Annotated in this window: 55 protein-coding genes (1 of these 55 cut by a window edge); 37 read left to right on the top strand and 18 right to left on the bottom strand. The window is 67.5% G+C overall.

The window, feature by feature from the left end; genetic code table 11:
* The first annotated feature begins 23 nt into the window (after nt 1–23).
* From P5P27_RS15525 to P5P27_RS15490, 8 genes are all read left to right on the top strand, one after another.
* Nucleotides 24–632: a 3-oxoacid CoA-transferase subunit B gene (locus P5P27_RS15525; RefSeq protein ID WP_411815888.1), complete on the top strand. Its 609-nt coding sequence runs from the start codon at nt 24–26 to the stop codon at nt 630–632.
* A 74-nt stretch (nt 633–706) separates the two neighbouring features.
* On the top strand, nt 707–1,615 hold the full coding sequence (locus P5P27_RS15520) for a LysR substrate-binding domain-containing protein (RefSeq protein WP_278124875.1): 909 nt from the start codon (nt 707–709) through the stop codon (nt 1,613–1,615).
* Between the two features lie 116 nt (nt 1,616–1,731).
* Nucleotides 1,732–2,124 (top strand): hypothetical protein, encoded by a 393-nt coding sequence (locus P5P27_RS15515; RefSeq protein ID WP_006895716.1) that lies wholly within the window; start codon nt 1,732–1,734, stop codon nt 2,122–2,124.
* Nucleotides 2,125–2,152: 28 nt separating this feature from the next.
* Nucleotides 2,153–3,103, top strand: a complete 951-nt coding sequence (locus tag P5P27_RS15510; RefSeq protein WP_278124874.1) for a ferritin family protein — start codon at nt 2,153–2,155, stop codon at nt 3,101–3,103.
* On the top strand, nt 3,100–3,384 hold the full coding sequence (locus P5P27_RS15505) for an MmoB/DmpM family protein (RefSeq protein ID WP_045538357.1): 285 nt from the start codon (nt 3,100–3,102) through the stop codon (nt 3,382–3,384). The genes P5P27_RS15510 and P5P27_RS15505 overlap by 4 nt, the downstream gene beginning before the upstream one ends.
* A 51-nt stretch (nt 3,385–3,435) precedes the next feature.
* Nucleotides 3,436–4,977, top strand: a complete 1,542-nt coding sequence (locus P5P27_RS15500; protein WP_006895713.1) for a YHS domain-containing protein — start codon at nt 3,436–3,438, stop codon at nt 4,975–4,977.
* 3 nt (nt 4,978–4,980) lie between these two features.
* Nucleotides 4,981–5,307: a phenol hydroxylase subunit P4 gene (locus P5P27_RS15495; RefSeq protein ID WP_278124872.1), complete on the top strand. Its 327-nt coding sequence runs from the start codon at nt 4,981–4,983 to the stop codon at nt 5,305–5,307.
* Between the two features lie 12 nt (nt 5,308–5,319).
* Nucleotides 5,320–6,390 carry a 2Fe-2S iron-sulfur cluster-binding protein gene (locus P5P27_RS15490; RefSeq protein WP_045538355.1) on the top strand — a complete coding sequence of 357 codons (1,071 nt, stop codon included), beginning with the start codon at nt 5,320–5,322 and terminating at the stop codon, nt 6,388–6,390.
* Nucleotides 6,391–6,464: 74 nt separating this feature from the next.
* On the opposite strand, the gene P5P27_RS15485 is transcribed toward P5P27_RS15490, so the two are convergent.
* The 3 genes from P5P27_RS15485 to P5P27_RS15475 all read right to left on the bottom strand — a co-directional run bounded on the left by P5P27_RS15485 (nt 6,465) and on the right by P5P27_RS15475 (nt 8,837).
* Nucleotides 6,465–6,770, bottom strand: coding sequence for a DUF1416 domain-containing protein (locus tag P5P27_RS15485; protein WP_045538354.1), 306 nt, complete (start codon nt 6,768–6,770; stop codon nt 6,465–6,467).
* Between the two features lie 48 nt (nt 6,771–6,818).
* Nucleotides 6,819–7,646, bottom strand: coding sequence for a sulfurtransferase (locus P5P27_RS15480; protein WP_006895709.1), 828 nt, complete (start codon nt 7,644–7,646; stop codon nt 6,819–6,821).
* A 276-nt stretch (nt 7,647–7,922) separates the two neighbouring features.
* Nucleotides 7,923–8,837, bottom strand: a complete 915-nt coding sequence (locus tag P5P27_RS15475) for an LmeA family phospholipid-binding protein (RefSeq protein ID WP_006895708.1) — start codon at nt 8,835–8,837, stop codon at nt 7,923–7,925.
* 92 nt (nt 8,838–8,929) lie between these two features.
* On the opposite strand from P5P27_RS15475, the gene P5P27_RS15470 reads away from it, so the two are divergent.
* From P5P27_RS15470 to P5P27_RS15435, 8 genes are all read left to right on the top strand, one after another.
* Entirely contained in the window at nt 8,930–9,655 is a 726-nt protein-coding gene (locus P5P27_RS15470) for a winged helix-turn-helix transcriptional regulator (protein WP_006895707.1), read from the top strand.
* Nucleotides 9,656–9,692: 37 nt separating this feature from the next.
* Nucleotides 9,693–10,619, top strand: coding sequence for a mycothiol synthase (gene mshD, locus P5P27_RS15465; protein ID WP_278124870.1), 927 nt, complete (start codon nt 9,693–9,695; stop codon nt 10,617–10,619).
* A 135-nt stretch (nt 10,620–10,754) separates the two neighbouring features.
* Complete coding sequence (gene pstS / locus P5P27_RS15460; RefSeq protein ID WP_278124868.1) at nt 10,755–11,825, top strand: phosphate ABC transporter substrate-binding protein PstS; 1,071 nt, start codon at nt 10,755–10,757, stop codon at nt 11,823–11,825.
* A 113-nt stretch (nt 11,826–11,938) separates the two neighbouring features.
* Entirely contained in the window at nt 11,939–12,901 is a 963-nt protein-coding gene (pstC, locus tag P5P27_RS15455) for a phosphate ABC transporter permease subunit PstC (RefSeq protein WP_278127451.1), read from the top strand.
* Between the two features lie 11 nt (nt 12,902–12,912).
* Nucleotides 12,913–13,785, top strand: a complete 873-nt coding sequence (gene pstA, locus P5P27_RS15450; RefSeq protein WP_006895703.1) for a phosphate ABC transporter permease PstA — start codon at nt 12,913–12,915, stop codon at nt 13,783–13,785.
* A 2-nt stretch (nt 13,786–13,787) separates the two neighbouring features.
* Nucleotides 13,788–14,564 (top strand): phosphate ABC transporter ATP-binding protein PstB, encoded by a 777-nt coding sequence (pstB, locus tag P5P27_RS15445; RefSeq protein ID WP_006895702.1) that lies wholly within the window; start codon nt 13,788–13,790, stop codon nt 14,562–14,564.
* A 198-nt stretch (nt 14,565–14,762) separates the two neighbouring features.
* A complete protein-coding gene (locus P5P27_RS15440; RefSeq protein ID WP_006895701.1) occupies nt 14,763–15,380 on the top strand; it encodes a TetR/AcrR family transcriptional regulator in 618 nt (205 codons plus the stop codon).
* A 47-nt stretch (nt 15,381–15,427) separates the two neighbouring features.
* On the top strand, nt 15,428–17,668 hold the full coding sequence (locus P5P27_RS15435; RefSeq protein ID WP_278124864.1) for a CocE/NonD family hydrolase: 2,241 nt from the start codon (nt 15,428–15,430) through the stop codon (nt 17,666–17,668).
* Nucleotides 17,669–17,745: 77 nt separating this feature from the next.
* Here the strand turns inward: P5P27_RS15435 and phoU are convergent, their stop codons facing one another.
* From phoU to P5P27_RS15410, 5 genes are all read right to left on the bottom strand, one after another.
* The gene (phoU, locus tag P5P27_RS15430) at nt 17,746–18,408 is read right to left on the bottom strand and encodes a phosphate signaling complex protein PhoU (RefSeq protein WP_006895699.1); all 663 of its coding nucleotides are present in this window, start codon (nt 18,406–18,408) and stop codon (nt 17,746–17,748) included.
* A 99-nt stretch (nt 18,409–18,507) separates the two neighbouring features.
* Nucleotides 18,508–20,733 (bottom strand): LCP family glycopolymer transferase, encoded by a 2,226-nt coding sequence (locus tag P5P27_RS15425; protein WP_006895698.1) that lies wholly within the window; start codon nt 20,731–20,733, stop codon nt 18,508–18,510.
* A gap of 134 nt (nt 20,734–20,867) precedes the next feature.
* Nucleotides 20,868–21,953: a tRNA dihydrouridine synthase DusB gene (gene dusB, locus P5P27_RS15420; RefSeq protein ID WP_006895697.1), complete on the bottom strand. Its 1,086-nt coding sequence runs from the start codon at nt 21,951–21,953 to the stop codon at nt 20,868–20,870.
* Nucleotides 21,954–22,096: 143 nt separating this feature from the next.
* Nucleotides 22,097–23,089, bottom strand: a complete 993-nt coding sequence (locus P5P27_RS15415; RefSeq protein ID WP_006895696.1) for an acyl-ACP desaturase — start codon at nt 23,087–23,089, stop codon at nt 22,097–22,099.
* Between the two features lie 263 nt (nt 23,090–23,352).
* Nucleotides 23,353–23,865 carry a nuclear transport factor 2 family protein gene (locus P5P27_RS15410; protein ID WP_062365939.1) on the bottom strand — a complete coding sequence of 171 codons (513 nt, stop codon included), beginning with the start codon at nt 23,863–23,865 and terminating at the stop codon, nt 23,353–23,355.
* 129 nt (nt 23,866–23,994) lie between these two features.
* On the opposite strand from P5P27_RS15410, the gene P5P27_RS15405 reads away from it, so the two are divergent.
* The 5 genes from P5P27_RS15405 (at nt 23,995) to P5P27_RS15385 (ending at nt 30,170) form a co-directional block, all read left to right on the top strand.
* On the top strand, nt 23,995–25,779 hold the full coding sequence (locus P5P27_RS15405) for a serine/threonine-protein kinase (RefSeq protein ID WP_278124859.1): 1,785 nt from the start codon (nt 23,995–23,997) through the stop codon (nt 25,777–25,779).
* A complete protein-coding gene (locus P5P27_RS15400) occupies nt 25,779–26,588 on the top strand; it encodes a hypothetical protein (protein WP_278124858.1) in 810 nt (269 codons plus the stop codon). Before P5P27_RS15405 ends, P5P27_RS15400 begins: the two co-directional genes overlap by 1 nt.
* Nucleotides 26,589–26,803: 215 nt before the next feature.
* Nucleotides 26,804–28,264 carry a WS/DGAT/MGAT family O-acyltransferase gene (locus P5P27_RS15395; protein WP_278124856.1) on the top strand — a complete coding sequence of 487 codons (1,461 nt, stop codon included), beginning with the start codon at nt 26,804–26,806 and terminating at the stop codon, nt 28,262–28,264.
* 24 nt (nt 28,265–28,288) lie between these two features.
* On the top strand, nt 28,289–28,966 hold the full coding sequence (locus P5P27_RS15390; protein WP_006895691.1) for a nitroreductase family protein: 678 nt from the start codon (nt 28,289–28,291) through the stop codon (nt 28,964–28,966).
* Between the two features lie 436 nt (nt 28,967–29,402).
* On the top strand, nt 29,403–30,170 hold the full coding sequence (locus P5P27_RS15385) for an alpha/beta fold hydrolase (RefSeq protein ID WP_062365931.1): 768 nt from the start codon (nt 29,403–29,405) through the stop codon (nt 30,168–30,170).
* Between the two features lie 481 nt (nt 30,171–30,651).
* On the opposite strand, the gene P5P27_RS15380 is transcribed toward P5P27_RS15385, so the two are convergent.
* Together P5P27_RS15380 and P5P27_RS15375 are read right to left on the bottom strand one after the other, a co-directional pair.
* Nucleotides 30,652–32,235 carry a GMC family oxidoreductase gene (locus P5P27_RS15380; protein WP_278124851.1) on the bottom strand — a complete coding sequence of 528 codons (1,584 nt, stop codon included), beginning with the start codon at nt 32,233–32,235 and terminating at the stop codon, nt 30,652–30,654.
* Between the two features lie 22 nt (nt 32,236–32,257).
* Nucleotides 32,258–33,961, bottom strand: a complete 1,704-nt coding sequence (locus P5P27_RS15375) for an aldehyde dehydrogenase family protein (protein ID WP_278124849.1) — start codon at nt 33,959–33,961, stop codon at nt 32,258–32,260.
* Between the two features lie 172 nt (nt 33,962–34,133).
* On the opposite strand from P5P27_RS15375, the gene P5P27_RS15370 reads away from it, so the two are divergent.
* On the top strand, nt 34,134–35,321 hold the full coding sequence (locus tag P5P27_RS15370; RefSeq protein WP_278124847.1) for a PucR family transcriptional regulator: 1,188 nt from the start codon (nt 34,134–34,136) through the stop codon (nt 35,319–35,321).
* 11 nt (nt 35,322–35,332) lie between these two features.
* Here the strand turns inward: P5P27_RS15370 and P5P27_RS15365 are convergent, their stop codons facing one another.
* Together P5P27_RS15365 and P5P27_RS15360 are read right to left on the bottom strand one after the other, a co-directional pair.
* On the bottom strand, nt 35,333–36,244 hold the full coding sequence (locus tag P5P27_RS15365) for an oxygenase MpaB family protein (protein ID WP_278124845.1): 912 nt from the start codon (nt 36,242–36,244) through the stop codon (nt 35,333–35,335).
* 693 nt (nt 36,245–36,937) lie between these two features.
* The gene (locus P5P27_RS15360) at nt 36,938–37,999 is read right to left on the bottom strand and encodes an o-succinylbenzoate synthase (RefSeq protein WP_006895682.1); all 1,062 of its coding nucleotides are present in this window, start codon (nt 37,997–37,999) and stop codon (nt 36,938–36,940) included.
* 243 nt (nt 38,000–38,242) lie between these two features.
* On the opposite strand from P5P27_RS15360, the gene P5P27_RS15355 reads away from it, so the two are divergent.
* The 9 genes from P5P27_RS15355 to P5P27_RS15315 are packed head-to-tail and all read left to right on the top strand — an operon-like array spanning nt 38,243 to nt 45,348.
* The gene (locus tag P5P27_RS15355; RefSeq protein ID WP_006895681.1) at nt 38,243–39,580 is read left to right on the top strand and encodes a cytochrome P450; all 1,338 of its coding nucleotides are present in this window, start codon (nt 38,243–38,245) and stop codon (nt 39,578–39,580) included.
* Nucleotides 39,581–39,582: 2 nt separating this feature from the next.
* The gene (locus P5P27_RS15350) at nt 39,583–40,173 is read left to right on the top strand and encodes a TetR/AcrR family transcriptional regulator (RefSeq protein ID WP_006895680.1); all 591 of its coding nucleotides are present in this window, start codon (nt 39,583–39,585) and stop codon (nt 40,171–40,173) included.
* A 50-nt stretch (nt 40,174–40,223) separates the two neighbouring features.
* Nucleotides 40,224–41,105 (top strand): SDR family oxidoreductase, encoded by an 882-nt coding sequence (locus P5P27_RS15345; RefSeq protein WP_006895679.1) that lies wholly within the window; start codon nt 40,224–40,226, stop codon nt 41,103–41,105.
* Between the two features lie 18 nt (nt 41,106–41,123).
* On the top strand, nt 41,124–41,714 hold the full coding sequence (locus tag P5P27_RS15340; protein ID WP_006895678.1) for a hypothetical protein: 591 nt from the start codon (nt 41,124–41,126) through the stop codon (nt 41,712–41,714).
* Complete coding sequence (locus P5P27_RS15335) at nt 41,711–42,211, top strand: hypothetical protein (protein WP_278124839.1); 501 nt, start codon at nt 41,711–41,713, stop codon at nt 42,209–42,211. Before P5P27_RS15340 ends, P5P27_RS15335 begins: the two co-directional genes overlap by 4 nt.
* Nucleotides 42,208–42,819, top strand: coding sequence for a hypothetical protein (locus tag P5P27_RS15330; protein ID WP_006895676.1), 612 nt, complete (start codon nt 42,208–42,210; stop codon nt 42,817–42,819). Before P5P27_RS15335 ends, P5P27_RS15330 begins: the two co-directional genes overlap by 4 nt.
* Nucleotides 42,819–43,415 carry a hypothetical protein gene (locus tag P5P27_RS15325; protein ID WP_278124836.1) on the top strand — a complete coding sequence of 199 codons (597 nt, stop codon included), beginning with the start codon at nt 42,819–42,821 and terminating at the stop codon, nt 43,413–43,415. The genes P5P27_RS15330 and P5P27_RS15325 overlap by 1 nt, the downstream gene beginning before the upstream one ends.
* 17 nt (nt 43,416–43,432) lie before the next feature.
* Nucleotides 43,433–44,632: an NAD(P)/FAD-dependent oxidoreductase gene (locus P5P27_RS15320; protein WP_278124834.1), complete on the top strand. Its 1,200-nt coding sequence runs from the start codon at nt 43,433–43,435 to the stop codon at nt 44,630–44,632.
* Nucleotides 44,629–45,348, top strand: a complete 720-nt coding sequence (locus P5P27_RS15315; RefSeq protein WP_006895673.1) for a DNA alkylation repair protein — start codon at nt 44,629–44,631, stop codon at nt 45,346–45,348. The genes P5P27_RS15320 and P5P27_RS15315 overlap by 4 nt, the downstream gene beginning before the upstream one ends.
* Nucleotides 45,349–45,369: 21 nt before the next feature.
* Here P5P27_RS15315 and P5P27_RS15310 read toward each other — a convergent pair whose 3' ends face one another.
* The 3 genes from P5P27_RS15310 to mftR all read right to left on the bottom strand — a co-directional run bounded on the left by P5P27_RS15310 (nt 45,370) and on the right by mftR (nt 47,639).
* Nucleotides 45,370–45,756 (bottom strand): DoxX family protein, encoded by a 387-nt coding sequence (locus P5P27_RS15310; protein ID WP_006895672.1) that lies wholly within the window; start codon nt 45,754–45,756, stop codon nt 45,370–45,372.
* A gap of 58 nt (nt 45,757–45,814) precedes the next feature.
* Nucleotides 45,815–46,873 carry a ferredoxin--NADP reductase gene (locus tag P5P27_RS15305; protein ID WP_006895671.1) on the bottom strand — a complete coding sequence of 353 codons (1,059 nt, stop codon included), beginning with the start codon at nt 46,871–46,873 and terminating at the stop codon, nt 45,815–45,817.
* A gap of 154 nt (nt 46,874–47,027) precedes the next feature.
* On the bottom strand, nt 47,028–47,639 hold the full coding sequence (mftR, locus tag P5P27_RS15300; RefSeq protein ID WP_006895670.1) for a mycofactocin system transcriptional regulator: 612 nt from the start codon (nt 47,637–47,639) through the stop codon (nt 47,028–47,030).
* A 140-nt stretch (nt 47,640–47,779) separates the two neighbouring features.
* Here mftR and mftA point away from each other — a divergent pair, with 140 nt between their 5' ends.
* The 4 genes from mftA to mftD all read left to right on the top strand — a co-directional run bounded on the left by mftA (nt 47,780) and on the right by mftD (nt 51,105).
* Nucleotides 47,780–47,872: a mycofactocin precursor MftA gene (gene mftA / locus P5P27_RS15295; protein ID WP_101841532.1), complete on the top strand. Its 93-nt coding sequence runs from the start codon at nt 47,780–47,782 to the stop codon at nt 47,870–47,872.
* Nucleotides 47,872–48,243 (top strand): mycofactocin biosynthesis chaperone MftB, encoded by a 372-nt coding sequence (gene mftB, locus P5P27_RS15290; protein WP_006895669.1) that lies wholly within the window; start codon nt 47,872–47,874, stop codon nt 48,241–48,243. Before mftA ends, mftB begins: the two co-directional genes overlap by 1 nt.
* Nucleotides 48,244–48,247: 4 nt before the next feature.
* Nucleotides 48,248–49,537 (top strand): mycofactocin radical SAM maturase, encoded by a 1,290-nt coding sequence (gene mftC, locus P5P27_RS15285; RefSeq protein WP_006895668.1) that lies wholly within the window; start codon nt 48,248–48,250, stop codon nt 49,535–49,537.
* Nucleotides 49,538–49,887: 350 nt separating this feature from the next.
* Nucleotides 49,888–51,105, top strand: coding sequence for a pre-mycofactocin synthase MftD (mftD, locus tag P5P27_RS15280; RefSeq protein ID WP_222111227.1), 1,218 nt, complete (start codon nt 49,888–49,890; stop codon nt 51,103–51,105).
* 103 nt (nt 51,106–51,208) lie between these two features.
* Here the strand turns inward: mftD and P5P27_RS15275 are convergent, their stop codons facing one another.
* The 3 genes from P5P27_RS15275 to P5P27_RS15265 form a co-directional block, all read right to left on the bottom strand.
* On the bottom strand, nt 51,209–52,501 hold the full coding sequence (locus tag P5P27_RS15275) for an alkane 1-monooxygenase (RefSeq protein WP_006895666.1): 1,293 nt from the start codon (nt 52,499–52,501) through the stop codon (nt 51,209–51,211).
* A 206-nt stretch (nt 52,502–52,707) separates the two neighbouring features.
* Complete coding sequence (locus tag P5P27_RS15270) at nt 52,708–53,508, bottom strand: mycofactocin-coupled SDR family oxidoreductase (RefSeq protein ID WP_006895665.1); 801 nt, start codon at nt 53,506–53,508, stop codon at nt 52,708–52,710.
* Between the two features lie 128 nt (nt 53,509–53,636).
* Nucleotides 53,637–54,749, bottom strand: a complete 1,113-nt coding sequence (locus tag P5P27_RS15265; protein WP_278124825.1) for a CaiB/BaiF CoA transferase family protein — start codon at nt 54,747–54,749, stop codon at nt 53,637–53,639.
* 184 nt (nt 54,750–54,933) lie between these two features.
* Between P5P27_RS15265 and mftE the strand changes: the two genes are divergently transcribed.
* Both mftE and mftF read left to right on the top strand, forming a co-directional pair.
* The gene (gene mftE / locus P5P27_RS15260) at nt 54,934–55,647 is read left to right on the top strand and encodes a mycofactocin biosynthesis peptidyl-dipeptidase MftE (protein WP_039867067.1); all 714 of its coding nucleotides are present in this window, start codon (nt 54,934–54,936) and stop codon (nt 55,645–55,647) included.
* Nucleotides 55,644–56,640 carry the 5' portion of a mycofactocin biosynthesis glycosyltransferase MftF gene (gene mftF / locus P5P27_RS15255; RefSeq protein WP_278124821.1) on the top strand. Its footprint extends 419 nt past the window's final position, so only the first 997 of its 1,416 coding nucleotides appear in the window; it begins with the start codon at nt 55,644–55,646; its stop codon lies beyond the right edge, outside the window. Before mftE ends, mftF begins: the two co-directional genes overlap by 4 nt.

Below are 56,640 nucleotides of genomic sequence, written 5' to 3'. Positions count from 1 at the left end.
CGCTTCGGATGGCCGACGCGCCGATGACGAAGGAGCGTCTCGCCGCGCGTATCGCCGCCGACATCCCGGCCGGCTCCTACGTCAACCTCGGCATCGGTCAGCCGACCCAGATCGCCGACCATCTCGACCCCGGCGCCGGAATCACCCTGCACACCGAGAACGGGATGCTCGGGATGGGGCCGCAGGCGACGGGTGACGATGTGGACCTCGACCTCACCAACGCGGGCAAAGTACCCGTCACGGAGTTGCCGGGCGCCTCGTACTTCCACCACGCCGACTCGTTCGCGATGATGCGGGGCGGTCACCTCGACGTATGCGTCATGGGCGCCTTTCAGGTCTCCTTCGGCGGCGACCTGGCGAACTGGAGCACCGCTGCGCCGGACGCGATCCCGGCGGTCGGCGGAGCGATGGACCTCGCGATCGGCGCCAAGCAGGTGTTCGTGATGATGACTCTGTTCGCCCGCAACGGTGATCCGAAGATCGTGCCGCAGTGCACGTACCCGCTGACCGGACTGTCGTGCGTCGATCGCGTCTACACCCCGGAGGCCATCATCGACGTCGGGGACGACGGCGCACAGATCGTCGAGACCTACGGTGTCGATCCCGTGGAGCTGCTGGACCGGTTGACGTAGCTCTCGTCGGAGAGTGCTCGGCGAGCGAGGATCGCCGTCTACAGTCGATTCGACCGGAACGGATCGGTGGTCTCTTGGAACTCAGGCATCTGCGGTATTACGTCGCTGTCGCGGAGGAATGCCATTTCGGCCGTGCGGCGCAGCGGCTTCACATTGCGCAACCGCCGCTCTCGCAACAGATCAAACAGTTGGAAGCCGACCTGGGCGTGGTCCTGCTGAATCGCTCGACGCGCAAGGTGGAACTCACCGAAGCGGGGCGCCGCTACCTCGATCGAGCCAAGGAGATCCTCGCCTCGGTCGACGCTGCGGCGCAGGAGGCGAACCGAGTCGCGGTGGGCGAAGTGGGCCGCGTCGCCATCGGTTTCACCGGTTCGGCCACCTACCACATGCTCCCCGCCATCGCGCGCACGCTGCGGGTCGAGCTTCCCGACATCGAACTCGACCTCCAGGGCGAGATGCTCACGCCCCGGCAGGCGGCGGCGCTGCACGACGGCACGATCGATCTCGGCTTCCTCCGACCGCCGGTGCACGACCGCTTGCTGCGATACGAGGTAGTCACCACCGAGCCGATGATCGCGGTGATTCCACGCGCGCATCGGCTTGCCGAAGAGGATTCGATCGAGATCGCCGATCTCGCCGACGAGGTCTTCGTGACCTACGCGGGTTTCAGCCGGTCGGTGGTCTTCGAAGTAGTGGTCGACGCCTGCCAGCGGGCGGGTTTCACACCGACGATCCGGCACGAGGTCGGTGAGACCGCGGCTCTGGTGTCGTTCGTCGCTGCCGGCCTCGGCGTTGCGCTGGTTCCGCAGTCGGTGCAGCACATGCAGATAACCGGTGCGGTGTACGTCCCGCTGCACGGAGAGGTGCCGACCGTCGAACTCGCGATGGCGATGCGATCGGAGCCGCCGTCGCCGCACCTCGAGCGGGTGCTCACGTGTCTGCGCGAGGCATTGCCGCAGATCGGGGCGGGAACACTCAGCTAAGACTGGGTAGGTCTTAATGGGGCCATTTCTGATACTTCACACGTCCTCAAGTGTGTGTGACGCTCATCTCAACGCATAAGTGTCTATGCGGTACGACATACGGCGGAGGAGATGGCGTGACCCCATTCATGCACCAGGTGCAGGACCTGCTGAACGGACAGGACTGCGCGGCACCACATACCGTGCCCAGCGAAGAGGTGACCGTCGCCGAAGCGGCGGACACCCAGGTGATCATCCGATCGCTCGCCGAACAGTTGGTGAGTGAGGCGAACGCGATCCTCTCGGGCAGTCGCGAGTGCGACGGGGTCATCTCTCTCGTCGACCAAACAGGACCCGGCGCCCTCGCCTTCACGCTGGGCTACGCCGATCGCAGCGCCCGGATCGAAACCGTGGTCTCAGGCCACACCGCGACGGCCCAGCTCGTCGTCGGCGGTGTCTCGCAATCGCGGCGACTCGCCGGTGAGGACGAGGTGGCCGCTCTGGTTCTCGACCTCATCGCGGGCAACTGATCCCTCCATTCCCAGCCAGGAGACATCGATGCAATTCGAACTTCGTTACCAGACCATCGAACCGAAACGACAGACGTACCAGAACATCATCGAGCGCTTCGGCGACGAGCCGGCCACGCGCTATCAGGAGGCCACGCTCGATATCGAGCCCCGAGAGAACTTCCATTACCGCCCCACGTGGACGCCCGACCACGAGTTGTACGACGCAGGGTACTCCGCGCTGAAGCTCACCGATCCTTACGCGTTCGCCGACCCTCGGCAGTTCTACTACACCCCGTACGTCACCAACCGAGCCGCTCTGCATGACGAGTTCGGCAAGACCCTGGCCTACCTGGAGAACCGCGGCCTGCTCGCGAAGCTCCCCGGAGGCTGGGCGAAGGTGCTGTCTGAAGTGGTGGTGCCGCTGCGCCACTACGAGGCCGGCGCCCAGTTGGTCAGCGTCGCGGGCTCTCGCTTCGCGTACGGCACGTCGCTGTCGCAGTGCGCGAGCTTCGCTGCGTTCGACCGTATCGGCAACGCGCAGATGCTCTCGCGTGCGGGTATCGCTGCGGGCGGTGGTACCGCGGAGGTCCTGAAGGGAGCCAAGCAGACCTGGATGACGGCCGACCACCTGCAGCCGCTGCGGCGTCTGGTCGAGGAGATCATGGTCGTCGACGACTGGGCCGAGGGCCTGCTCGCGATCGACGCCGTCGACAGGGCGCTGTATCCGGCCGTCTACAGCGGACTCGACGATCGCGCGCTGCTCGGTGGAGCGGGAGCCTACAGCCTGTTCGCGCAGTACCTGACGACCTGGTTCGCCGACCAGCGCAAGTGGCTCGACGCGCTGATCAAGTGCTGGCGTGTGGATCCCGAGCACGGAGACGACAACGTCGCGGTCCTCGATCGGATCGAGGAACGGTGGGGTGCACGCGCGGCCGAGGCGGTGGGAGCGCTCACCGAGGTCGTCGACGGCGCCGTCGGAGCGGAGGTTCCGGAATGACCGCCGCAGTCCGCCCGGTCGGTGTCGACCTGCAGGAGTCGGAGGAGAACCGCGCACTGGTGGCCGCCATTCGTGCCGACAATCCGGAGGTGTCCGTCCGGCACCTTCCCGGGCTGGTCAAGTTGTCGGCGCCCGGCCGGATAGTAATCAACCGCGAATCGGTGGAGGCCCAGTTGGGGCGCGAGTGGGAGACCGGTGAGTTCCAACTCGCCATCGTCACCTACACCGGCAACTTCGCCGAATGGGACGACGACCAGATCGTCGTCGCCTGGCAACACTGAACCGGATCCGCTGTCCCCGCATTCTGAGAATTCACCAGGAGATCACTTCACATGACCACCGCCAAAGCTCCGAACCGCCCCAAGAAGCTCCCGCTCAAACAGCGGTATTCGCTGCTCACCCGCGACCTCGACTGGGAGCCGTCGTACGTCGATCGCGAGGACCTCTACCCGTACACGCGATACGAGGGCATCAAGATCCACGACTGGGACGGCTGGGAGGACCCGTTCCGCCTGACCGTCGACGCGTACTACAAGTACCAGGCCGAGAAGGACAAGCGCCTGTACGCGGTGCTCGACGGTTTCGCGCAGAGCCAGGGACATCTCACCGTCTCCGATGCCTCGTACCTGAACGCCATCAAACTGTTCATTCAGGGCGTGACGCCGCTGGAGTACCAGGCGCATCGCCACTTCGCGTACCTCGCCCGCTATCTCGAGGGCCCCGCACCGCGATTCGCGGCGCTGTGCCAGAGCGTCGACGAACTGCGTCACTGCCAGACGCAGGTCCACACGATCAGCAATTACAACAAGTACTACTCGGGCTTTCACTCGTGGTCGCAGATGCACGATCGGGTCTGGTATCTGTCGGTGCCGAAGTCGCTGTTCGACGACGCGATGACGGCGGGGCCCTTCGAGTTCCTGATCTCCATCTCGTTCAGCTTCGAGTACCTGCTCACCAACCTGCTGTTCGTGCCGTTCATGTCGGGGGCGAGCTTCAACGGCGACATGCCGACCATGTCGTTCGGCTTCTCCGCGCAATCCGACGAGAGCCGCCACATGACGCTCGGCCTCGAGGCCATCAAGTTCCTGCTGGAGCAGGACGAGGACAACGTCCCGATCATCCAGGAATGGATCGATAAGTGGTTCTGGCGGGCATACCGGATGTCGGCTCTGGTCGCCGGAATGATGGACTACATGCTTCCGAAACCGGTGATGAGCTGGAAGGAGGCGTTCGAACTCTACTTCGAGGAGCAGATGCTCGGTGGCCTGTTCCCCGATCTGGAGTTCTACGGCATCCGCCCGCCGCGCCACGTGCAGGACGCGATCGCGGAGAAGGACAAGCTCTCGCACGAGGTCTACAAGATCCTGCACAACTTCTCTTTCGCGGCCTCGTTCACCACGCAGATCCCCACGCCCGATCACATGAACTGGCTGTCGGAGCAGTACGGCGAGACCTTCGACACCCACTACGGGCCGAACTGGGAGAAGCACCGCCGAGTGGAGGAAGCCGGCGGACGGGTCTTCTTCCAGGGGCTTCCTCAGCTGTGTCAGGTATGCCAGGTGCCGATGGCGTTCACCGAGCCCGGCGACCCGACGACCATCTCGTTCCGGCGCAGTGACTACGAGGGGGAGACCTACCACACGTGCAGCGACGGATGTCAGTGGATCTTCGAACGCGAACCGGAGAAGTACGTGCAGGCGTGGCTGCCGGTGCATCAGATCTACCAGGGCAACTGCGGTGGACCGACGGTGCCGGAGGTTCTCGAGTGGTACGGCATCCAGGACGGAGACAACGGCGAGTACAAGGATTCGCGCGACCATCGATCGTGGCGCGAATGGCACCAGGACGGCCGGTCCGAGAAGCAGGAGGCATGAGAGATGACTGTCAAGGCACTCTACGACTACAAGTACCCGGCATCCGACCGCGCCGAGGTCTTCGGCACCGACCAACTGCTGTACGTGCACTGGCTCGGCAATCCGCTCTTCTGTTCGGCAGCGCGCTTCCGCGCGCCGCAGGCGATGAGCTTCGCAGACTTCGTCGCCGAGATGGTGCATCCGTGGGCGGCTTCCGACCCCGACTTCGACCCGGCGTCGATCTCGGGCTGGCAGATCTTCGACGAGGTCTTCGACCCGGGTGACGGCTCGAAGTCGTTGAAGGATCTCGGCGTCGGACACAAGGCGCTGCTGAAGTTCACCACGGACTGAACGGAGCTCTCGATGACCACGACTCACACGATCACGGTCGAACCGCTCGGCACCGAATTGCAGTGCCGCGAGGACCAATCGATCCTCGACGCCTGCCTGCGCAACGGTGTCTGGTTGCCGCACGCATGCACTCACGGGACCTGCGGCACCTGCAAGGCGCAGGTCCTCGATGGCGACATCGATCTGGGCGACGCTTCACCGTATGCCCTGCTCGAGAGCGAACGTGACGACGGAGCTGCGCTGATGTGTGTAGCGACACCACGCGACGACGTGGTCATCGAGGGCGATGTGGACATCGAGGACGGGATCACCATGTATCCGGTCCGAGACTTCTCCGGAACTGTCGCGGCCCTCGACGAGATCGCACCCGGCGTCCGCCGGCTCGTGATCGACCTCGACGAGCCGATGGAGTTCAACGCCGGTCAGTACGTGCAGCTCAACCTCCCCGACGGCGACAACCGTCCGTACTCGATCGCCAATGCGCCGCATGAGACCGGCCGGATCGAGTTGCACATCAAACGGACCGAGAACGGGGTCGCGACCGCCGGTTGGGTCTTCGACGGACTCGCCGCAGGCGATGAGGTGACATTGTCGGGTCCCTACGGCAAGTTCTACTTCCGCCCCGGCCGCGAGAAGCCCGTCCTGCTGCTCGGCAGCGGCACGGGTTTGGCGCCGCTGGTGTCGATCCTCAAGACGATCATGGCGATCGAGGACGAGGAGGGGGAGTGGGAGCACGAGGTGGTGATGTATCACGGGGTCGCGACGAGTGCCGACCTCTACGACCGCGAGTGGTTCGAGGCACTGGCCGATGAACGCGACTGGTTCACGTACCGGCCGGCGGTGTCCCGAGAGCAGTTCGACGGCAGGCAGGGCCGGGTGCCCGCGCTGCTGGCGCAGGACTACCCGCGGGCCGGCGGCAACGTCGCCTACATCTGCGGCAACCCGGCGATGGTGGAAGACACGATGCGGGCGTTGATGAAAGCGCGCCTCTTCCCGCGCGACATCTACCGCGAGGACTTCTTCGACGCAGCCGATCGCGCCAATGGCGCTCACGTGGTGCGCAGCCCGCTGATCAAGCGATAGCCGCGGAATACGACGAGACCCGGCCCGCGAAGAGCGGGCCGGGTCTCGTCAGGTCGTTCAGCGCGACGCGCGAATCACTTCGCGACGGTGACGTCCTGGTTGTGGACGCCCGGCCCCTCGGGCGAGACGGTCACGTCGCCGTTGCCCTGCGAGCTCAGCGCGCGCAGAGTCCAGGTGCCCGGGGCGGCGAAGAAGCGGAAGTCGCCGGTGGCCGAGGCGACGACCTCGGCCGTGAACTCGCCGGTGCCGTCGAGCAGACGGACGAACGCGCCCGCGACGGGGTTGCCCGAACCGTCCACGACCTGACCGGTCAGGACGGTCTCCTTCTCAGTGTCGACGCCGGCGGGGAGGGTCTGACCCTGCTTGGGTGCTGCGCACATGTCACTAGTCCTCTCAGAGACTGTCGATGGGGGAGTTTGCGGGGCGGCTCAGCGCTCGATCGGAGCGCCGACCAGCGAGCCGTACTCGACCCAGCTGCCGTCGTAGTTCTTGACGTTCTTCTTGCCGAGCAGTTCCTGAAGGACGAACCAGGTGTGGCTGGAGCGCTCGCCGATTCGGCAGTAGGCGATGGTCTCCTTGGCGTCGTCGAAGCCCTTGTCCGCGTACAACGCGGTGAGGTCTGCGTCGGACTTGAAGGTGCCGTCCTCGTTGGCGGTGGTCGACCACGGGATGTTGATGGCGCCCGGAACGTGACCGCGCTGCTGCGCCTGCTCCTGCGGCAGGTGCGCCGGAGCGGCGATCTTGCCGGAGAACTCGTCGGGGCTGCGGACGTCGACGAGGTTCTTGGAACCGATCGAGTCGATCACCTCGTCGCGGAAGGCGCGGATCGAGTTGTCGGCGGCCTGGGCGACGTAGTCGGTGGCCGGGCGGGTCACAGCGTCGGCGCTGAGCGGACGGCCGTCGAGCTCCCACTTCTTGCGGCCGCCGTCGAGCAGACGGACGTCCTTGTGACCGTAGATCTTGAAGTACCAGTACGCATACGCGGCGAACCAGTTGTTGTTTCCGCCGTACAGGACGACGGTGTCGTCGTTCGCGATCCCGCGCTCGCTGAGCAGTGCGGAGAAGCGCTCGGCGTCCAGGAAGTCGCGACGCAGGCCGTCCTGCAGGTCCTTACGCCAGTCGAGGCGGATGGCGCCCGGGATGTGGTTGCTGTCGTAGATCGAGGTGTCCTCATCGACCTCGACGAACACGACCTTGTCGGTGTTGAGGTTCTCTTCAGCCCAGTCAGCGCTGACGAGCACATCGGAGCGTGCCATATTTCGGTTCCTTTCGAAATGATCACCGCGCGCGGCGTGAGGCCGCGCCAGACGGCGAGTTCGTCGCACTGGGCGACGGGTGTTCCGGGCCGGGGACGGCGGTCGTCTGCGACGAGACGGTGGAGGATGCGGCTGAGATCGTCAGCGGTGCATCACACCCGGTGCGTCACCGGCAAGCGACAGCAGCAGTCGACGACGCGACAGAGGTCGATCGCCAATCGGCGGGTGAGCATCAGCCCACGTCGGTGCTGCATGGACCCGACCCTACAACAGAAATCAGGGCCTGCTCGGGAGCGGTTTCGCGTAGTCGACGGCGCGCACCGACACCGGTCCGGTCTCGCTGACGGCCACAAGGTCGCTTCCCCTGCTCAGGGCATGTTTCGCGGTGGTTCCCCAGGCCATCTGGAGGGCCGGAAGAGTGGTTGAAAACCTTTTTAATACCGCTGATCGAAATTCCTCTGGGACGTCGGCGGAGTAGTGCTCCTCGGGTCCGGTGTAGAAGTCGGTGGCTTCGATGCGGACACGGCCGTCGACCACCGACACGCGAGCCTTCACGCTCACCTTGACCTTCGGCGCGGTGTACTTCGCGGCCGACGGGGGATAGCCGTTCTGCGTCTCCGGCGAGCCGGGCAGAGGGACGGTTCCGCTCAGCATGATGCCCTCGGTGCGCTCGAGCAGGCCGTCGCCCGGCCCGCCGCCGCCCACTTTGTCCTCGGGAGCCGGGGTATTGATGTAGAGATCGACGATCCCCATCAGCCGTCCGAGGGTGGGGGAGTTGATTCGTGTCTCGGTCCGCATCGACTGCGCCCGCAGCTCCGTCCGCGGGCCCAGATCGCCGGTGGGGCCGAGGTCGGTGCTCTGCAGCCGAGCGTCGACTGTCGAGGTGCACACCGGCACGCCGGAGCAGCCCTCGATCGGGACGCCGTCGGCGCTGATCAGCACCGAGCTGAAGTTCCCCTCAGAGCGGTGCGCGAGGAACGGGAAGCCGGCCATGATCACATCCGGTTCGAAGGGGACTCCGGGTGAGGCCTGGACGGCGCGTGCGAGGCGGTGCTCGGCGCGGGACGCCGCGAAGTCGTCGGCGATCAGCGCCAGGACGCCCACGACGACGAGGACGACTGCGATCCAGGCACCGATTCGCAGGTACCGGCGGGACGCGGGTTTCGGGGGGTCGTGGGCGGTGAGGAGCATCGGCGCTATTCTGTCATCTGATAACCGGGTGCTGCGACCAGCGTCGATCGACAGCCCACAGTGCTGAGGCCACGACGAGATCGGAGTGGTGTGTGGACCTGTTGCTGCTGACCGAAGAGCAAACTGCCGAAGCCGTCCTGGGATCGCTCTCCCTGCTGTCCCATCAGGTGGCCGTGCTGCCTGCCCAGACGTCCTCGCTGGTGCAGCTGGGCGAACCACAGGTGATCCTGGTGGACGCGCGCAGCGATCTCGCGGGTGCGAGAACCATGTGCCGGCTGGTGTCGGACACCGGCACCGCCCCGGTGGTGGCCGTCGTCGGCGAGGGCGGACTGGTCGCGGTGAACGCCGATTGGGGCGTCGACGACTTCCTGCTGCCGACCACCGGACCCGCGGAGCTCGACGCCCGGCTGCGCCTGGTGTCGACGCGCGTGACCGGTGGCGTGGACGAGCAGCCGGACAAGGTGACCCTGGGCGAGTTGGTGATCGATGAGTCGACCTACACGGCCCGATTGCGGGGCAAGCCGATCGATCTCACGTACAAGGAGTTCGAGCTGCTGAAGTTCCTCGCGCAGAACGCGGGCCGGGTCTTCACCCGGGCCCAGCTGCTGCACGAGGTGTGGGGTTACGACTACTTCGGCGGCACCCGCACAGTCGACGTCCACGTCCGGCGTCTGCGAGCCAAACTGGGCAGTGATCACGAGTCACTGATCGGCACCGTGCGCAACGTCGGGTACAAGGCTGTGCGGCCGACGCGCCGGGGCGACCGCGACGGCGGCGACACCGCCGGCGACGACACCGAGCAGGACGAGACAGGGTAGGACGAGTGGTCGCCGGCTGCCGATACATTGGACTGTGATGAATGAGCAGATCCGGCACCGCGTCGTCTCCGACTCCCTGACCGCCGACGACTCGGCGTTCGCGCGCGAGGTGTGCGAACGCGCCGAACGCGTCGACGGTATCGCGCCGCTCGCCGAGCAGGCGCGCCTCGCGATCGACTCGGGGGCGGACCTGCATGTCCTCACCGATCATGGATACGCCAACGTCCTCGCGGCGCGCGACGGCGGTGCGGCGATGGTGGAAGCGGTGGTGGATCCCGACCACCGGGGCCACGGGGAGGGTCGTGCTCTCGTGGACGCCGCCCTGACCGCCGCCGGCGATCTGCCGGGCTCGGAACCGCCGCAGGTGTGGGCGCACGGCGACCTGCCCGCGGCCGCCGCCGTCGCCGCGGCACTCGGTCTGGTCCGTGCCCGCGAACTGCTGCAACTGCGCAGGCCCGTGGCACAGCCGCTGCCCGATCTGCCCCGGCGCGAGGACATCGCGCTGCGTACGTACGCGGGACCGTCCGACGACGCGGAGATCCTCCGGGTGAACAACGACGCCTTCTCCTGGCACCCGGAGCAGGGCGGATGGACGCTGCGCGACATCGCCGCCCGCACCGGCGCGGACTGGTTCGATCCCGACGGTGTATTCCTGGCTTTCGACGCCGCCGACCCGGACGTCCTGCTGGGATTCCACTGGACGAAGATCCATCCCGCCGCCGACGGAGCCGCGCCCCTCGGCGAGGTGTACATCGTCGGCGTCGACTCCGCCGCGCAGGGCCGTGGCCTCGGCGCGCTGCTGACGCTCGCCGGCCTGCGCTATATGGCCGACCTGCGCCCCGGCGGCCGCGGGCTCGACGAAGTGGAGTTGTACGTCGAGGGCGACAACTCTGCGGCGTTGCGCACGTATTCGCGGCTCGGATTCACCCGGTACACCGCCGACATCGCCTATCGCCGGGGCTGAACCCGGCGTCAACCAGCCGTTCATTTTCGTGCCCGGACTGTTACCCGGGCCGTCACTCGCCGGTCGCTCTGTCCTAACCGGGCGTCGATAGTTTCGCCTCGATACCTGAACAGATCGAAAGGCACCCCGACTCCCATGAGCGCGTCCCCGAAGCTCGTCCGCACCGCAGGCGCCGCCGTTGCCGGCATCGCCGCGGCCTCCCTCGTCCTCACCGCGTGCGGTGACGGCGACTCCTCGTCCGGCACCGTCACCGGTGAAGGGTCCACGGCCCAGCAGAAGGCCATGGAGCACTTCTCGCAGGTCCTCACCGACAACGGCGGCGTCATCCTCGACTACACGGGCTCCGGCTCCGGCGACGGAATCAAGAAGTTCATCTCGGGCGACGTCGACTTCGCCGGCTCCGACTCGCCGCTCAAGCCGGCTGAGGCCGCCGACGCCAAGAGCCGGTGCTCGGGCAACGAGGCCTGGCACCTGCCTCTGGTCGCGGGCCCGGTCGCGATCGCGTTCAACCTTCCCGGCGTGGAGAAGCTGAACCTCAACGCGCCCGTACTCGCGAAGATCTTCGACTCCAAGATCGCCAAGTGGAACGATCCCGCGATCGCCGCACTCAACCCGGGCGTCAAGCTCCCGGCCACGGCCATCGTGCCGGTGCACCGCAGCGACAGCTCCGGCACCACCGACAACTTCACGCGCTACCTGAACACCGCCGCACCGGCCGACTGGCCGTACGAGCACAGCAAGGAGTGGGCCGGCCACGGCGGCTCGGGTGCCTCGAAGTCGACCGGCGTCGGCGACACGGTCAAGAAGACCGAGGGCTCGATCAGCTACGTCGAGTGGGGTTTCGCCACCGAGAACGAGCTGAGCGTGGCGGCCGTCGACTTCGGCGCCGGACCCACTCAGCTGACCAAGGACACCGCCGCGAAGGCTCTCGACGCGGCTCAGTTCGTGGACCCGTCCAGCAAGAACCTGGTGGTCGACACCGACGCCCTCTACCGACTCAAGGAGACCGGCGCCTACCCGCTGGTGCTCACGACCTACGAGATCGTGTGCTCCACCGGCTACTCGGACTCGGCGGTCTCCGACAACCTGAAGTCCGCGTTCACCACGATCCTGGACAAGGGCCAGGACGGCCTCGACAAGCTCGGTTACGTCCCGCTGCCTGAGGCCTTCCAGGCCAAGCTGCGCGGAACGATCAACGCGCTGTGACTCGCTCGGACACTCCCGTGACCTCCCGCGCAGATGCCGACGGGGACCCGGCCGTGTCCGAAACGCCCGTGGCCGGCGGAACCCCGTCGCCGCGGGCGGCCGGTGAGCGATCGCTGACTGCCGAGTCGGGCCCCGCGTCCGGCTCGGCGGTCAGCCGTCTCGGCGACCGCGTCATGTCGTCGCTCGCCACCGGCTCGGGCCTGTTGGTCTCGATCGTCATCGGGCTGATCGCGCTGTTCCTGCTCGTTCAGGCGGTCCCTGCGCTCGCGAAGAACACCGTCGGCTTCTTCACATACACCGGGTCGTGGGTGGTGGCGGGCAGTGAGATCGAGTTCGGCATCCCCCAGCAGCTCTACGCGACGGTGCTGGTGTCGGTGATCGCACTGGTGATCGCGATGCCCGTGGCGCTCGGCGTGGCACTGTTCGTCAGCGAGTACGCGCCCAAGCGGCTCGCGACGGTGATCGCGTACGTCGTCGACCTGCTGGCCGCGATCCCGTCGATCGTGTACGGCCTGTGGGGAATCCTGGTGCTCGGTCCGGCGATGGTGGGGCCGAACCAATGGCTGGTCGATCACCTCGGCTTCCTCCCGTTCTTCCGGCAGCCGGCGAACGTCGCGAACATGTCGACCGGCGGCACCCTCCTCACCGCGGGCATCGTGCTGGCGATCATGATCCTGCCGGTGATCACCGCGGTCACCCGCGAGGTCTTCGCGCAGACGCCGCGAAACCAGCGTGAGGCCGCCCTGGCCCTCGGCGCCACCCAGTGGGAGGTCGTGCGATACGCGGTCCTGCCCTTCGGCCTCTCCGGCTACATCAGCGGCGCCATGCTCGGACTGGGCCGTGCGCTGGGCGAGACGATGGCGCTGCTGCTGATCATCTCCACGGCCGGACCGATCAACTTCAACCTGATGGAGAGCGGTCAGACGCTGGCGACCGTGATCGCGAACAACGCGGCCGAATTCGACTCGCCGATCAAGACCGGCGCCTACATCTCAGCCGGTCTGGTCCTGTTCGTCTTGACCTTCCTCGTGAACGCCGCGGCCCGCGGTGTGATCGCGCGCAGGGTTCGAGGCTGAGGAATCACGATATGGAACTGACACAACTCTCGCCGCGCCGGAAGGTCGCCGACACGACCGTGCGCGGCGCGGTGATCGCCGCGGTGGCCGTGGCGGTGCTTCCGCTCGGCTGGCTGGTGTACACGCTGATCGCCCGCGGCATCGGACCGGTGCTCGACATCGACTGGTGGACGCGATCGGAACGCTACGGCGGCGCGGCCAACGCGATCGTGGGGACGCTCGTACAGACGGCGATAGCGGCGGCCGTCGCGATCCCCTTGGGCGTGCTCGTCGCCGTCTATCTCGTGGAGTACGCGGACACCGGGAAGAGGCGCGGACGGTTCTCGCTCGTGCGCGTCACCACCTTCATGGTCGACGTGCTCTCGGGTGTGCCGTCGATCGTCGCCGCGTTGTTCATCTACGCGGTCTGGCGCACCACCCTCGATCTTCCTCGTTCCGGCTTCGCGGTGGCGCTGGCGCTGGTGCTGCTGATGGTGCCGCTGGTGGTCCGGTCCACCGAGGAGATGCTCAAGATCGTCCCGCAGGACCTTCGCGAGGCCGCATACGCGCTCGGCATACCGAAGTGGAAGACGATCCTTCGGGTGGTGCTGCCCACGGCGATGTCGGGGATCATCACCGGGATCATGCTGGCGGTGGCCCGCGTCATGGGCGAGTCGGCTCCGGTGCTGATCCTGGTCGGCGCCACCCGGGCGATGAACCCGAATCCGTTCTCCGGCAACCAGCAGTCGTTGCCGCTCATGATGCTGCAGGAATACAACAAGGGGCCCAGCGGCTACGAGACCGTCTGGGGCGCCGCGCTGACGCTGGTGATCGCCGTCGCGATCGTCTACGTGCTCGCACGAGTGCTGTCGCGGTTCACCGGGCCCCGAATGGAGAGAAGCTAGACATGGCCAAGAGTCTGACCATCGAGGATCTGAACGTCTACTACGGCGACTTCCACGCCGTGAAGGATGTCTCCCTGACGATCGCGCCGAAGTCGGTGACCGCCTTCATCGGTCCGTCGGGGTGCGGTAAGTCCACCGTCCTGCGCACACTCAACCGGATGCACGAGGTGACGCCAGGGGCGTACACCACCGGGTCGGTGAAGCTCGACGAACTCGACCTGTACGGCAGGGGCGTGGACCCGGTGGGGGTGCGCACCACCGTGGGCATGGTGTTCCAGCGGGCGAATCCGTTCCCGACCATGTCCATTCGCGACAACGTGGTGGCGGGGCTCAAGCTGGCGGGCGTGCGTGACAAGGCCAGACTCGACGACGTGGCCGAGGCCAGCCTGCGCGGGGCCAACCTGTGGAACGAGGTCAAGGATCGGCTCGACAAGCCGGGCGGCGGACTGTCCGGCGGCCAGCAGCAGCGGCTGTGCATCGCGCGGGCCATCGCGGTGTCACCGCAGGTGCTGCTGATGGACGAGCCGTGTTCGGCGCTCGACCCGATCTCGACCCTCGCGATCGAAGATCTGGTGGCCGAGCTGAAGAACAATTACACGATCGTGATCGTCACGCACAACATGCAGCAGGCGGCGCGGGTGAGCGATCAGACCGCGTTCTTCAATCTCGCCGGTGCGGGACGGCCCGGGGAACTGGTGGAGGCCGGCGCCACCGCCGACATGTTCTCGAATCCGGTTCGGAAGGAGACCGAGGACTACATCTCGGGACGGTTCGGATGACGGTGCGCGTGCGCGCCCGGTGCGGCTCTCGAGGCAGCATCCCCCGGATCTGACATCGACCGGTCGGATCTCACACCGACGGATACGACGGCGACCCCGGCCACTCTCCGCAGAGAGTGGCCGGGGTTGCCTTTTGCCTAGCCGGTGACTACGGTCACCACAGAACAGTTTCGATCAATCGATCAACTTCGAGGGCAGATGGCGCGACTGACGGTGGAACAGCGGCGCGAAGCAGCGATCGACGCAGCGATGCGGGTGATCGCCCGCGACGGCGTCGAAGCCGCCACGACGCGTCGGATCGCTCTGGAGGCCCAGGTCGGACAGTCGAGCCTGTTCTACGCCTTCGCATCCCGCGACGATCTGCTCGCCGCGGTCGTCGAGACCGGGATCGCGCAAGAGCTGGCCGGCATGGGCGAATGGCTCCGCGAGGCGTCGGCGATGTTCACCACCTCCCAGATGAACATCGCGGATGTCGCGCGGGCCGCATTCGACTCCTTCATGCACGACCTCATCGAGAATCGGGACCGCGAATACGCGTTGGTGGAGCTGGCGCTCTACGCCCGACGAACCGAAGGTCTGGAGCACCTCGCCGAGAGTCTGTACCGCGGCTACAACGAGCTCGTCTCCGGACTGCTCGTGGTCGCGGCCGAGACCACCGGTGTCACGTGGACGCTCCCGGCCGAGGAATTGGCCACGATCGTCGTGGCCATGACCGACGGCATGACTCTCAGCTATCTGTCCACCGGCGACCGTGAAGCGGTCCGACGGATCGCGGACGGCGGTGTGCAGCTGCTGCTGGGTTACGTCGCGCAGTGACCCGTGCGCTGCGGGAGCGCCGGGAGAAGAACAGAATCGGGGATCAGATGTTCTCAGGAAGACGCGCGTTGCGCCGGACCGCGGCCGCGGTCGCCTCGGCGACCGTGCTACTCGCCGCGGTCGGGACGGTGGGCGAATCCGCCGCGGCACAGCCAGTCCACGTCGGCGGCGGGGTGTCGCAGGCGTATCTGACCGACGCGCGGCCGGGTACCGCGCTGACACTCGTCGACGACGCGGGCGATCGTGCGGGCTCGGGCGTCGCCGATTCGCTCGGATCGTTGATCGTGCGCGACCTGCAGCCGGGGCGCTACCGCTTCGTCGGGGCCGGGATCAAGAGCGCGCCGGTCGAGGTGACCGGCAAGGACTCTCCGCCGCCCGCGCCGTCGCTGTACGGGCAGACCCTTCACGAAGGGCTCAACTACATCACGATGCGCGACGGGGTCTCGCTCGCCGCCACGGTTCGGCTGCCGTACGGCAAGAAGCTCTCGGACGGGCCCTTTCCGACCGTGATCGAGTACTCCGGCTACCAGAACGCCGCACCGGACGACCTGGTGGTCGGCGCGGTCGGGGAGAAGGTCGGCCTGAAGGACCCGCAGGCCCCCGACACCTCCGTGATCGTCGGCTCGACGCTGGCGACGCAGATGCTCGGCTTCGCCTCGGTGAGCCTTCAGATGCGGGGAAGCGGTTGCAGTGGAGGAGACTTCGGCCTCTTCGACGATGTCGCGGCGTTCGACGCGTACGACGCGATCGAGACCGTGGGACGCCAGCGATGGGTGTCGGGGCATCGCGTCGGCATGGTCGGCATCTCGTTCTCCGGCATCTCGCAGATGTTCGCCGCGGGTACGCGACCACCCCATCTGGCCGCGATCGCGCCGATGAGCACCACCGATGACCTGTACTCCACCGGTCTGCCGGGCGGCATCTACAACAAGGGTTTCGCGAACTCCTGGCTCCGCGAACGGGTGCAGCAGGCGCAACCCGGGCCGGCAGGCGGACAACCGTGGGTGCGGGCGCGCATCGAGGGCGGCGACAAGACCTGTGCGAACAATCAGAAGCTCCGCCGTCAGACGCAGAACGTGTTCAAGCTGATCCGCGACAACCCGACGCGTGCGGCGAAGGTGTACCAGGAACGCTCCATCCCGGACTGGGCCGACCGCATCGACGTCCCGGTGTTCCTGGTCGGTGCCGCACAGGACGAGCAGACCGGACCCAACTGGGTCAATCTGATCAAGCATCTCGATCACAACCCGAACGTCTGGGTCAACATCATCAACGGGCATCACTTCGATTCGCTCGGACCGCAGATCCTCTCGCGCTGGGCGGAGTTCCTGCAACTGTTCGTCGCGAACCAGGTGCCGCACACGCCGCCCAACATGCAACCGCTGGGCACCGTCGTGTTCCCGGCGGCCACCAATGCACCCGGCCAGCAGATCCCGCCGGTGCGCTTCAGCGATTCGCGCACCGTCGCCGCTGCGAAAGCTCGTTTCAAGGCGCAGACGCCGCGACTGTGGGCACTCTTCGACAACGGCGGTGGCGCAGCCGGTCCCGGCGGGCTCTCGTCGGCGTGGCAGCGATCGCTGTCCGCGTGGCCCACGAGCACCGAGCGGATGTTCCTGAACGACAAGGGCCGGCTCGGTTCCCGGCCCGCCGGCGGAACCGTGTCGTTCGCGCCCAATCCGCTCAACCGGCCGCTGAACACGCTCAAGAACGCCTCCACCGACACGGCGGCGGCATGGGGCATCCACCCGGACTACGACTGGCGGCCCGCACCGGGCCGCAGCGGGCTGGGCTTCATCAGCGCTCCGCTTTCCCGTGACAAGGTGGTTCTCGGGAACGGTTCGGTGACCCTCCGGCTGAAGAGCACGGCGAAGGTCACCGATCTGCAGGTCACGGTCTCTGAGGTGAACGGCAGGGGACAGGAGACATCGGTCGGGACCGGTGTGCTGCGCTCGAGCTTCCGCGGCGACGGCACCGCCCCCGATTTCACCACTCAGACGCCGCTGGCCGACGGATTCAACCAGATCACGATCCCGATCAACCCGTTGATGCACGGGTTCCGAAAGGGCTCACGGATCCGGGTCACGGTCTCCGCACCCGGCGGCGACCTTCCCTCATGGCAGTTCAGCACGCCTGCCACCGGCGGCAAGGTGATCGACACCGTCGACCTGAGCAAGTCGTACGTCACGATCCCGGTGATCGCGGGCGAGGTGCCCGGCGCCGGACCGGATTGCGGCTTCCTGCGCGGTTCGGCCTGCCGCGCCTACAAGCCGGCCTTCAACGGCGGCTGATCGCGCGGAGTGCATTCGTGCGCGAAAGCGCCCTCCGGCTCCGCTGATGCGGATCGCCGGAGGGCGCTTTCGTCGGGTCAGCTCGCCTCGAGCAGTTGTTCGGGAGTCTTCCCGGTGGCTTGGAAGACGACGCGGCGGGCGATGAGGACCGCGTGGTCGGCGAACCGCTCGTAATAGCGGCCCAGGAGAGTGACGTCGACCGCTGCGGCGACACCATGCGACCACTCGCGGTCCATCATGACGGTGAACAGATGGCGGTGCAGATCGTCCATCGCGTCGTCGTCGTCCATCAGGGTCAGCGCGTCGTGGTAGTCCTGGTTCTCGAGCACGCGGCGTGCGTTCTGCGCGAGCTCGACGGCGAGCCGGCCCATCTCCTCGAAGTACCCCGCGACCTCGTCCGGCAGGACCTTGGCGGGGTGGCGGCGGCGCGCGACCTTCGCCACGTGCAACGCCAGCGCCCCCATCCGGTCGATCTCGGACACCAGCTGGAAGCCGCTCACCACCGAGCGCAGATCACCCGCGACCGGCGCCTGGAGCGCCAGCAGCTGAAAAGCCTGATCCTCTGCCTCGGCCGACTTCTCGGCGACCGAGTCGTGGTTGGAGATCACTTCTTCGGCCAGTTCGAGATCGCCCTCGAGCAGTGCCTGGGTGGCCTGAGCCATCGCCGCACCCACCTCGTCGACCATGTCGCCGAGAGCCTTGTTCAGTGCAGCCATCTGCTCCTGATAAGCGTCACGCATGCAACCCAGCTTACGTAAACCGGCCGGCCTCGCCCTTCACCGACGGTGAAGTCGGCGTGAACACTCGGCGCGCAGGTTGTCGCAGCGGTGGCCGACGGGCTACGCGCAGGTCGTGTCGCCTGCGTTGGTGACCGAGAGGTCGTTGGGCAGGTCGCTGTTATCGGTGTTGGCCGGCAGTTCGCCGACGGAGAGCACCGAACCGGCGGTCGGGACCGAACCGATGGTCTGCGTGCCGCCGAAGTCGGACCCGACGATCACCTCGACGCCGGCCTTCACCGTGCTGTCCTCCTGGATCTGCGCTCCGGGGAACATCTTCGCGATCGTCGCCGCGGAGTCCTTCTCGCCCGGACCGTAGCGGACGACCGTGTCGGTCCGCTTCTCCGAGGAGTCGGCGATGCCGGACACGTCGATGCCCTGACGGACCAGTTCCTCCATCACGGACCCCGCGACGCCCGACTCGTCGGTGCCGTTGAGCACGCGCACGCTCATGTTGGACGCGTGCTGAGCGGTGAGTTCGGTCCTCGGCGCCGGGGGCTTCGGGGAAGCGGAGGGCTTCTTGGTGCTCGACGGCTTGGCCTTCTTCTCGCCGGGCAGCGGCTTGTCGTCGATGATCGCGTTGAAGATCGCGTCGATGTCGTCCATCCGCGGGATCTCGTTGTTCTGTCCGTCGGTGGACGTGCCCGAGGTCGGAATGGTCAGGAACGTGACACGCCCGGCTTCCATGCCCTGCATCGACTCGGCGAGCTGGATCAGCGAGTCGGTGTCGACGTTGTCGACGTAGCTGTTGGCGATGAACGAGCGCGCCACCTTGTTGAGCTTCGACGGGTTCGACAAGACGTCGCCCGACAGCGACGACCGCAGCAGCGACGACATGAACAGCTGCTGCCGCTTGATGCGACCGTAATCGCCGTTGCCCTCCGCGGAGATGTGCCGAGCGCGGACGTAGTTGAGGGCCTGGCGGCCGGTGAGCTTCTTGGTGCCGGCCTTCTTGAGGATGGTCCCCAGCTCGTAGTCGTAGAGCGGGACGGTCGAGCACACCTGGACTCCGCCGACCGTGCGGACCACGTCCTCGAACCCGGAGAAGTCCATCGCGATGAAGTGATTGATGTTCAGCCCGCTGATCTGCGTGAGCGTCTTCACCAGGCAGTTGGGGCCGCCGTCGGCGTAGACGCCGTTCAGCTTCACCGAACTCGCGGCCTCGAGCGTCCCGGAGTACTTCTGCGTCGAGTTGTCCCAGTTCTGGCATTCGGGACGGTCGACGGCGAGGTCGCGAGGCCACGACACCGCGACCACCCGGCTGCGGTCGGCGGGGATGTTGACCAGCAGGACGGTATCGGAGCGGGCGCCCTCGACGACGTCGGCGTCGCCCGCGCCGAGCTTGGAGTTCTTTCCCGCGCGGGTGTCGGTGCCGACGATCAGGTATGTCTCGTCGCCGGTCTGATCGCCCGGTTTGCGGACGTTGGAGTTCTCCGGGTCCAGGGCGTTGACGATGTTCCAGCCGCCGTTGATGCTGCGCATCATGTTCCATGCGTAGCCGGTGCCGACCAGCGACAGCACGCAGGCGAGGCCGAGCAGGATGCGCCCGGTGTTGGTGGCGATTCGCGTCGTGCGTTCCTTGCCGGTGGGCTTCGTCCGGCGACCGCCGCGCACGCGGGACAGCGCCGCGGTCAGATCGGGAGTCGGCTCCAGCGGGCGCTTGCGAGTCGGTTCGCCGTTGCCGGGATCGGTCGACGCGCCGCTCGCGGCGGCACCCGCGGCGGCCGCCGGGCTGCGAGGAGGCGCTGGCGCCGGAGTGGCAGCCGGAGGCGGGGGGACGGACGGGCGTTGCGCTCGGGACTCCTGAGACAAGCGCGCGGCCGTAGTGGTGTCTGAGAGGTCGACCGCCGACGAATCGGCGACCGGCGGGATCATCGCCGTGACCTCGGAGGCCGTCGGGTCGTCAGTGCTCGTCCGGGACGGCTGTGCGGGCGGGGCCGGCGGCTGCGGACGTTGTTGCGGCGCCGGGCGAGGGCTCGGCTGCGCGCGGCGCGGGGGCTGCGGCTGTGCGGCCCGTGCCGGCCCGGAGGCGGTCTCGTCCACCCCCATCTGCTCCATCAACTGGCGGACGGTCAGCCGGCCCCGCGGACGGACGTATCCCTCGCGGGACGACGGCTCCCGCAGACCCTCGGCGCGCTGACCGGCCGCACCGGGCTGTGACGGAGCGGCGTCGCCGAACCGTTCGCGGAAGTCGTAGGCACCGGATGTCCGGCCCGCCCGACGGGGTCGCCGGGGCTGTGCCGACTCGTCGTCATCGGGCTCGGGAGAGCCTGGGCGGTCAGAACTCACAGTGCTTCTTTCGTATGCGGCAGTGGTCTCGCAGTGGTCGCCGGGCAGGCCCGGAGTGCACACGCCACGCGTGCTCGGCACATCTTAATGCCGAGACCTGAGAACTCTCTGCGGTGCGCCCCGTCGGCGAGGGCTCAGCCGCCCGAGTGCATGATCTCGGCACCCTCGGGGACGACGTCCTCTTCGGGGTCGTCGAGCCATCCTTCGGGCAGCGCCACCGACGCGGGCGAACCCTGGCGGCCCCGCGGGCCATGACCGTCAGCGGGAAAGGGGACGTCGGAGGGCAGCTCGGCGACGAGTTCGCGCAGGTCGTCGAGGGTTTTCACCAGAGAGAGCGAGGAGCGCAGGTCGGAGCCGGCTGGGAAGCCGCGCAGATACCAGGCGACGTGCTTGCGAATCTCCCGCATGCCCTTGTCCTCGCCGTGGTGCGAGGCGAGCAGTTCGCCGTGCCGGATCATGATTTCGCCCACTTCGCCGAGGTCGGGCGGAGTGGGCGCATTCACACCGGCCAACCGTGCTGACAGCTCGGCGAACAGCCACGGGCGGCCGAGACAGCCGCGGCCGATGACCACGCCGTCGCAGCCTGTCTGCTCCATCATGCGGACGGCGTCCTCGGCCTCGAAGATGTCGCCGTTGCCGAGCACGGGCACGGTGGTGACATGCTCCTTCAGGCGCGCGATCTCGTCCCACGCCGCCGTGCCCGAGTAGCGCTGCGATGCGGTTCGGGCATGCAGCGCCACGGCTTGGGCGCCTTCCTCGGCGGCGATCCGTCCGGCGTCGAGATGCGTGTGGTGCTCATCGTCGATGCCGATGCGGAACTTGACGGTGACCGGGATGTCGGTGCCCTCGGTGGCGCGCACGGCGGCGGCGACGATGTTGCGGAACAAGCGTCGCTTGTAGGGGATCGCCGACCCGCCGCCCTTGCGGGTGACCTTCGGGACCGGGCAGCCGAAGTTCATGTCGATGTGGTCGGCGAGATCCTCGTCGACGATCATCTTGGCCGCGCGGTAGGTGTATTCCGGATCGACCGTGTAGAGCTGCATCGATCGCGGTGACTCGCTCGGATCGAAGGTCGTCATGTGCATCGTGACCGGATGCCGCTCCACGAGCGCCCGCGCCGTGACCATCTCGCAGACGTAGAGGCCGGAGACGGTTCCGGTCCGTGCGAGTTCGAGCTCACGGCAGAGCACGCGGAAGGCCACGTTGGTGACGCCGGCCATCGGTGCCAGCACCACCGGGCTGTTCAACTCGATCGACCCGATCCGCAGCGGGGTGCGATCAGTGGACGGACGCTGGAGAGACGACGGCGCACCGGCGCCCTCGGAGGTCTCCGAAGGCGCCGGTGCAGTCAGTGCGGTGGTACTCAGGATGCTTGCTTCTCCCGCTTGGCCGCCTCGCGAGCGAGCGCGCGGTCGCGCATCTCCTCGAAGCGGGTCGCGTCCTTGTCGAGCTGGTCGAGGAAGGCCGCGAGCTCGTCGCGGGTCTTCTCGCCGGCGGGGCTGAAGTCGTTTCGCTCGAAGACGTTCCATTTCCGGAGAACCGGCTGGACGACCTCTTCGAGGTGCTGGCGCAGATCGTAGATGCCGTGCTTGGCCATCAGCACGCCGTGGCGCCGGAAGTTCGGCATACCCGCTCCGGGCATCTGGAAGTTGGTGACGATGTCGGTGACCGCGCGCAATGTCTGGTCGGGCGCCAGATCCATGCCGGCCCCGCAGATGTTGCGGTAGAAGATCATGTGCAGATTCTCGTCGGCGGCGATGCGCTGCAGCATCCGGTCGGCGATCGGATCGTTGCACGCCTTACCGGTGTTGCGGTGGCTCACGCGGGTCGCGAGTTCCTGGAAGGTGACGTACGCGACCGAGTGCAGCAGCCCGATCTCCTCGCCGTTCGCCTTCATCTCGTCGGCGCGGTCCGCAGCCGCGAGCATCGGATCGTAGCCGTTGGTCATGTGGATCATGCGCGCCTCTTCGAGGGCCACCGGGTCGACGCCGCGGGTCACGACCAGGTAGTCGCGCATCACGATGCCGTGACGGTCCTCCTCGGCGGTCCAGCGACCGACCCAATGGCCCCAGGCGGAGTCCATCGAGAAGTTCTCGGCGATCACGCGGTGGTACGAGGGCAGGTTGTCCTCGGTCAGCAGGTTGGTGATCATCGCGGCCTTGGCGACCTCGTCGAGCTGCGAGTCCTCGGGCTCGTAGTCCCTGCCGCCCAGAGCCGCGTAGTTCTTGCCCTCGTCCCACGGCACGTAGTCGTGCGGGTTCCAGTCGCGTGCCGTCTTGAGGTGGCGATTGACGTTGGCCTCTGCCGTCGGCTCCAACTCCTTGAGGAGTTCGAGTTGTGTGAGTTGACGTGCCATCGGTGTTCCTCTGGTCGGGTTCAGGTCGTGTCGGGTCGCGGCCGAGCACCGCCGCGACGTGCCCGACATGCATATTCGGACTCCAGGCTACGTCACATGGACGCATGCCCCAAGTCTCCGCGCGCCCTGTGGGGGCGCTGAGAAACCGCAGCCCTCGGTGCGTAGATCGTCTGCCCGGGGCAGATCCGTTAACGTGCGGCCCGGTGGGTTACGTCACCGTAGGTTACCGCGAGGTCGGTAGTGAGGAGCGGTCGAAACGCCGGTCACCGCCGACCGAACATCGGGCCGGTCTTCTCCAGCCACCGGCGTCCGGCGTCGTCGAGCGTGCCCAGTTCGGCGGCGCGGTCACACCACGCCAGAGCCATCTGAGCGAACTCCATCGGGTTGTAGACGTCCTCCTCGCAGCTCCACAGCCCGTCGCCCGCGTAGGTGAGGATGGTGATGTTGGTGGCCGTGAACACCGAACCGTCGCCCGGATCGATCATCGGGTTGTCGATCTCGCAGATCACTCGGCCGGTCGCCGGATCGGCGACGTGCCAGAGCGACGGGTACTCGGCCATGTGGCTTCCGGGGAACGAGTGCATCGTCTTGTTCACCCAGGTGCGGATCGCCTCGCGGCCGTCGAATCGGCCGTAGGCGTGCTCGATGTACGTCGCGTCGACGGTGAACTGATCGGCCCATCGATCCCAGTCCTTACTGATCGCCACATCGGCGACGGTCTGCTGGAACTGAGCGAACGCGGTGTCGAGCTCGTCTGCGGAGAAGGATGCGGTCATGTCGGCCGATGGTAGGGGCGGGCCGCGGCGGACGGCCGTCATTCGGCGGGGATAGGCGCACATCTGATCTCCACGCCGCGCAGGTAGCATTCGGCGCGAACGGCAGTCACCTGGTGAAACGGCGGAGGAATGTTCGGAATCGGCGACGACATCGCGGGCTACCGCGTCCAAGCGGTGCTCGGCGCCGGAGGGATGGGCGAGGTCTATGAGGCGGCCCACCCGCGCCTGCCGCGCAGCGATGCGATCAAAGTGCTCCGGTCGGCACACGGCTCCGATCCGGTGGTGCGCCGGCGGTTCGAACGCGAGGCCGATCTGATGGCGCCGTTGACGCACCCGAACCTCGTGCGCGTCTACGACAGGGGCGGATTCGGCGACGTCCTGTGGATCGCGATGGAACTCGTGCCGGGCACCGATGCGTCGAAGATATCGAAGGCGTCGCCCGCCGGGATGGATCCGCGGCTGGTCGTCAACATCGTCAACGGCGTGGCCGCCGGCCTCGACGTCGCCCATCGTCACGGTGTACTTCACCGTGATGTGAAGCCCGCGAACATCCTGATCACCCCCGGCGGAGATCCGGTGAACCCGGAGGCGGTCAAAGTGACCGACTTCGGCATCGCTCAGGCGCTCGGCGAAGCGGGAGCGGGACTCACCAGCACCGGAACCACGGTCGGCACCATGCGGTACTGCTCGCCGGAACAGATCGACGGCCGCCGGGTGGACGCCCGCAGCGACATCTACTCGCTCGCGGCCACCACGTTCGAACTGCTGACCGGCAGCGCACCGTACGACTCGACCAGTCTGCAGGGACTGATGACGGCACATCTGTTCGCCGAACCGCCGCGGGCGTCCGAGCGGACGCGCTCGCTGCCGCCGGCCGTCGATGACGTGTTGCGAGCGGGCCTCGCGAAGGATCCCGCCGCCCGGCCACCGACGGCGACGGCTTTCGCCCGCGCGTTGTGCTCGGCGTTCACCGGAGGACCGGTGAATGTGACGCCCAGCGGTCCGATGTTCGCGAACACTCCCGGTGCACCCGTCCCCGGACCGCACCGGGCGGGTGGCCCGTCCGGCCCGGCACCGGTGCCCACGGGGAGCCCGGACCGCTCGCACGGGGATCACTGGTACCGGCGGACTCCCGCGCTCGCGACCGTCGCGGTCGTTGCGGCACTGGCCCTGGGAGTGGGTGGAGCGTTCGCGTGGAACAGTGCGTCGGGCCTGTCGACACCGTCGTCACCGGAGGCGAAGATGACCGCCGAGGGCGTCGACCTGTCGTGGCCGGCGGTGAGCGGGGCCGAGCAGTACCTGATCAAACAGGACGACGTCGTCATCGACGTCACCGACGACAATTCCTATGTGGTCCGGTCTCCGGTCCCCGGCGAGCACTCCTACTCGGTGGCGGCCCGCTCGACGTCGTCGGGCGGTTCGGCGTTCTCCGACCGGGCCGAGCTGACGGTCACCCAGACGTGGGGCGAGTTCCTCGACATGGCGAAGCTCTATCCGGAACTCGTACCGGCCACCCCGGTGAATTCGAACGGCTTCGAATCGCTCTGGTGCCGCGGACTGGGGCCGTACCCGGTGGACGACGACCAGAAGACGTCCCGGCTGATCGTGTGCGACAAGATCGACGGCGCCGATCGGCAGTACTCGGTGCAGATCGCCGCGTACGCGAACAGTGATGATGCGGGGACGGCCGCCGTAGGCCAGTTGCCGATCACGGCTCCGACCGACTTCGGCTTCAAGACCGCCCAGGGCACCAAGGGGCGGCTCTCGACGGGCGTGCAGAGCTCCGAGGCGAGAGCGGTATTCGTCTATTCCAGTTCGGACGATCCGCGCGCGCGTACCTACGTCGAGGTGGCCGTGCCGGACTCCAAGGACCCGAAGCAAGCGCGGGCGATCATGGAAAGGCTGCCGTTCTGATGAACGAACCGAGCGCACCCGGACGTGCCCGGACACCCGCCAGGCCCGTGCTGATCATCGCCGCGGTCGCCGTGCTGGTGCTGCTGGCATCGTTGTTCGCCGTGCGGGCGATGCTGGGCGGTTCGGCGCCGGACTCACCGGGCGGACTCAGTCTGTCGGCGGACGGCGGCGAGGTGAAAGCGGTCTGGAACGGCGTCTCCGGTGCGGACGAGTATCTGCTGATCCGGGACGACGGGGTGGTCGTCTACTCCGGGCCCGACACCACCGCGGTCGATCGGACCGCGGGCACCGGCGACCATCGCTACCGCCTGCGCGCCGCGGATTCGGGCCGGTGGTCGGCCGACGGTGCCGAGAGCAAGGTGACGGTGGTGTCCGGCTGGGGCGAGCTCGGCCCGCTGGCCGCACAGTTCCCCCGGCTGCTTCCGCAGACACCCGAGGCGACGGGATGGCAGGACCTCACCTGCCGCTCGATGGTCCGGGCGATGCCCGCCGAGCGCGGCCCGTCGAACACCGGATCGGGGCGAGCGCTGGTGAAGAGCCGCATGCACTGCTTCAACTCGGAAATGGTGATCCAGCCGGCGTGGATGACGTCGAAGGACGCCACCGACCAGGTGTTCACCGACATCTCGACGAACGCCTCGCCGGAGTCGATCGGCTGGCGTCACGGTACCGGCTACGTGGTCGAATCCGAGCATGCGGCGTACCTGCGTCTGGCCGACCGCGACGACGTCGTGTTCACCGTTCTCCTCGACCGGGGCGGCAGGAGGGAACTGCTCGACGTCGCCAACCGACTGCCGATCGACGAGTAGCAGTCCGGCCGCGGTCGGTGATCGGGCAGGCCCCGCCCGGGCGGCGCCTGCCTTCGTGCACGCACTGTCGGTCCACGGCGCTACTGTGAATAAGCACCTGTGAGAACCCGTTTCAGGCGCTCGGGAACAGTGGAATACAGGACAGTGGCATACAGAACAGTGGCAGACACGGACTGTGGCAGACACGGACTGTCATACAAGGATTGGGGGCCGTCGTGCAGAGGTTGAGCGGTCTGGACGCGTCGTTCCTCTACTTGGAGACGCCGTCTCAGGTGATGAACGTCGCCGCCATCGTGGAGGTGGATCCCTCGACCATCCCGGGCGGATACACGTTCAATTCGCTGCGGCTGGAGATGGAGCGCCGGGTCCGCGGTCTCCCGATGCTGCGCCGCCGGCTCGCCGACTCGCTGACCAATGTGGACCACCCGGTGTGGGTGGAGGACGAAGACTTCGACATCGAGCGGCACGTCCACCGGATAGCGGTGCCCGCACCCGGAGGCATCGAGGAGGTGGCGGCCCTCTGCGGGCACCTCGTGGCCCAGGTGATGGATCGGAAGAAGCCGCTGTGGGACCTGTGGGTTCTGGAGGGATTGTCCGAAGGGGCGATCGCGCTGGTGCTGCGCATGCACCACGCCTGCGTGGACGGTGCCACCGTCGCCGAGATCCTCGGCGAACTCGCGACGTCCACTCCCGAACCACCCGCGCTGGACGCTGCTCGGGTGAAGGAGAGCGCCGGAGGCGCCTCGCGACCCGGCATGGCTTTCGGCGGTGCGGTCAACTTCTTCGTGCAGCGTCCGATCGCAGCGATGAAGCTGATCCCGAAGACGCTTCCGGTGCCGTTCGAATGGTTCAAACGAGTACGGTCCGGCGACGGCATGCCCGCACCCTTCCTCGCTCCGCGGACCCGGTTCAACGGGCCGTTGACTCCGCGCCGGAACCTGGCCTTCGCGCGGTTGCCGCTCGGTGACGTCAAGCGTGTCAAAGACCACTTCGGTGTCAAGGTGAACGATGTGGTGCTGGCGATGGCGGGCGGCGCGCTCCGCGAGTACCTCCAGACGCGCGGCGAACTCCCCGAGGAGCCGTTGGTCGGGCTCGTCCCGGTCTCGGTGCGCGGGGTCACCGAGGACGATCTCATCGAGACCGGCACCAACAAGGTCACCGGTATGTTCACCCGTCTCCCGACGTCGGTGGCCGATCCGGTGGAGCGCATTCGGCTGGCGGGCAAGTACGCCAGGCAGGCGAAGGGGCATCACCAGGGCATCGATGCGAATCTGCTGCGCGCATACGCGGAGTTCGCGCCGGGCAACACCCTCGGCGCTCTGATGCGCCTCTACTCCGACCGCCGTCTCTCCGGCCTGCACCCGCCGATCTTCAACGCGGTCATCTCCAACGTCGCGGGGCCGGACTATCCGATGTACCTGCTCGGCGCGAGAGTGAAGGCGGTGTACCCGATGGGGCCGATCTTCCACGGCCTCGGGCTCAACATCACGGTGATGTCGGTGGACGGCGAGCTGAATGTCGGGCTGCTGTCGTGCCCGGATCTCTCACCGGATCTGTGGGACCTGGTCCGCGGATTCGGGACGCAGCTCGAGGAACTGGTGGCCGCGGTCGAGGCCGATGCGAACGGCGATTCGTCCGACGACGGCCCGTCGGATACCGGCCGACAGAGCGAGTAGAACGAACCCTCACGGGAGACGGCAATGGAATTCGACGACGTGGTCAAGACGACGTTCGCAGCGCGCAGTTTCACCGACGATCCGGTTCCGGACGAGCGGCTGTCGGAGATCCTCGACATCGCGAGGTTCGCGCCGAGCGGCGGCAACCGACAGGGTGTGCGCGTGATCGTGGTCCGGGATCCGGGTACGAAAGCTCAGTTGGCCGAGTTGAGCAAGCCCGCGGCTCGGCGGTACCTGGCTCAGCGCTTCGCGGGAGAGAACCCGTGGAACCCGGTGCACCCGAGTGCCGTCACCGCGACCGATCTCGCTGAGACGCCCGGAGTCGACGAGTTCGTCGCGCCGATCGCGGCTGCGCCGGTGGTCTTGGTGGTGGCCGTCGACCTGGCGGTGGTGGCGGCCACCGATTCCGAACTCGACCGGGTGGGCGTGGTCTCCGGAGCGTCGGTGTATCCGCTCGTGTGGAACATCCTCACCACCGCCCGGTCGCGGGGATACGGCGGGACGATCACGACGATGGTCAGCGCGCAGGAGCCCGCGGTGCGCGAACTGCTTGGCATCCCCGAGACCTTCGCCGTGGCCGCCGCCGTACCGATCGGCCGGCCGGTGAAGCAGCTCACCCGGCTCCGGCGACGGCCGGTGAGCGATTTCGTCACCCTGGAGCGCTTCGACGGAACGGCTCTGGCCGGCCCGGCGGATCGGTGACCCCGCGACTCCCGCTCTGACTCGCGACTCCGCACGGCAGCCGATCGCACCGGGGAACGTGCGACGAGGGGCGCGCGGACATGCCGCGCGCCCCTCGTCGTCAGCTGGAACTAGTCGCTGCTGCCGCCGCCGAGCAGGCTGGAGAGGCTGCCCAGGTCGCTGGAGCCGCCGCTGCTGCCGCTGTCGCCGCCGCCGAGCAGACTGAGGATGAGGTTGATGATCTCCATGCGAATGTCCTTCCGAGACAAGTGAATTGGGAGGGTGAGGACGATTGCGTCAATCGCCGACGGGTGTGACACTACGTACTCTCACAGCAGTTAGTGAACTGCATCACGGAATGTTTCACGCGATCGGGCGACATATGGCGGCACGGAATCGACGTTTCGCGTGTCGGGCGTCCCGAATCTGGCTTCTGTCTGGGGCCTATCCTGGTGCGATGCGCGTGATTCACAGTGCCGACCCGGCGGAACCCGACCTCGCGGTCGACGTCTCGGGGTGTCCGACCGCCGGTGGGCCGCCGGTGGTCCTGGTACACGGAATGGGTGGCGACCACACCACGTGGCATTCAACGGTTCGCACGCTACGTGCCACCTGTCGTGCCACCGTGGCCGTGGACCTGCGCGGTCATGGGCGCAGCGGGCGCGCCGCGGACTATCGCCTCGACGACTTCGCGGCCGATCTCGGACGCGTGGTCGATGAACTGCGCCTGGTCCGGTTCGACCTCGTCGGGCATTCCCTGGGCGCGCACACCGCACTGCGCTATGCGATGGACCGGCCCGACCGCGTCCGTCGCCTCGTACTGGAGGAGATACCGCCGATGCCTCGCGATGAGGCGGATCTCGCCGAACAGATCGCACCGACCGCGACTCTGGGCGAGCGGATCCGCGGTGTCGGCGCGCTGCTCGCACGTCCGGGCCCGTTTCTTCGCTTCGACCGTTCGCTGCCCGACACCGTGCTGCGGCAGTTCGACGTCCCCGAACCCGAATGGTGGGCTCGGCTCAACACTGTGCCGGCGTCGGCATTGGTGATCTCCGGAGGCGCCCGCAGCTTTCTGCCGGGCCGGCATCTGCAGTCTCTCGCCGATGCGTTGCCGCGTGGCCGAATGGTCACGATCGATGCTGGGCACAGTGTTCACCGCGACCGCGGTCCGGAGTTCCTGTCCGCGCTGGTGGCGCATCTCGATGAGCCGGACGGGCAGGACTGACGCAGTCGGTGCGATCGAGCGATCCGAGTGTCAGCCGCGCAGGGCGGAGGCGAGGATTCCGGGAACCAGGGAGTAATCGAGCGTGTCGAGATCTGCATGAGTGTTGTCGTCGGACAAGTAGTTTCGACTCGCTGCGCTCGTTCAACCGGCCTGCGGGGAGGCCCAGGGTAATCGAGCGTGTCGAGATCAGCACGAGTGTTGTTGTCGGACGACTAGTTTCGACTCGCTGCGCTCGCTCAACCGGCCTGCGGGGAAGACCTCGGGTAATCGAGCGTGTCGAGATCGGCATGAGTGTTGTTGTCGGACAAGTAGTTTCGACTCGCTGCGCTCGTTCAACCGGCCTGCGGGGAGACCCAGGGTAATCGAGCGTGTCGAGATAAGCACGAGTGTTGTTGTCGGACAAGTAGTTTCGACTTCGCTGCGCTCGCTCAGCCGGCCTGCGGGGCGACCTCGGGCTGATCGATCGGTCGGGGAGGCCGGGTCAGCCCTTGATCAGATCCGCGGCGCGTTCGCCGATGACGACCGTCGGCGCGTGGGTGTGGCCGCGGACGATCTTCGGCATCACGGAGGCGTCGGCGACGCGCAGACCCTCGACGCCGCGGACCTTGAGGTCGGGCGTCACGACGCTGGCACTGTCCGAGCCCATCCGGCACGTGCCGGTCGGGTGGTAGAGCGTGTGCGAATGCCAGGTCAGCGCATCTTCGAGAGTGGCTTCGATGGTGTCCAGCTCCCGCTTCGGCTGCAGGAACCGGCCGATCTTCGACGCCAGCGGCTCCGACGTCGCGATCCGGTGGGCGGCGCGCAGACCTGACATCAGGGCCGCGCGGTCGGCGCCGTCGGCGTCCGACAGGTAGCGCGGGTCGATGAGGGCCTTGGCGGTCGGGTCCGACGACGCCAGTGAGACTGTGCCGCGACTGCGTGGGTCGACGAGGATCGGACCGAGACCGATGCCGTGACCTGGCGCGTCCCCGATGCCCTCGTCGTAGAACGGCGCCGGACCGAAGATGATCTCGATGTCGGGCAGCTCCAGGTCGGGGCGGCTGCGGATGAAGCCGTAGGCCTCACCGACATTCGAGGTGAGCATGCCGCGGCGGCGCGTCAGATAGTTGAGCAACTCCAACGGCTTCTCGGCGCCGTAGAGGGTGTCGGAGTCGACGGCGAAGCCGATCAGCGACATCAGGTGATCACTGAGGTTGCGGCCGACCTCGGGCAGATGCTGTGCCACGGCGATGCCGTGCGCGCGCAGTTGCTCTTGATCGCCGATGCCCGACAGCAGGAGAAGCTGCGGCGTGTTGATCGCGCCGCCCGAGAGGATCACCTCCTTGCGGGCGCGGACGGTGTGGGTGACGCCGTCCTTGAGGTACTCGACGCCCACCGCGCGCGAGCCCTCCAACAGCACCCGGGTTGCGTGCGCATCGGTGAGCACCGTCAGGTTCCGGCGCGACCGCGCGGGCTTGAGGTACGCGTCGGAGGCGCTCCAGCGCGACCCGTTCTTCTGGCACACCATCGTCTGCGTGAAGCCTTCCGGCTGAGGCAGATTGGCACGTTCGCGCTTGAATCCGGCCTGTTCGGCCGAGGCGAGGAAGTCGGACGTCCAACCGCGCGGGCTGCGCTGGTGGGCGACGTTGAGCGGCCCGTCGCGTCCCTCGTCGCCCTCGACGGCGCCCTCGATCGACTCGATGCGCTTGAAGTACTCGACGACGTTGGCGAACGACCATCCGTCGCCGGCCTCCAGCGCCCATGCGTCGTAGTCGGCGGCGTATCCGCGCACCCACATCATCGCGTTCATCGACGACGATCCGCCGATCATCTTGCCGCGCGGGAAGAACACCCGGCGGTCGCCGAGCTCTGGCTGCGGCTGGGTGAGGTAGTTCCAGTCGAGCTCGGTCTGGAACTGCTTGGAGAAGGCGGCGGGAATGCGGACGGACTGGCTCTTGTCCTCACCGCCGGCCTCGAGTGCGACCACCGTGTCGGCCGACCGCTCGCTCAGACGGGCAGCGACGACGGCTCCGGCGGAACCGGTGCCGACGACGACGTAGTCGGCGTCCATGGAAGTGGTTGTCATTGAGTCCCTTTCAGTCGAACGGTCAGCCGCGCAGGGCGGAGGCGAAGATTCCGGGCAGACGACTCGCCCGCGGATCGGCGGCGAACTCGGTGAGCCGCTTGCCGGTGGTCGCGGCGGTCTTGTTGTTCACGAACCATGGCGGCTTCGGCGACAGTGCGAGTTCTCCGCGGATCACCGATCGCGGGGCGGGGCGGAACGGCCCGCGGACCACGGTGCGCTCGATTCCGTCCATCAGCCAGGCGTTGTGCACCACGCCGATGCCGCTCTGCACGTCGTCGATGGTGTGGCCGGGGTACGCGCCCCACGACGCGGTCGGCGTCAGGTAACCGACGCCGGTCCAGGCGTTGATGGCGATGGTTCCGTAGTGGAGATCCTCGACGAGGTCGTCGAACGCCGCGCCGAGTCCCTTGACGCTGGCCGGCGCCGCGATGATGTTGACGCCGAGGGTGCCTGCGAAGACCTCGTTGGCCGTGCGCGCCGCGGCAGCGGTGAAAGCCGCACCTGTGCCGGGGATCTCGACGACGCCGTAGACCGGTGAGAAGTACTCGCCGGACAGGATGGGTTCGGTCGCATCGGGGCGGACGTCGTCGACCAGCAGGCGACCGCCGCCCGGGCCCAGGCGTTCGGCGTTCGGGTACGACTCCAGCGCGCTCGCGACGCGGTCGTCGCTCCCGGGGTAGTAGGCGGCGCGCTCGGGTGCGGCGGCGATGGCGTTGCGCACCTCGGCGAGGAACCGGTCCTTCTGATCCCAGTCCGACGAGATGATGAGGGCCTGCGATGCGACGCAGTTGTATCCGCCGTTGTGCAGACGCTGAGTGGCCACGTGCTGTGCCTGGAACTTCAGATCGGCGTTGCTCCACCGGCCGGGGATCACGATGGTGGGGGAGACTCCGCCCAGCTCGCTGGTGACCGGCTTGGTCAGCTTGGGGTCGCTCGCGCGCTTGCGCTCGACGGCCTCGTCCCCGACACCCCACACGATGGCGTCGTGGGTGCGTGCACTGCCGGTCATGTGCACGTGGTTCACGAGATCGTGCTGGACCAGCGCGCCGCCGACCTCGGCCCCGCCGGTGACGATGCGGACCGCGCCGACCTCGATCAGCGGGGCGAGGACCTTGCCGAAGACGGGAAGCAGCGGATCGGTGATCGGGTTGAGCTTGAGCACCACCACGCGGTTGTGGGCGATCAGCTCGTACAGCACGTCCAGCGGTGCGATCGACATGATGTTGCCTGCGCCCAGCACCACGCCGATGCCCGCGGTCCGCGACGGGTCGAGCTGCGCGAGCCCGGCCTCGGCCTTTGCTGCGGCGCGACTGACTCCCCGGCGCAGCCACACCTCGGCGCTGAAGCCGCTGAGCAGCAGCTCGTCGTAGACGCTGGTCGGCAGGACGTTGACGGCGACGCGGTCGCGGACGTCGTGGAACTTGACGTCGGCGAGCGGACTCCGGCCCTGTGCGAGGTGGTCGAGGGTGTCGGCGAGGACGCCGAGGCTGGCGGCCATCACATACGGTCCGGACATCCATTCCTCGCCGACCAACGGCGAGTTCGGGTCGAGGCCCTTGATCTGCACGGCCGTGTCGACCCACTCCTGGGCGTGGGCGCCGGTCAGATCGCGCATGCGCATCAGGAGGTCGCGACGCTGCTCGAGCGTCGTCGTCGCCCAGCGGCGTTCGCCGTCGACGAGGTCGGTCAGCGCGGACTCGACCGCCTGCAGTTCGAGGTCTTGCATTTCTGCTCCATTCGCCAGGTGAGCGTGCACGCTCGGCAGTGATCGCTCCATTGTGTGAGTGGGGTCACCGACGGTGCCAGGTATGGCGGCACAGGGTTGATCCGGCCGACTTTGTGCCGGTGCACAATGGCCGCGTATCGTGGGTCACACTGCGACGATTGGACATGCACGCGTGAACTCCCCGACCACTCCGCGGTTGAACTCACCCGCGCTTCTGCTGCTCAGCGACGTCGACTCGGTGGCGGAGGAGTTGACGGTCCGCATCACCCAGGCCGACCGTTTCTACGTCGACGGCGGCCCGTTGGCGGAGGAGGAGTTGCGGGGCGCGTGCCGGGACAATCTGGCGGAGATCATCCGGGCGCTCGCCGGGGCGGAGCCGAACCTCAAGCCGGCGCTTGCGGTCGGCCGACTCAAAGCCGAGCGAGGGGTGCCCCTGGCGGCGCTGCTGCACGCGTTCCGGCTCGGCGGCCGACTGATCTGGGAACAGCTGACGACGCTGTCGAAGGGGCCGGGTGACCCGGAAGTCCATGAATGCGCGACCCTGCTCTGGGAGTTGATCGACGCATTCTCCGACGCCGCGGTCGAGGCGTACCGGGACACCGAGACCCTCCTCGCGCACTCCGACGCGCAGGCGCGCTACCGCCTGATCAGGATGCTCTTCGACGACCACGCCGACGGTTCGGTGCGTTCGCTCGGTGCCCTGCGAACGCTCGGGATGCCTGAGGACGGCGTGTTCCAGGTGGTGGTGATCATTCCGGCGGATCCGGGCCAGGCGCTGCCGGCACCGGTCACGTCATCCTTGCGCGACGCCGGGGCTCAGACGGTCTGGGACAGCCAGGCGGACGTGCACATCGGGCTGCTGCGCACCGCGTCGTCGCGAGAGGCGGTGCGGGCGGTCGACAGACTCGGGCAGGCAGTCGCCGGGCGGATCGGCGTCAGTGCCGAGTTCGGTACTCCGCTGGGGATTCCGGAGGCTCTCGGACAGGCCCGGCTGGCGGCGCGCAGCACGCCGCCGGGCACGGAGGGGCTGGTGCGGTTCGGCAGTGACCCGATGGCCCACCTGCTGGTGACCGCGTCCGGCGCGGCGCGAGTGTTCACCGAGTCGGTGCTGGGCGGTGTGCTTCGACTTCCCCCACCCGACCGCGATGATCTGCTTTCGGTGCTGGCGGAGTGGTATCGCCGCCACGGGGCGGCCGGCGAGGTCGCCGAGGCGCTCCACTGCCACCGGAACACGGTCCGCTACCGATTGCGCAAGGTTCGGGACCTCACTGGACGCGACGTGACCGACCCGGTGCAGTCGGCCGAACTGTACGCCGCATTGCGGTCAGTTGAAGTGCTGGGGATCGTGGCAGATGAGTGACCGGCGCTCGCTCACCCGTTGTGGATCCGGCGCGGATCCACGCCGGTGCGTTCCCAGCCCTCGGCCGCCCACGGTGTGTACAGCAGCCGGATCGGAAGCCGGTTGAACAACGGGTTCGCTGCGCGCATCCCCGCTGCGAAGCGATCGAAACGGCGCTGCTTCCGGTCGTCCCAGTCGAGTCCGCACACCTCGCGCATCTGGCGGGGGAGGGTGCCGACGATGACGGTCCGTAGAAAGGCGTTGATCGGGGCGGAGATCACGCGCCACAGCGGCCGGGGTATCCAGCGCGGTCCCGGAACGCCCTTACGCAGGTACCCGGTGGCGTAAAGGATGGTCCTGGTGGGGACGAACTTGTCGCACATCGTCTCCCAATAGACGCAGAAATCCTCGTAGGTCTCCGGCTGGCTGCGCGCGGAGACGCCGTACAGCTGATACCACGTCTTGCTCTCTTCGAAGATCTGCTCCTTCTCCTCGTACGACAACCGCCGGATGAATGTGTCTGTGATAGTCAGGACTTGATCGACGAAGGTCGCGTGCGCCCAGTAGTAGAGCTCGGGGTTCAGCGCGTGATACCGCGAGCCGTCGGGCACCGTTCCCTTGATGTCGCGGTGGAAGTCGCGGACCCGTCGGCCCCACTGATGCGGCTGGTCGGAGTACACGGTCCGCATGATCGGCGGGCCTGTGCGCCGGGCGCGGCCGAGGAAGTCGGAGAAGATCACCGAGTGGTCTTCCACGCCCTGCGCGAGTTGTTCGATGCAGTTCTCCGTGCCGGCCAGACGCTGGAAGCCGAGGACTCCCCGGATGTCGCCGTAGAACTTCCACACCAGGGAGTCGGCGCCGAGGCGCAGATCGATGGAATCGATGTCGACGTAGGCGGGTTCGGCCTCTCCGACGCCCGCCTCGAACACGTCCGGTGAGTTCATGCGGTCTCCTATGACGCGTGCGGCGTGATGACGTCGACTGTAGCGCCGCGGTGGAACAGATGTAAATATTTGTGTCAAAGTTTGGCGGGCGACGTCAGGCTGATCGAGGAGGCCTCAGGGTTATCGAGCCGGGAGGCGCCGCAGGCGCCGAGCGTGTCGAGATTGGCATGTGGGGGGCTACGTCAGGGTTATCGAGCGTCTCGAGATGGGCGTGCGGAATGGCGTTGTCTGGCACATGGTTTCGACTCGCTGCGCTCGCTCTACCGGCCTGGGGGAGACCTTAGGGTTATCGAGCCGGGAGGCGCCGCAGGCGCCGAGCGTGTCGAGGTTGGTGTGTGGGGGCTACGTCAGGGTGATCGAGCGTGTCGAGATTGCGTGAGTGTTATCTGGCACATGGTTTCGACTCGCTGCGCTCGCTCAACTGGCCTGTGGGGCGGCGTCAGGGTGATCGAGCGTGTCGAGATTGCGTGAGTGTTGCCTGGCACATGGTTTCGACTCGCTGCGCTCGCTCAACCGGCCTGTGGGGAGACGTCAGGGTTATCGAGCCTGTCGAGATGGGCGTGACTGTTATTGCCTGGCACATGGTTTCGACTCGCTGCGCTCGCTCAACCGGCCTGTGGGGAGACCCCAGGGTTATCGAGCCTGTCGAGATGGGCCTGCGAGGCGACCCCAGGGTGATCGAGCGTGTCGAGATCAGCGCCGGGTCAGCAGGTCGTGGCAACGACGCAGGCGCTCGTGCCACCATCGAGTCCGCTCAGCGGACGCCAGCGGAAGGTCGATTCCCGGCTCCACACGTCGCGGCCGAACCGTGCCGTGTTCGATCCGGAACGACCGTGCGACGTCGCGGACGAAGAACTCGCCGGTACCCAACCCGCACGCGCGGTCGAGGTCCGGGAGTGCGGCGGCCGCTCCGATTCCGGCGGCCATGCCGACGGCGGTGTCGAGGGCGCTGGAGACGACCACGTCCATCGGGAGCCGTTCCGCCAACGCGACCAGCGCCCGCATACCGCCTAGTGGCGCCACTTTGAGTACGGCGATGTCGGCGGCGTCCAGCGCGGCCACCCGCATCGGATCGCCGGCCCGGCGGATGGACTCGTCGGCCGCGATCGGGACCGAGACGGCGCGGCGCACCTGCGCGAGTTCCTCGACCGTCGCGCACGGCTGCTCCACGTACTCCACGTCACCGATCGCGGCGACGGCCTCGATCGCCTGTTGCACGCTCCAGCCGCCGTTGGCGTCGATCCGGACGGTGCCGACGAGGTCACGGGCGGCCGCGACCCGCTCGACATCGTCGGCCAGACTCTGTCCCGGTTCGGCGACTTTCACCTTCACCGTGTCGACGCCGGGATACCGCGCGATTAGGCCGGCCACCTCCTCGGCGGGAACCGCGGGCACCGTCGCATTCACTCGCACCGAGTCGCGAACGGGCGCCGGCGGACCGAGGTAGGCGGCCTCGATGCCCGCCGCGAGCCAGGTCTTGGCCTCCGCGTCCTCGTATTCGACGAACGGGGCGAACTCGCCCCAGCCCGCGGGACCGGAGAAGATCAGCGCCTCGCGGACCTTGACCCCACGGAATCGGGTGTGCATCGGCAGCGCGACCACCTTGGCCGATTCCAGCAGGTCGTCGGCCGACGGCATGCTCGGCGGCGGCGGGTTCTTCGGCTGCAGCCGGAAGGTCGGCACACCCTTCTTCCGGTCGTCCGACGTACCGAACGGCGACTGCTTGTTACGGCCGGTTGGCGAGGAGAAGACCATGTCGGCCAGCGTATCGCCCGACTGCCCCTCGGTTCCGCGGGAAGTGTCGGGGAGACGGTTTCGGCTCGCTGTGCTCGCTCAACGAGCTTTGAGGGCGGACGCCGGCCTGAAGTGAGGGGACGTCCACGGCGTGCGACGGATTCGCAAATATGTCCCACGAACTATAGACACAGATCTACCTATTTGTTTCAATCGAGATATGGGCCGGATCACAACTGAGGCGGCCGGTATCGAGGAGGAACGATGGTTGCAGTGCTCGCCCAGCCGGAGGCCGGCAGCGATCTGAAGGCGGTGCCGCTCAGCGATCGCAATGGAGTGCTGGAGATCCTTCAGATGCGACGGGATCCGTTCGGCTACTCCGACCGCAAACGTCTGCAGTACGGCGACGTCTCGGGAATGAACGCCTTCGGCGTCCGCATCGTCACGTGCATGGGCGCCGAGGCGGCGAACGAGATCCTCATGAACAAGGACCGCGCGTTCGCGAACGCTCCGGCATGGAGCTACTTCATCGGACCGTTCTTCAACCGCGGCATCATGCTGCTCGACTTCGAGGAACACCGGAACCACCGGCACATCCTCCAGCAGGCTTTCACGCCCAAAGTCCTCAAGGGCTACATGGACGAACTCCAACCGATGGTGGCCGACCGCGTGTCCCGGTTCCCGACCGGCCGAGTGAAGCTGTTCTCCGAACTCAAAGCGCTCACGCTGGACGTCGCACTCGAAGTATTCCTCGGGCTCGAACTGCCGCAGCACGAGGCGGACCGGCTGAACAAGGCCTTCATCGAGACCGTCCGCGCCGGCGTCGCATACGTCCGCAAGCCGGTCCCGGGCGGTCGCTGGTGGAAGGGCGTCCGCTCGCGCAAGGTCCTCGAAGACTTCTTCTACGAGCACATCGCCGCCAAGCGGGCCAACGCGACCCCCGACCTCTTCTCCGTGCTCTGCCACGCCGAGGGCGACGACGGCGAGACCTTCACCGACGAAGACGTGGTCAACCACATGATCTTCGTGCTCATGGCGGCGCACGACACGTCGACCATCACGATGACCCAGATGGCGTACTGGATGGCGAAGTACCCCGAATGGCAGGAGAAGGCCCGCGCGCAGTCGTTCGAGTTCGGACCCGACCTCGATTACGCAGACCTGAGCGGGTTGACCGTCTTGGACTCGATCATGAAGGAGTCGCTGAGACTGTGTCCGCCGGTTCCGGCGCAGCCGCGCATGGCAGTCAAGGACACTCAGGTCCAGGGCTTCTTCATCCCGGAGGGGACGATGGTCTCGGTGCCGCAGCTGATCAATCACCGCGACCCGCAGTACTACACGCACCCGGCGATGTTCGACCCCGAGCGCTTCTCCGCCGAGCGCGCCGAGGACAAGGGGCACCGGATGGCGTGGATGCCCTTCGGCGGAGGCGTGCACAAGTGCATCGGACTGTACTTCGGCCAGATGGAGATCAAGACCGTGATGCACCACCTGCTCCGCGGCTACGAGTGGTCGGTCCCCACTGGGTATCAGGTGCCGATGGATTACAGCGCCCTGCCGGTGCCGAAGGACAAGCTCCCGGTGCAGATGCGGAAGCGGTAGTCGTGCCTGCGACGCGAAAGGCCAGGATCACCGCCTCGGTGTCCGAACAGGAACGCGACATCCTCGACGCTGCGGCCGCGGAGTTCGCCGCTGTCGGCGTCCGGAAGGCGGGGATGGACGAGGTGGCGCGGGCCGCGGGAGTGAGCCGGTCGACGCTCTACCGTCGTTTTCCGAACAAAGAGGCGTTGTTTCGGGCGGTCGCGCTGGAGACCTTCGAGGCCGGCCTGTCACGTCTCGAGGAAGCCGTCGAGGGGATGCCGCCGCGAGAGGCCGTCGCCGAAGCCTTCGCGCGCGGGGCCGAGATGGTGCAGACAGATCCGCTCCTGCGACGGGTGGTTCACGAAGACCGGACCGTACGCGAAGTGACCTCCGGTGTCAGTGCACTGTTCATCGAGATGGTCACCGCGAGGATCGCCGCGACCCTCCGTTCGGCCGGCGCCACGATGGCCGACGACGACCTGCTGCAGGCCGTGGAGATCCACGTGCGCGTCGTCATGTCGTATCTCGAAGTCCCAGCGAGCGACCCGGCTCACTCGACCTCCGACTACGCGCGTGCGGTGGCTCGCAAGCACCTCGCGCCGATGATCCACTGAGTACCCATCGGGCATCCGGCCGGATGCCGCCCCTCGACCCAGGAGCACCCATGTCTGTTTCGCTCACCAGCCGGTTGTCGCGTGATCGACGGCGCAGGGCGCGTCTGGCCCGGGTCCGCGCGCGGCTGGCGGGGAAGGTCGTCGCGATCACCGGCGGAGCACGCGGCATCGGCTTCGAGGTCGCGACTGAGCTGCTCGACGCGGGTGCGAAGGTGGCGATCGGTGACGTCGATGTCGATGCGGTCGGTAAGGCGGCGGCAGATCTCGGCGTGGAGGGAATCGAACTCGACGTCACCGACCGCTCGTCGTTCGAGAAATTCCTGGACACCGTCGCCGACCGGATCGGTCCCGTCGACGTGCTGGTCAACAACGCCGGAATCATGCCGGTGGGCCCCTTCCTCGACTACCGCGAGACGCTGATCCGGGCGACGCTCGACGTGGACCTGCTCGGGGTGATCCTCGGCAGTCAGGCTGCGGCGACTCGCATGGTGGCCCGCGGACACGGCCAGATCGTCAACATCTCGTCGGTGGCCGGACGTCTGCCCACACCGGGGTTGACGGTGTACAACGCGGCGAAAGCAGGCGTCATCGAGTTCTCGGAGGCACTCGATTCGGAGCTCGCCGGCCACGGTGTGCGGGTCGGCGTGGTGATGCCGACCTTCACCCAGACCGGACTCATCGACGGGCTCGCGACCAACTCGATGGTCACCTCCGTGAATACAGCCGTCGTCGCCGAACAGGTGCTCGCCTCCATCGCCGGCGTCCGGGTGCGTGCCGCTGCCCCGCGCTCCATGGGCTGGGTGAACGCCTACCCGATTCTGCCGCGGAGCCTCAAACGCGCCTTGCTGCGCACCACACGCTCGGGCGAGATCTTCATGAACCCCGATCCCGAGTCACGATCCGCTTACAGCAGACGGATAGGCCAGAGCTGAATCAGTACGCTCGACCGGGTGGGGTTCAGATCAGACGACCGCCTCAGACAATGGAGGCGCGCGCGCAGCGAACTGCGCAGTGCGCGTGACGATTTGGCGGAGGCCGAGGCGTCGGCCGGGTTGCGTTCGCGGATGTCGCGCCGCACGCGGTGGATTCTCGCGACGGTCGCCGTCCTCGCGCTCGCAGCTGCGGGGGCCGGAATCTGGTACGCGGCGGCAGCACCCCAGCGGTATTCGGACGAGGACTACCTGAAAGCGGCGACGGCCGAGGTGGAACTGCTGCTGGACGTCGACGCGAACGACCCCGCGCGTGCCAAGCGCATCCTCGCCGGTGCCACCGGCTCCTTTCACGACGCGTTCGCGCAGTCGGCGGACGCCTACAGTTCATACGTCAAGGATTCCGGCGCCCACGGCCAGGGCCGCATCGACGCGGCCGCCGTGCAGTCCAGTTCGGCCGACGGCGCCGAGGTGATGGTCGCCGCCAGTGTCCAGGTCGGCGACCGTGACACCGAGCAGGACGCGGCCCCGCTGCAGAACCTGCGCCTGGTCGTCAGCCTGGTCCCCGAAGACGGAGACCTCAAGGTCGACGGGTTGGTGATGGTTCCGTGAACCGCTTCCTCACCTATCTCGAGAAGCCGATGTCGACGGTGCTCCGACTCGGCGTGACCGCCGTCGTCTTCACCGCGGGGTTGATCTTCTGTATCAGCGGCCTCGACGACCACGCTGAACAGCGGGACGCCGCGCAGGCGCGGCAGACGCTGCAGGAGAAGGCCGGAATCATCGTCGCCGACGTCTTCTCCGTCGACTCGCGAACCTGGGCCGGCGACCGGAAGACCGCGCGCAGCCTGGTGGCGCCACCGCTGTCGATCGCGTCGGGCCCCGCACTGAACGGGCCTCCGCCCGACGGCACCGCGTCGGTGAGTTGGGTTCCGCAGAACGTCGCCGTCTCCTGGGCCGACGGTGACGCGGGAGAGGCGCTGGTGATCGTGCAGGTCACGGTGACCTCGCGCAGCGGGCACAGTGAGAGCAGAACCAAGGCGGTCCAGGCGTCGTACGTCCGCTCCGACGACCGCTGGCTGCTGAGCGGATTGGAGGAACTGCAGTGACCGACGACGCCGCCGACACCCGACGACTGCAGCAGGCCCGCGAGCGGTACGACCAAGCCGTCCGGTCGGAGCGGCAGGCGCGGGCGGCCGCTGAACCCGCGCTGGTCAGGCGCTCCCATCGCCGGGCCGCGGGGGTCCGATTGGCTGTGGTCGCCGCGGTGATCGCCGCGCTCGGACTCATCGGCGTGGGCTGGTGGGCGCACAGTTCGGCGGACTCGATGGCTACTTCGGCGAGCGAGGAGCAGGCGGCGCGCGAGGCCGCCGAGCACGCGATCGTCACGATGCTCACCTCCGATCCGGCGCACGCCGACCGATATGTCGGCGACATCCTGGCAGTCAGCACCGGCGACCAGCGGATCCGGATTCAGGGCGCCCGCGAGCAACTCCAGTCGACGGTGGCGTCGCAGCCGCGCCCCAGTTCCGGTCAGATCCTCTCCTCGGGCGTCGTGGGTACCGAGGACGGCAAGACGTCGGTGCTGGTGGTCGCGCAGGCCACCAGCCCGGAACTGATCGGCGGTGATCCGTCGCAGAGCCGGGTCGGCGTCAGCGTGACGATGGCCGAGGTCGACGGGCACTGGCTGGTGCAGCAGACGGAGGCGGTGTCCTGATGGGAACTCACTCGAGGGACGACGCGGGCGTGGGTGCCGTCGCCGAACCCGAGCGTCCAGCGGCCGGGTCGGGCCCCTGGTCGCGGTGGCGGGCGCAGGTGCCCGGTGACCGTCGGTGGCAGACGGCGTGGGCGCTGGTGACGGTCGCGGCGCTGGTGGTCGCGGTCGTCGGATGGATCGTCGGAGTGCAATCGCGTGCCGAACCCGCCGTACCGGACCATACGGCCGTGCGTGCGGCGTCCGAGGGCGTGGCGGCTCTGATGACCTTCACCCCGGACGACTCCGCCGCGCAGCGTGCCGAAGTCCAGAAACACCTGACCGGCGCGCTGGCCGCAGACTATGCTGCTCGCGGCCCCGACGTGGTCTTTCCCGACGCGGTCTCCGCGAAGGTCTCGATGCGAACCACCGTCTCGAGCGCGGCTCCGGGGGAGCGGCACGACGAACAGATGTCGGTGCTGGTGTTCGCCACTCAGGAAGTGACGGTGGGCAAACAACAGGACTATCCGACGAGAACGGGTATCGCACGATGGGCCACGGTCACTAGAGTGGGCGATGTTTGGCGGTTGTCGCGGGTGGAGAACGTTTCGCCGCAATGAGATTGGGATGTGACGCAGTGGTCGAGGCACCAGTGGTGGTCGTGGGGGCGGGACTCGGCGGGGTCCGCCTGGCGGAGAACCTGCGCAACGGCGGATACGACGGGCCGATCACGCTGCTCGGGGCCGAGCAGCATCCGCCCTACGACCGTCCGCCGTTGTCGAAGACCGTCCTCACCGGCGACGACGAACGCGTCGACCTCAAGCCCGCGGAGTTCTTCCGGGACTCGAACATCGATCTGCGCACCGGTACCCGGGTGGTCGCCGTCGACCCGACGTCCCACACGGTCTCCGTGGAATGCGACGGAACCGTCGCGCCGTTGCCGTACGGCACGTTGGTCCTGGCGACCGGGCTGGCCGCACGGCGCTTCCCGGGGTCGGAGGGCGTCGCCGGAGTGCACGTCATCCGGACCGTCGAGGACGCGCTGGCACTGCGGGCGGAAGCGACGTCGGCGAGCCGCGCGGTCGTGATCGGCGCCGGGTTCATCGGCTGCGAGGTGACCGCGAGTCTGCACTCGATGGACATCTCGGTGACTCTGGTGGAACCCACGCCGGCGCCGCTCTCGGGGCCGCTCGGCCCCCGGATCGGTGAGATGGTCACCCGCCTTCACGTGGAGGCCGGGGTCGACCTGCGGGTGGGCGTGGGCGTCGACGAGATCGTGACGGAGGACGGCCGCGCGGCGGGCGTCGTCCTGTCCGACGGCAGCCGGGTGGACGCGGATCTGATCGTGGTCGGCATCGGCGGCTACCCGGAGCTGGAGTATCTCGAAGGATCGGGTATCGAACTCGCGGACCGTGCGGCCGGAGGCGGCGTCGCGTGCGACGGTGTCGGCCGCACCGGGGTCGCGGACGTGTACGCCCTCGGCGACTGCGCCAACTGGCACGACGTGGACGGTCACGGCCACCGCGTCGAGCACTGGACCCACACGGTCGATCAGGCCGCGATGGTGGCCGCGCACCTGTTGGGTCACGCGATCCCGCATCAGACAGTGCCGTACTTCTGGAGTGACCAGTACGGGCTCAAGTTCCAGATGCTCGGCACGCCGCGCCCGGACGACGAGGTGCATCTGGTGGACGACGACGGCCGCAAGTTCTTGGCGTACTACAGCCGGGAGGGGCTGCTGACCGGCGTCGTCGGCGCCGGCCGAGTGGGCAAGCTGATGAAGGCACGACAGTTCCTGCTCACCCCTACGCCGATCTCCACGCTGCTCGGCGGATGAACGCCGACTCCGGTGCCTCTGAGATCGTCTCGGCCGTCGAGGCGCTCGGGGATCCGGAGCGCGCGGCGTCGTCGCAGCGATTCTTCAAGACCGGACCGGGCCAGTACGGAGAAGGCGATCGTTTCGCCGGTGTGCCGGTGCCGAAGCTTCGGGCCCTGGCCCGGAGTCTGCGTGGACTTCCGCGGTCGGTGATCGTCGACCTCCTCGGCGACCGGACCCACGAGGTCCGTCACCTCGCACTGTTGATTCTGGCCGACAACTACTCGCGCGAGAGCGGCGATCCCGAACGGTGGGTGGACGTCTATCGGGACGCCGTGCGCGGCGGTCGAGTGGACAACTGGGATCTGGTCGACGTCTCCGCGTACGCGATCCTCGGGGATCGGTGCCTGCGCTCGGGCGACTGGTCGGAATTGCTCGAGTGGGCAGCATCGGACGATCTGTGGCAGCGCCGCGCCGGTATCGTCGCGACGTTCGCGTTCATTCGGGCGGGGCGCTGGGAGCAGATCGAGGCGGTGGCTCCATTGGTGATCGACGACCGGCGCGATCTGATCCAGAAGGCGTTCGGCTGGATGCTGCGCGAGGCGGGCAAGCGCGCCGACGAGCAGACGCTGCTCCGCTATCTGGAGGTCAACGCCTCGTCGATGGGCCGTACCGCGCTGTCGTACGCCGTGGAACGACTGTCGACGGAACGCAGGGCTCACTTCCGCTCGCTGTGAGCGGGATCGGAACGCTACCCCTCACTCAGCGGCGGCGCGGCGCGGCGCACCCCGTCGTACCAGGAGAGCGAGGGCGATGAGCGGCACCTGCAGGGGCAGGCGGGCCCATGCGACAGCCTTCAGCGCCGGGCTCTTGTCGACCCACAGACGCACCATGTTCACGTTCGCGGGAAAGACGGCGATGAACAGCATCGCTGCCAGTCCAGCTGCGGTGCGTCGGGTACGCGGAGCGAGAACCGCTGCGCCCAAACCGATCTCGGCCATGCCCGAGGCATAGGTCCACGCGCGCGCGTCGCCGGGCACCTCATCGGGAACGATGGCGTCGAACGGCTTCGGCGCGGCGAAATGCAGTGCGCCGGGGACCAGCAGGATCAGCGACAGGACTCGGGCCAGACGTTCGTTCGTCATGGGCCGAGTCTAGTGCCTGACTCCGGCGGGCCGGTCGCGCGAGTCGGTTCCCCGCGAGTCAGAACTCGATCTTGAGCTTGTCTGCGGTGGGCCGGGCCTGGCAGCCGAGGATGTAGCCGTCGGCGATGTCGTCGGGATCGAGGGCGCCGGTGACCTCCATGTCGACCGTGCCCTCGACGAGCGTGCAGGCGCACGAACCGCACTCGCCCTCCTGGCACGAGTACGGCGCGTCGAGTCCGGCGGCCAGCATGATGTCGACCAGGGTGCGCGACCGCGGCCACGCGAGGGTGTGCGTCTCGCCGTCGAGTTCCACTTCCACTTCGGCGGCGGCTGCGGCCTCCTCGGCCGAGACCTCGCCCAGTTCGACGTCCGCGAACGGGTCGCCCGAGAGCGAGTTGTAGATCTCGACGTGCACCCTCTTGCTGTCGAAGCGGGCCTTGATCAGGGCGCTGTGGGCGGCGTCCATGAACGGGCCCGGCCCGCACATGTACGCGGTGTGCGTGGCCGACATCGGGGCGAAGAGCGTCGCCAGGGTGCGGTCGCTCGGCAGACCCTGTACCGATTCGAGCCAGTGCAGCACCGTCAGCCGGGCCGGGTACTTGGCCTGCAGCCGGCGCAGTTCGTCGGCGAAGATCACGTCGTTCTCGCTGCGGTTGGCGTAGAAGAACGTGATCTGACCGGTTCCGGTGAGCAGGGCGTGCTTCAGAATCGACATCACCGGGGTGACGCCCGACCCGGCTGCGATCAGCAGCAGCGGGGTGTGGAAGTTCGCCGGGGTGAAGACGCCCGAAGGCGGCAGTGCCTCGATCTGCGAGCCGGCCTCCAGGTTGTCGCAGATCCAGTTGGATCCGTAACCGTCGGCGGTGCGCTTGACGGTGACCTTCGGCAGTTTGTCGTGGCGGGGCGCCGACGACAGCGAGTAGCACCGCGCCACGGAACCGGTCTGATCGCTCGGGATCCGCAGAGTCAGGAACTGCCCGGGCAGGTAGTCCTCGAACTTCTCCCGGTGGGTGTCGGGGATGTCGAAGACGATGCTGCGCGCGTCGGCGGTCTCATCGATCACCTCGGAGACGGTGAGGATGGCGCTGCGCGCGCTGTGCGGGGTCAATTCGGTCATCGGTTGACTCTCTGTGGAATCGGGCCCGGCGCTCGGCCGTGGCAAAACTGAAACGTGTTCTATTTAGGATATCAGCGCTTCGAAGTCTGTCACAGACCTCGTTCCGGATGGCGGGAGCCGGGTGTGCGGCGGCGAGTCCGCCGGGGCGGTCGGGCTACGTCTGCGTGAGTGATGCGACCCCGTCGATCAGGATGCGGCTGCCCGATCGCAGCAGGTCGGTGAGGTCGGCCGACGGGTCCGGGAGCCATTGGTCGTATGCGGCCAGCGCGGTGCCCAGCGTCTGCCAGGCGATGGTCTGCGGAACGTGCGACGCGGGGGCGAGTCCGAGTCTGGCACCGCAGTGGTCGGCGATGACCTGTCGCCAGTCCTGGTACATCAGCATCGAGTGGGCCTGGAGCGCCGGTACGCCCAGGAGCAGTGCCATCCGGCGGCGATGTTTGTCGATCTCGGATGCCGGGACGGTGTTGAAGGCGATCAGCGCATCGCGGAGGGTGGCGCCGAGCGGGACGTCGTCGGAACTGTTCCGCAGAAGGTCCCGGAGACCGTCGAGGTGCTCGTTGAACTCACCCCAGGCCAGAGAGTTCTTGGACGGGTAGTAGCGGAACAGCGTGCGGCGGGCGATTCCGGCGGCGGCGGCGATGTCGTCGACGCTGGTCTCGTCGAAGCCGTGCTCGGTGAACAGATCGATCGCGATGGCGCTGAGTCGGCCGCGTGTGGTTGCGGCCGGCCGGCCGCCGAGCACTCCCGCACGCCCAGATCTGGTCATCGCTCATCATCTCCGATCCAAGAAACCGCCGGTCACGATCTTACGACGCACAATTCTCGCCAACCCCTAGAGATTCTGCACCCAGTGCCATTATGGTGTGAAGCGAACCACATCAGTACTCGTGAAGGAGGATGGTTCATATGGCCGATCAGGCGAATGCGACTCAGCAGGATCTCGTGGCTGAGTCTCTGGTGGAGGAAGTGTCCATCGACGGGATGTGTGGCGTCTACTGATGACGACGGCATCGACCACTGTTCCCGGCGGCCCTGCGGCCGCCGGGAGCGGTACCCCATTCGACGTATCGCGTGCGTGGCGGATGAATCCGAAAGTCGCTCTGCGACCGGAGCCGTTCGGCGCGCTGCTGTATCACTTCGGGACGCGCAAGCTCTCGTTTCTGAAGAACCTCGAGGTGGTCCGGCTGGTCCAGTCTCTGGACGACCACGACAGTGCCGACGCTGCGATGACCGCGACCGGCATCGGCGACGGCGATCGCCCGCTGTATCTGCAAGCCCTCTCCGCGCTGAGCGAGTCCGGAATGATCATCGAACGGCAGGCCCCGGACGCCGCCTCTCGACCCGCGCCGGCGCACCCGACCGAGGAGTGACCCTGTGACCACCCTGGAATCCCGCCCCGGCGCCGAGGCTCTCGGCATGCCGTCCCTCACGCCGCCGCTGACGGTGCCCGCGCCGCCGAAGGTCGGGCGCCTCGTCGACCAGTTCGAGCGGGGGCTGGACGCGCCGATCTGCCTCACGTGGGAACTGACGTACGCCTGCAACCTGTCGTGCGTGCACTGCCTGTCGAGCTCGGGCAAGCGTGATCCGCGTGAGCTCTCGACCGAACAGTGCAAGGCGATCATCGACGAGCTGCAGCGCATGCAGGTGTTCTACGTCAACATCGGCGGCGGCGAGCCGACCGTGCGGCCCGACTTCTGGGAGCTCGTCGACTACGCGACCGATCACCAGGTCGGCGTGAAGTTCTCGACCAACGGGTTGCGGATCACTCCGGAGGTGGCGGCGCGGCTGGCCGCGTCCGACTACGTCGACGTCCAGATCTCGCTCGACGGCGCCAACGCCGAGGTGAACGACGCCGTCCGCGGTCCGGGGTCGTTCGACATGGCGGTCCGTGCGCTCGAAAACCTCGCCGACGCGGGATTCCGCGACGCCAAGATCAGCGTCGTGATGACCCGTCACAACGTCGCGCAACTCGACGAGTTCAAGGCTTTGGCCGACAAGTACGGTGCCACGCTGCGCATCACGCGCCTGCGTCCCTCCGGGCGCGGCGCCGATGTGTGGGACGATCTGCACCCGCTTCCCGAGCAGCAGCGCGAGCTCTACGAATGGCTGGTGGCCCATGGCGACCGGGTGCTCACCGGAGACTCGTTCTTCCACCTCTCGGCGTTCGCCGGAGCGGGTGGCAGCGGTCTGCCGGGTCTGAACCTGTGCGGAGCCGGCAGGGTCGTGTGCCTCATCGATCCGGTGGGCGACGTGTACGCCTGCCCGTTCGCGATCCACGAGAACTTCCTCGCCGGAAACATCACCACAGACGGCGGATTCCAGGAGATCTGGCAGCGGTCGGAGCTGTTCACCGAGCTCCGGGAACCGCAGAGTGCCGGGGCATGCGCCAGCTGCAACCACTACGACGCGTGCCGCGGTGGATGCATGGCGGCGAAGTTCTTCACGGGACTGCCGCTCGACGGTCCCGACCCCGAGTGCGTCCAGGGCTACGGTGAGTCGCTGCTGGCCGGCGAACGGTCGAAGCCGACCGCCAACAAGGACCACTCCCGCGGGGTGCCGCTGACCTTGATGACGCGCCCGCCGTCGCGCGACTGCGACGAGAACCCGCTCGCCGGATTCATGCCGACCACCGCGACCGGCTGCTCGTCGTCGGGCTGCTCCTGAGCGATTGCCTTTTGCGCCAGTTGAGCGAGCGTCTTCCCCCCCAGGCTTGTTGAGCGAGCGAAGCGAGTCGAAACATCGGCGAGCTTCCAGCGGGCACGCGGGCGGTTTGCCGTTTCGACTCGCTTCGCTCGCTCAACTGGCCTGAGAAGGACGCTCGCTCAACTGGCCTGGGGGAGGCGCTCGCCCAGCAAGCCTGGGAAGGACGCTCGCTCAACTGGCCTGAGAAGGGCGCTCGCTCAACTGGCCTGAGAAGGACGCTCGCTCAACTGGCCTGGCGAGACGCTCGCTCAACAAGCCCGCCCAGCACAACGCGAACTCTCACATCATTCACAGCAGGAAAGAGACTGATCATGTCCAAGTTCTCCGAACTCATGGAGAAGAACCCGTGGCGTCAGAACCCGTGGTTCGAGACCATCGGCGAGGCGCAGCGTCGAGCCAAGAAGCGGTTGCCGAAGACGGTCTACTCGTCGCTGATCGCCGGCACTCAGGCCGGTATCACCGTCAACGACAATGTGGACGCCTTCGGGGAGCTCGGGTTCTCGCCGCACGTCATCGGGGTGAAGCCGGAGCGCAATCTCGCCACCCGCGTCATGGGGCAGGACCTCCCGTTCCCGGTGATGATCTCGCCCACCGGTGTGCAGGCGGTCAATCCCGACGGCGAAGTGGCGGTGGCGCGAGCCGCGGCCAACCGCGGAACCGCGATGGGACTGTCCAGCTTCGCGTCGAAGCCCGTGGAGGAAGTGACCGCGGTCAACGACAAGATCTTCTTCCAGATCTACTGGCTCGGCAGTCGTGAAGACATCCTGGCGCGCGCCGAGCGCGCCCGCGCGGCCGGCTGCAAGGGCCTGATCGTCACCACCGACTGGGTGTTCAACGTCGGTCGCGACTGGGGCAGCCCGGAGATCCCCGAGCAGGTCGACTTCAACGCCGTAGCCAAGCTGGCGCCTGAGATGATCACCAAGCCCCGGTACGCGATGAGCTGGTTCCGCGACGGCAAGCTCATCATCCCCGACCTGAGTGCGCCGAACATCGCGCACAAGGGCGAGCCGGGACCGACCTTCTTCGACGTCTACGGCCAGTGGATGAACACTCCGCCGCCCACCTGGGAGGACATCCAGTGGCTGCGTGAGCAGTGGGGCGGCGAGTTCATGGTCAAGGGCATCACCCGAATCGACGATGCGCGCCGCGCGGTCGACATCGGCGCCACCGCGATCTCCGTCTCCAATCACGGCGGCAACAATCTCGACGGCACGCCGGCCACGATCCGCGTCCTCGGACCGATCGCGGATGCGGTCGGCAACGAGGTCGACGTTCTGCTCGACGGTGGCATCCGCCGCGGCAGCGACGTGGTCAAAGCGCTCGCGCTGGGCGCCAAGGCCGTCATGATCGGCCGCGCCTACCTGTGGGGTCTTGCCGCCAACGGGCAGACCGGCGTGGAGAACGTCCTCGACCTGCTTCGCATGGGCGTCGACTCGGCGATGATGGGTCTGGGTAAATCCGACGTCGCCGATCTCTCGCGAGCCGACCTGATCATCCCCGAAGGATTCGAGCAGATTCACGGCGCGTGAGTCACGGGGCGACCCGTCGACGGCGATTCGGCCGGCGGCCCTGATCGGGGCCGCCGGCCGATCACATTCGCCGAGTCACCGTCGTCAAGTCATCGCCTGGCCGTCACGTCTTCGCGTGAGTGAACCGACCCCATACGGTGTCGACGACGCCGACCGCGGGCCGCGGCGTCACGCCCCGCGGCTTCTCCCGGCCCTTCGACGGCGGTGCGATCGCGGCAGCCCGTTCGGTGGCGGGCGGCGGGAACCTCCGCAGGAGCCGCTCGCGTCGCGACGGCTGCACGTTGGCGCGCATCACGTCGCCGCGGTAGTGAGCCACCACGCGCGGGTCCATCACGCGTCGCCACAGGGGAGGCATCAGTGCCAGCAGCAGCATCGCCGCGTAACCGGCCGGCATCTGCGGCGCGGTGTCGTACGACCGCAGCGCTTGATAGCGGCGCCGCGGATTCGCGTGATGGTCCGAGTGGCGCTGCAGATGGTAGAGGAACAGGTTGCTGCAGATGTAGTCGCAGTTCCAGCTGTGCTCGGGAAGAATCTTTCCCGGACGTCCGTTCTCACCGACGGGCCGGAGGAGTCCGTAGTGCTCGATGTAGTTGACGCCTTCGAGGATCAGTGCCGAGATGGCTGCCTGCAGGACGAACCAGGGAAGAACGCCGGGGCCGAAGGCGATCGCGACGGCCGCTGCCAGCACCGCGGTGAGCAGCCAGGTCTGGACGACGTCGTTGCGCAGCGTCCAGAAACCCTTGCCCTGCCGCCGGAGCCGGTCGCGCTCGAGCCGGATACCCGAGCGCAGCCCGCCGAAGATCGCGCGGGGCCAGAACGCCCACAGCGATTCGCCCAGCCGTGCGCTCGCCGGATCGCCGGGTGTCGCGACCAGGACGTGATGTCCGACGTTGTGCTCGATGTAGAAGTGCCCGTACGCGCTGGGAGCGAGCGCGATCTTGGCCAGCGACTTCTCCAGCCGCGGCTTCTTGTGACCGAGTTCGTGCGCCACATTGATCGCGATGGCGCTCGAGACCGCGATCGTCATCGACATGGCGATGCGCTCACCGGTGGCCATCGGCGCGTGCGCCAGACACCAGAAGCCGAAGAAGAATCCCGCGTACTGAACCGGAAGATAGGCGTACACGCACCAGCGGTAGTACGGGTCCGCTTCAAGACGCGCCAGAACCTCGTCGGGCGGATTCACTTGATCGAGCCGGACGAGTAGGTCGATCAGAGGAATCAGTACCACGAAAACGAGGAAACCGACGGCCCAGAAGATCCCCCACGACAGATAATGAACCAGCAACCACGCGATGCCGGGGCCGAAAGCCGCCACGATGCCGAGAGGCCAGAGATAGCGTTTGCGGTCGCGCCATCGGTCGGCCTGATCCGGTTGCCGCCCCTGTCGTCGCATACCCCTCGCCTCCCCACCGGTGCCCCCGACGGCCGGTGATTTCAAGACTTACTTCACATCGGCGTCGGATACTCGGATATCGACGAGGAAAGCAGGTTCGTTACCCGGTTTTCACGCCGATGATGACCGCAGGCACGGATCTGACAGACACCGTCTTCGCATGTCAGACGAATGAGACATGCTCGGCGGACGCGGCTGCGATCGAGTCAGACCTTCGAATGACCCATGTCGATCTGGAACTCGGCGCCGGTGACCGACTGGGCCGTCGAGAGGTACAGCACGGCGTCGGACAGATCGTCGAGGCTGGCGACCGGGTAGTGGCCGAGCATTGACGGGAAGTGCATTCCGTACTCCTCGAAGGCCTTCATCGCGGAGGTGTCTTCGAGCCCCATCGGGGTGTGCACCGCGTACGGGTGGACGGTGTTGACGCGGATGCGCTTGGGCCCGAGCTCCTTGGCGGCGGTCTGCGCCAGGCCGCGCAACCCGAACTTGGACGCCGAGTACGACGCCTGCACCGGCATCGCCTTGAGGCCGGCGACGGACGAGATGATGGTGATGCTGCCGCCGTTGCCCGCGTCCAGGATCGCCGGAATGGACGCCTTCAACGTCTTCCAGGTGCCGACCAGGTTCACATCGATCACATCGGTGAACTGCTCCTCGGACAGTTCCCACGTGAGGCCCCAGGTGAGAATGCCGGCGTTGGCCACGACGTGGTCCAGGCGACCGAACTGTTCGACGCCGTCGGCCACGAGCTGCTCCTGGAAGGCGAGGTCGCGGGTATCGCCCTGCCGCGCGAGGATCTTGCCGCCCGCTTCTTCGACGAGCCGGACGGTCTCGGCGAGGTCGTCAGCGGTCGACGGCGGGTAGGTCATGTGGTCGGCCACCGGGCCGGCGAGGTCCATGCCGATGACGGACGCGCCTTCGCGCGCGAACCGGACCGCGTGGTTGCGCCCCTGGCCGCGTGCGATGCCGGTGATGTAGACGACCTGACCGTCGAACTGTCCCATGCTGGTATGCCTCTCGTCACAATGCCCTGAGAGCCAAACTGTAACACGTTCTAGTCAATCGGAAACGGCCGGGACGCACGACGCCGGAGGGCGTGCGTCCCGGCCGTCGGGCCGAGTCGGAGTAGGTCTCAGTCCTGCCAGACCGTCGCCGGGTCGGTGGCCTCACGTGCGGGGCCGACGGGGGTCTGCGTGGCCGATCGCTGGAACCGCGGTGCCACCTGCGCCTGCGTGACGCCGTCGATCTCGACGAGCGTGCCGCGGGCGGCCAGGTGCGGATCGTGAGGAGCCTCGGTGAAGTCGAGGATCGGGGACGTGCAGGCGTCGGTGCCGTCGAAGATCGCCGCCCACTCGTCGCGCGTCTTGGTCTTGAACGTGTCGGCGAAGATCTGCTTCAGCTCGCCCCACTTCGCGGTGTCGAGCTGACTCGGCAGCGACGCCGGGTCGAGTTCGAGACCTTTCAGGAGTTCGGCGTAGAACTGCGGTTCGATGGCGCCGACGGCCATCCACTTGCCGTCGGAGGTCTCGTACACCTCGTAGAACGGGGCGCCGGTGTCCAGGAGGTTGACTCCGCGCCGGTCCTGCCAGAGTCCGGTGCCGCGGAAGGCCCACATCATCTGCCCGAGGACCGACGCTCCGTCGCACATCGCGGCGTCGATGACCTCGCCCTTACCTGAGGCGGCACGCTCGACCAGCGCGGCGAGGACGCCCATGACCAGGAACATCGAGCCGCCGCCGAAGTCGCCGACCAGGTTCAACGGCGGGGTCGGCTTCTCGTTCGGGCGGCCGATGGCGTGCAGCATTCCGGTGAGCGAGATGTAGTTCATGTCGTGTCCGGCGAGGTCGGCGCGCGGACCGTCCTGACCCCAGCCCGTCATCCGGCCGTAGATCAGCCCGGGGTTCACCGCGTGCAGATCGTCCGGACCGAAGCCGAGCCGCTCCATGACGCCGGGGCGGAAGCCCTCGATGACCACATCGGCTTTGGCGACCAGGTTGAGAATGGTCTCGCGATCGGCCGGGTTCTTCAGATTGGCTTCGATGACGCGGCGGCCGCGCAGCATGGCGTCGGCGTTCCGCTCCGGAGACGGCAGTTCGCCTGGCCGCTGGACGCGCACGACGTCGGCGCCGAGGTCGGCCAGCAGCATCGCGGCGTGCGGTCCGGGGCCGATGCCCGCGAACTCGATGACGCGGATGTCGGCGAGGGGGCCGGAACGTCCGGACGGCCGGCGGGTGGGAGTAGACACGGGGAGGACTCCGTTCACAGGTATCACCACGACCTGACGGCGTGGTCTGGGTCACGTGCGGTCGTCACTATACACGTGTACCGGATTCGCACTGATGGTGTCAGTGGTTCGGATGAGGCGCGCAGACCGGCAAAAGGGCCCCAACGGTTCCCTAGCCAGGGGGCACGTCGGTAACGTTGTCGCAATGACACCGGCGACCGAATTGGCGTCCCGGACGTGGCATGAACTGGTCGGGGCCGAGCCGACGTTAGTCGTGCCGGTCGGGGCTGTCGAACAGCATGGCCCGCATCTGCCGCTCGACACAGATGCGCGCATTGCAGACGCCGTGTCGCGCGAAGCGGTTGCCGCACTGGATGATTCGTCGGATGTTCTGGTGGCGCCGTCGATCTCGTACGGCGCTTCGGGCGAGCACGAGGGCTTCCCGGGGACCGTCTCGATCGGGCGTGAGGCCCTCCGACTGCTGGTTCTCGAGTACGGGCGCAGCGCGATGCGCTGGGCCGGTCGGCTGCTGTTCGTGAACGCCCACGGCGGCAACGCGCACGCGATCGCGGACGCCGTCGCGCGGTTGCGCTACGAGGGACGCGACGCGGCCTGGTTTCCCTGTGCGTTCCCGTCGGCCGACGCGCATGCCGGCCTCACCGAGACGAGCGTGGTACTGGACCTCGCGCCGGAGTCGGTCCGCCGGGACCTGCTCGCGGCCGGGAACACGGCGCCGATCGCCGAACTGCTCGATCCGATGCGAAAGGGTGGCGTCGCGGCCGTCTCGGCCACCGGAGTGCTCGGCGATCCCACTGCCGCGAATCCGGCGCTCGGTCGTCGGCTCCTTGCGGACCTGGCCGGGCAGTTGGCGGAATCGGTGCGTGCCTGGGACGTCGACGAGGCGGGGAGGCTTCGGTGACGCCACCGGTGAACGCCGACCTCCCGGTAGGGTTCCAGGTCCAGATCGATCCGCGCTGCGTTCGGCGCGGCGACCTCCGCAACCTGGTCGGCGGCTCGCCGCTGCGGGTGCTGAAGCTCTCGGATGCAGCGCTGGGGATGACTTCCGCGGACGGTCGGATCGAAGTCAGCGACGCCGGGACGCGCAGCCTCGCCCGAACCCTGCTCGACGCCGGAATCGCACACCCGCGCCCGATGGTCGGACCCAAGGAGTGCGAGGTCACGGTGGTGATCCCGGTGCGCGACAATCAGGCGGGTGTGGACCGACTCGTCGAAGCGCTTCCCGGGCTGCGGGTGATCGTGGTGGACGATGCCTCGTCGCGGCCGATGACTGTTCCCGACGACGAACGCCTCCGTGTGATCCGGCTGGAGGTGAACGCGGGGCCCGCGGCCGCGCGCAACGCCGGTTTCGACGCCGCCGACACCGAGTTCGTCGCCTTCCTCGACTCAGACACCCGCCCGTGCGGTGAGTGGCTGACGATGCTGCTGAGTCACTTCTCCGATCCCGCGGTCGCGATCGTCGCACCGCGGATCGTCGGACTCGGCGACACCGCGGGCCGCGACGGACGGACGCCGGTGGCGGCCTACGCGAACAGGTACTCCTCACTGGACATGGGGCCGAATGAGGGCCCGGTGCGGCCGGGCACTCCGATCGCGTACGTGCCGAGCGCGGCGATGGTGGTGCGTCGCGCCGCCTTCGCCCGGTTCGATGAGTCGCTGCGTGTAGCTGAGGACGTCGATCTGTGCTGGCGCACGCACGCGGCCGGTTGGGTGGTCCGATACGACCCGGTCGCGCACGTCGCACACGACCATCGGCAGTCGCTCCGGGCGATGCTCGACCGCCGTCGCTTCTACGGCACCGGCGCGGCTGAACTCGCGAGTCGGCATGATCGGTTGGCCGCTCCGGTGATGACGAGCATTCCGCTGGCGGTCGCGGTGGTGTCGCTGCTGACTC

The sequence above is a fragment of the Gordonia sihwensis genome, from assembly GCF_029632925.1.
In the GTDB taxonomy this organism is placed as follows: domain Bacteria; phylum Actinomycetota; class Actinomycetes; order Mycobacteriales; family Mycobacteriaceae; genus Gordonia; species Gordonia sihwensis.
Note: the sequence above shows the minus strand (reverse complement) of the source record. Positions and strands in the feature narration are given on the sequence as shown.

Bases quoted from the DNA above. Each gene is read 5' to 3' on its own strand.
- P5P27_RS15525 (WP_411815888.1), top strand. From the start codon at position 24: ATGACGAAGGAGCGTCTCGCCGCGCGTATCGCCGCCGACATCCCGGCC.
- P5P27_RS15510 (WP_278124874.1), top strand. From the start codon at position 2,153: ATGCAATTCGAACTTCGTTACCAGACCATCGAACCGAAACGACAGACG.
- P5P27_RS15505 (WP_045538357.1), top strand. From the start codon at position 3,100: ATGACCGCCGCAGTCCGCCCGGTCGGTGTCGACCTGCAGGAGTCGGAG.
- P5P27_RS15500 (WP_006895713.1), top strand. From the start codon at position 3,436: ATGACCACCGCCAAAGCTCCGAACCGCCCCAAGAAGCTCCCGCTCAAA.
- P5P27_RS15495 (WP_278124872.1), top strand. From the start codon at position 4,981: ATGACTGTCAAGGCACTCTACGACTACAAGTACCCGGCATCCGACCGC.
- P5P27_RS15490 (WP_045538355.1), top strand. From the start codon at position 5,320: ATGACCACGACTCACACGATCACGGTCGAACCGCTCGGCACCGAATTG.
- P5P27_RS15485 (WP_045538354.1), bottom strand. From the start codon at position 6,770: ATGTGCGCAGCACCCAAGCAGGGTCAGACCCTCCCCGCCGGCGTCGAC.
- P5P27_RS15480 (WP_006895709.1), bottom strand. From the start codon at position 7,646: ATGGCACGCTCCGATGTGCTCGTCAGCGCTGACTGGGCTGAAGAGAAC.
- P5P27_RS15475 (WP_006895708.1), bottom strand. From the start codon at position 8,837: ATGCTCCTCACCGCCCACGACCCCCCGAAACCCGCGTCCCGCCGGTAC.
- mshD (WP_278124870.1), top strand. From the start codon at position 9,693: ATGAATGAGCAGATCCGGCACCGCGTCGTCTCCGACTCCCTGACCGCC.
- pstS (WP_278124868.1), top strand. From the start codon at position 10,755: ATGAGCGCGTCCCCGAAGCTCGTCCGCACCGCAGGCGCCGCCGTTGCC.
- pstA (WP_006895703.1), top strand. From the start codon at position 12,913: ATGGAACTGACACAACTCTCGCCGCGCCGGAAGGTCGCCGACACGACC.
- pstB (WP_006895702.1), top strand. From the start codon at position 13,788: ATGGCCAAGAGTCTGACCATCGAGGATCTGAACGTCTACTACGGCGAC.
- P5P27_RS15440 (WP_006895701.1), top strand. From the start codon at position 14,763: ATGGCGCGACTGACGGTGGAACAGCGGCGCGAAGCAGCGATCGACGCA.
- P5P27_RS15435 (WP_278124864.1), top strand. From the start codon at position 15,428: ATGTTCTCAGGAAGACGCGCGTTGCGCCGGACCGCGGCCGCGGTCGCC.
- phoU (WP_006895699.1), bottom strand. From the start codon at position 18,408: ATGCGTGACGCTTATCAGGAGCAGATGGCTGCACTGAACAAGGCTCTC.
- dusB (WP_006895697.1), bottom strand. From the start codon at position 21,953: ATGGCCGGCGTCACCAACGTGGCCTTCCGCGTGCTCTGCCGTGAGCTC.
- P5P27_RS15415 (WP_006895696.1), bottom strand. From the start codon at position 23,089: ATGGCACGTCAACTCACACAACTCGAACTCCTCAAGGAGTTGGAGCCG.
- P5P27_RS15410 (WP_062365939.1), bottom strand. From the start codon at position 23,865: ATGACCGCATCCTTCTCCGCAGACGAGCTCGACACCGCGTTCGCTCAG.
- P5P27_RS15405 (WP_278124859.1), top strand. From the start codon at position 23,995: ATGTTCGGAATCGGCGACGACATCGCGGGCTACCGCGTCCAAGCGGTG.
- P5P27_RS15400 (WP_278124858.1), top strand. From the start codon at position 25,779: ATGAACGAACCGAGCGCACCCGGACGTGCCCGGACACCCGCCAGGCCC.
- P5P27_RS15390 (WP_006895691.1), top strand. From the start codon at position 28,289: ATGGAATTCGACGACGTGGTCAAGACGACGTTCGCAGCGCGCAGTTTC.
- P5P27_RS15385 (WP_062365931.1), top strand. From the start codon at position 29,403: ATGCGCGTGATTCACAGTGCCGACCCGGCGGAACCCGACCTCGCGGTC.
- P5P27_RS15380 (WP_278124851.1), bottom strand. From the start codon at position 32,235: ATGACAACCACTTCCATGGACGCCGACTACGTCGTCGTCGGCACCGGT.
- P5P27_RS15375 (WP_278124849.1), bottom strand. From the start codon at position 33,961: ATGCAAGACCTCGAACTGCAGGCGGTCGAGTCCGCGCTGACCGACCTC.
- P5P27_RS15365 (WP_278124845.1), bottom strand. From the start codon at position 36,244: ATGAACTCACCGGACGTGTTCGAGGCGGGCGTCGGAGAGGCCGAACCC.
- P5P27_RS15360 (WP_006895682.1), bottom strand. From the start codon at position 37,999: ATGGTCTTCTCCTCGCCAACCGGCCGTAACAAGCAGTCGCCGTTCGGT.
- P5P27_RS15355 (WP_006895681.1), top strand. From the start codon at position 38,243: ATGGTTGCAGTGCTCGCCCAGCCGGAGGCCGGCAGCGATCTGAAGGCG.
- P5P27_RS15345 (WP_006895679.1), top strand. From the start codon at position 40,224: ATGTCTGTTTCGCTCACCAGCCGGTTGTCGCGTGATCGACGGCGCAGG.
- P5P27_RS15325 (WP_278124836.1), top strand. From the start codon at position 42,819: ATGGGAACTCACTCGAGGGACGACGCGGGCGTGGGTGCCGTCGCCGAA.
- P5P27_RS15315 (WP_006895673.1), top strand. From the start codon at position 44,629: ATGAACGCCGACTCCGGTGCCTCTGAGATCGTCTCGGCCGTCGAGGCG.
- P5P27_RS15310 (WP_006895672.1), bottom strand. From the start codon at position 45,756: ATGACGAACGAACGTCTGGCCCGAGTCCTGTCGCTGATCCTGCTGGTC.
- P5P27_RS15305 (WP_006895671.1), bottom strand. From the start codon at position 46,873: ATGACCGAATTGACCCCGCACAGCGCGCGCAGCGCCATCCTCACCGTC.
- mftR (WP_006895670.1), bottom strand. From the start codon at position 47,639: ATGACCAGATCTGGGCGTGCGGGAGTGCTCGGCGGCCGGCCGGCCGCA.
- mftA (WP_101841532.1), top strand. From the start codon at position 47,780: ATGGCCGATCAGGCGAATGCGACTCAGCAGGATCTCGTGGCTGAGTCT.
- mftB (WP_006895669.1), top strand. From the start codon at position 47,872: ATGACGACGGCATCGACCACTGTTCCCGGCGGCCCTGCGGCCGCCGGG.
- mftD (WP_222111227.1), top strand. From the start codon at position 49,888: ATGTCCAAGTTCTCCGAACTCATGGAGAAGAACCCGTGGCGTCAGAAC.
- P5P27_RS15275 (WP_006895666.1), bottom strand. From the start codon at position 52,501: ATGCGACGACAGGGGCGGCAACCGGATCAGGCCGACCGATGGCGCGAC.
- P5P27_RS15270 (WP_006895665.1), bottom strand. From the start codon at position 53,508: ATGGGACAGTTCGACGGTCAGGTCGTCTACATCACCGGCATCGCACGC.
- mftE (WP_039867067.1), top strand. From the start codon at position 54,934: ATGACACCGGCGACCGAATTGGCGTCCCGGACGTGGCATGAACTGGTC.